Source organism: Pseudomonas sp. M47T1, from assembly GCF_000263855.1.
Classification (GTDB): domain Bacteria; phylum Pseudomonadota; class Gammaproteobacteria; order Pseudomonadales; family Pseudomonadaceae; genus Aquipseudomonas.
This window is the reverse complement of the sequence record NZ_AJWX01000020.1, coordinates 56,524-113,223: the sequence shown is the minus strand read 5'-3', so window position 1 is coordinate 113,223 and position 56,700 is coordinate 56,524. Positions and strand designations below refer to the sequence as shown.

Annotated in this window: 46 protein-coding genes and 1 pseudogene (2 of these 47 cut by a window edge); 28 read left to right on the top strand and 19 right to left on the bottom strand. The window is 63.6% G+C overall.

The features are described 5' to 3' along the window. Together PMM47T1_RS20090 and PMM47T1_RS20085 are read left to right on the top strand one after the other, a co-directional pair. Positions 1-1,152, top strand: partial view of a hypothetical protein gene (locus tag PMM47T1_RS20090; protein ID WP_008372350.1) — the 3' portion only. 27 nt of this gene lie to the left of the window's left edge; only the last 1,152 of its 1,179 coding nucleotides appear in the window; the start codon falls outside the window, past its left edge; its stop codon occupies positions 1,150-1,152. A 138-nt stretch (positions 1,153-1,290) separates the two neighbouring features. Then, a complete protein-coding gene (locus PMM47T1_RS20085; protein WP_008372348.1) occupies positions 1,291-2,541 on the top strand; it encodes an MFS transporter in 1,251 nt (416 codons plus the stop codon). A gap of 136 nt (positions 2,542-2,677) precedes the next feature. Here PMM47T1_RS20085 and PMM47T1_RS20080 read toward each other — a convergent pair whose 3' ends face one another. Then, positions 2,678-3,472: an SDR family NAD(P)-dependent oxidoreductase gene (locus PMM47T1_RS20080; protein WP_008372346.1), complete on the bottom strand. Its 795-nt coding sequence runs from the start codon at positions 3,470-3,472 to the stop codon at positions 2,678-2,680. Positions 3,473-3,613: 141 nt separating this feature from the next. Here PMM47T1_RS20080 and PMM47T1_RS20075 point away from each other — a divergent pair, with 141 nt between their 5' ends. Further along, the gene (locus tag PMM47T1_RS20075; protein WP_008372343.1) at positions 3,614-4,138 is read left to right on the top strand and encodes a tetratricopeptide repeat protein; all 525 of its coding nucleotides are present in this window, start codon (positions 3,614-3,616) and stop codon (positions 4,136-4,138) included. Between the two features lie 96 nt (positions 4,139-4,234). Here the strand turns inward: PMM47T1_RS20075 and PMM47T1_RS20070 are convergent, their stop codons facing one another. After that, positions 4,235-5,461, bottom strand: coding sequence for an MFS transporter (locus tag PMM47T1_RS20070; protein WP_008372342.1), 1,227 nt, complete (start codon positions 5,459-5,461; stop codon positions 4,235-4,237). A 376-nt stretch (positions 5,462-5,837) separates the two neighbouring features. On the opposite strand from PMM47T1_RS20070, the gene PMM47T1_RS20065 reads away from it, so the two are divergent. Next, entirely contained in the window at positions 5,838-6,602 is a 765-nt protein-coding gene (locus tag PMM47T1_RS20065) for a hypothetical protein (RefSeq protein ID WP_008372340.1), read from the top strand. A 185-nt stretch (positions 6,603-6,787) separates the two neighbouring features. Here PMM47T1_RS20065 and PMM47T1_RS20060 read toward each other — a convergent pair whose 3' ends face one another. From PMM47T1_RS20060 to PMM47T1_RS20050, 3 genes are read right to left on the bottom strand one after another with little or no spacing between them, the layout of a single operon-like run. Then, positions 6,788-8,197 (bottom strand): efflux transporter outer membrane subunit, encoded by a 1,410-nt coding sequence (locus PMM47T1_RS20060; protein WP_050990439.1) that lies wholly within the window; start codon positions 8,195-8,197, stop codon positions 6,788-6,790. A gap of 2 nt (positions 8,198-8,199) precedes the next feature. After that, positions 8,200-9,231, bottom strand: a complete 1,032-nt coding sequence (locus PMM47T1_RS20055; protein WP_008372337.1) for an HlyD family secretion protein — start codon at positions 9,229-9,231, stop codon at positions 8,200-8,202. Next, positions 9,228-10,781, bottom strand: coding sequence for an MFS transporter (locus PMM47T1_RS20050; RefSeq protein ID WP_443216103.1), 1,554 nt, complete (start codon positions 10,779-10,781; stop codon positions 9,228-9,230). Before PMM47T1_RS20050 ends, PMM47T1_RS20055 begins: the two co-directional genes overlap by 4 nt. Before the next feature lie 56 nt (positions 10,782-10,837). Here PMM47T1_RS20050 and PMM47T1_RS20045 point away from each other — a divergent pair, with 56 nt between their 5' ends. From PMM47T1_RS20045 to PMM47T1_RS29190, 4 genes are all read left to right on the top strand, one after another. After that, on the top strand, positions 10,838-11,596 hold the full coding sequence (locus PMM47T1_RS20045) for an IclR family transcriptional regulator (protein ID WP_008372333.1): 759 nt from the start codon (positions 10,838-10,840) through the stop codon (positions 11,594-11,596). Positions 11,597-12,715: 1,119 nt separating this feature from the next. Further along, positions 12,716-13,273 (top strand): DUF3833 domain-containing protein, encoded by a 558-nt coding sequence (locus PMM47T1_RS20040; protein WP_008372331.1) that lies wholly within the window; start codon positions 12,716-12,718, stop codon positions 13,271-13,273. A gap of 8 nt (positions 13,274-13,281) precedes the next feature. Next, the gene (locus tag PMM47T1_RS20035) at positions 13,282-14,808 is read left to right on the top strand and encodes a cryptochrome/photolyase family protein (RefSeq protein WP_008372329.1); all 1,527 of its coding nucleotides are present in this window, start codon (positions 13,282-13,284) and stop codon (positions 14,806-14,808) included. Beyond that, positions 14,805-14,954, top strand: coding sequence for a DUF2256 domain-containing protein (locus tag PMM47T1_RS29190; RefSeq protein WP_008372327.1), 150 nt, complete (start codon positions 14,805-14,807; stop codon positions 14,952-14,954). The genes PMM47T1_RS20035 and PMM47T1_RS29190 overlap by 4 nt, the downstream gene beginning before the upstream one ends. A 109-nt stretch (positions 14,955-15,063) precedes the next feature. Here PMM47T1_RS29190 and PMM47T1_RS20030 read toward each other — a convergent pair whose 3' ends face one another. Further along, positions 15,064-15,711 carry a TetR/AcrR family transcriptional regulator gene (locus tag PMM47T1_RS20030; protein ID WP_008372324.1) on the bottom strand — a complete coding sequence of 216 codons (648 nt, stop codon included), beginning with the start codon at positions 15,709-15,711 and terminating at the stop codon, positions 15,064-15,066. A 214-nt stretch (positions 15,712-15,925) separates the two neighbouring features. Between PMM47T1_RS20030 and PMM47T1_RS20025 the strand changes: the two genes are divergently transcribed. After that, the gene (locus PMM47T1_RS20025) at positions 15,926-17,044 is read left to right on the top strand and encodes an FAD-dependent monooxygenase (RefSeq protein WP_008372322.1); all 1,119 of its coding nucleotides are present in this window, start codon (positions 15,926-15,928) and stop codon (positions 17,042-17,044) included. Between the two features lie 181 nt (positions 17,045-17,225). Continuing rightward, on the top strand, positions 17,226-17,648 hold the full coding sequence (locus tag PMM47T1_RS20020; RefSeq protein WP_043301284.1) for an NUDIX hydrolase: 423 nt from the start codon (positions 17,226-17,228) through the stop codon (positions 17,646-17,648). Between the two features lie 221 nt (positions 17,649-17,869). On the opposite strand, the gene PMM47T1_RS20015 is transcribed toward PMM47T1_RS20020, so the two are convergent. Further along, positions 17,870-18,652, bottom strand: coding sequence for an alpha/beta fold hydrolase (locus tag PMM47T1_RS20015; RefSeq protein ID WP_008372319.1), 783 nt, complete (start codon positions 18,650-18,652; stop codon positions 17,870-17,872). A 328-nt stretch (positions 18,653-18,980) separates the two neighbouring features. Between PMM47T1_RS20015 and PMM47T1_RS20010 the strand changes: the two genes are divergently transcribed. Genes PMM47T1_RS20010 through PMM47T1_RS19990 form a run of 5 tightly spaced genes read left to right on the top strand, consistent with a single transcriptional unit; the run spans position 18,981 to position 25,386 of the window. Beyond that, on the top strand, positions 18,981-21,446 hold the full coding sequence (locus tag PMM47T1_RS20010) for a TonB-dependent receptor plug domain-containing protein (protein ID WP_008372317.1): 2,466 nt from the start codon (positions 18,981-18,983) through the stop codon (positions 21,444-21,446). Beyond that, positions 21,443-22,369, top strand: a complete 927-nt coding sequence (locus PMM47T1_RS20005) for an ABC transporter substrate-binding protein (RefSeq protein WP_008372315.1) — start codon at positions 21,443-21,445, stop codon at positions 22,367-22,369. Before PMM47T1_RS20010 ends, PMM47T1_RS20005 begins: the two co-directional genes overlap by 4 nt. Before the next feature lie 43 nt (positions 22,370-22,412). Beyond that, on the top strand, positions 22,413-23,189 hold the full coding sequence (locus PMM47T1_RS20000; RefSeq protein WP_008372313.1) for a 2OG-Fe(II) oxygenase: 777 nt from the start codon (positions 22,413-22,415) through the stop codon (positions 23,187-23,189). 3 nt (positions 23,190-23,192) lie between these two features. Further along, positions 23,193-23,927 carry a hypothetical protein gene (locus PMM47T1_RS19995; protein WP_008372311.1) on the top strand — a complete coding sequence of 245 codons (735 nt, stop codon included), beginning with the start codon at positions 23,193-23,195 and terminating at the stop codon, positions 23,925-23,927. 46 nt (positions 23,928-23,973) lie between these two features. Further along, positions 23,974-25,386 (top strand): MFS transporter, encoded by a 1,413-nt coding sequence (locus tag PMM47T1_RS19990; protein ID WP_008372308.1) that lies wholly within the window; start codon positions 23,974-23,976, stop codon positions 25,384-25,386. A 160-nt stretch (positions 25,387-25,546) separates the two neighbouring features. On the opposite strand, the gene PMM47T1_RS19985 is transcribed toward PMM47T1_RS19990, so the two are convergent. Continuing rightward, positions 25,547-26,761 (bottom strand): dipeptidase, encoded by a 1,215-nt coding sequence (locus tag PMM47T1_RS19985; protein ID WP_008372306.1) that lies wholly within the window; start codon positions 26,759-26,761, stop codon positions 25,547-25,549. Between the two features lies 1 nt (position 26,762). Beyond that, positions 26,763-29,090, bottom strand: coding sequence for a TonB-dependent receptor (locus tag PMM47T1_RS19980; protein WP_008372304.1), 2,328 nt, complete (start codon positions 29,088-29,090; stop codon positions 26,763-26,765). 308 nt (positions 29,091-29,398) lie between these two features. Here PMM47T1_RS19980 and PMM47T1_RS19975 point away from each other — a divergent pair. Continuing rightward, a pseudogene (locus PMM47T1_RS19975) lies at positions 29,399-29,884 on the top strand (sigma-70 family RNA polymerase sigma factor); the annotation flags it as partial. Between the two features lie 49 nt (positions 29,885-29,933). Here the strand turns inward: PMM47T1_RS19975 and PMM47T1_RS19970 are convergent. Next, complete coding sequence (locus PMM47T1_RS19970; RefSeq protein WP_008372299.1) at positions 29,934-30,848, bottom strand: LysR family transcriptional regulator; 915 nt, start codon at positions 30,846-30,848, stop codon at positions 29,934-29,936. A 113-nt stretch (positions 30,849-30,961) separates the two neighbouring features. Here PMM47T1_RS19970 and PMM47T1_RS19965 point away from each other — a divergent pair, with 113 nt between their 5' ends. The 3 genes from PMM47T1_RS19965 to PMM47T1_RS19955 all read left to right on the top strand — a co-directional run bounded on the left by PMM47T1_RS19965 (position 30,962) and on the right by PMM47T1_RS19955 (position 34,293). After that, the gene (locus PMM47T1_RS19965) at positions 30,962-32,137 is read left to right on the top strand and encodes a saccharopine dehydrogenase family protein (protein WP_008372298.1); all 1,176 of its coding nucleotides are present in this window, start codon (positions 30,962-30,964) and stop codon (positions 32,135-32,137) included. A 104-nt stretch (positions 32,138-32,241) separates the two neighbouring features. Continuing rightward, complete coding sequence (locus tag PMM47T1_RS19960; protein WP_238536637.1) at positions 32,242-33,780, top strand: MFS transporter; 1,539 nt, start codon at positions 32,242-32,244, stop codon at positions 33,778-33,780. Positions 33,781-33,864: 84 nt separating this feature from the next. Next, positions 33,865-34,293 carry a MarR family winged helix-turn-helix transcriptional regulator gene (locus PMM47T1_RS19955; RefSeq protein WP_008372293.1) on the top strand — a complete coding sequence of 143 codons (429 nt, stop codon included), beginning with the start codon at positions 33,865-33,867 and terminating at the stop codon, positions 34,291-34,293. A gap of 107 nt (positions 34,294-34,400) precedes the next feature. On the opposite strand, the gene PMM47T1_RS19950 is transcribed toward PMM47T1_RS19955, so the two are convergent. Next, complete coding sequence (locus tag PMM47T1_RS19950) at positions 34,401-35,864, bottom strand: efflux transporter outer membrane subunit (protein WP_050990438.1); 1,464 nt, start codon at positions 35,862-35,864, stop codon at positions 34,401-34,403. Between the two features lie 80 nt (positions 35,865-35,944). On the opposite strand from PMM47T1_RS19950, the gene PMM47T1_RS19945 reads away from it, so the two are divergent. The 3 genes from PMM47T1_RS19945 (at position 35,945) to PMM47T1_RS19935 (ending at position 40,814) form a co-directional block, all read left to right on the top strand. Continuing rightward, positions 35,945-36,583, top strand: a complete 639-nt coding sequence (locus tag PMM47T1_RS19945; protein ID WP_008372288.1) for a TetR/AcrR family transcriptional regulator — start codon at positions 35,945-35,947, stop codon at positions 36,581-36,583. A gap of 65 nt (positions 36,584-36,648) precedes the next feature. Next, complete coding sequence (locus PMM47T1_RS19940; RefSeq protein ID WP_008372287.1) at positions 36,649-37,740, top strand: efflux RND transporter periplasmic adaptor subunit; 1,092 nt, start codon at positions 36,649-36,651, stop codon at positions 37,738-37,740. Beyond that, positions 37,737-40,814, top strand: coding sequence for an efflux RND transporter permease subunit (locus PMM47T1_RS19935; protein ID WP_008372285.1), 3,078 nt, complete (start codon positions 37,737-37,739; stop codon positions 40,812-40,814). Before PMM47T1_RS19940 ends, PMM47T1_RS19935 begins: the two co-directional genes overlap by 4 nt. A gap of 108 nt (positions 40,815-40,922) precedes the next feature. Here the strand turns inward: PMM47T1_RS19935 and PMM47T1_RS19930 are convergent, their stop codons facing one another. The 5 genes from PMM47T1_RS19930 to PMM47T1_RS19910 all read right to left on the bottom strand — a co-directional run bounded on the left by PMM47T1_RS19930 (position 40,923) and on the right by PMM47T1_RS19910 (position 46,005). Further along, positions 40,923-41,810, bottom strand: a complete 888-nt coding sequence (locus PMM47T1_RS19930) for an urea carboxylase-associated family protein (protein WP_008372282.1) — start codon at positions 41,808-41,810, stop codon at positions 40,923-40,925. A gap of 39 nt (positions 41,811-41,849) precedes the next feature. Beyond that, positions 41,850-42,527 (bottom strand): GntR family transcriptional regulator, encoded by a 678-nt coding sequence (locus PMM47T1_RS19925; protein ID WP_008372280.1) that lies wholly within the window; start codon positions 42,525-42,527, stop codon positions 41,850-41,852. After that, positions 42,524-44,029, bottom strand: a complete 1,506-nt coding sequence (locus PMM47T1_RS30610; RefSeq protein ID WP_008372276.1) for an amino acid ABC transporter permease/ATP-binding protein — start codon at positions 44,027-44,029, stop codon at positions 42,524-42,526. Before PMM47T1_RS30610 ends, PMM47T1_RS19925 begins: the two co-directional genes overlap by 4 nt. A 12-nt stretch (positions 44,030-44,041) precedes the next feature. Then, positions 44,042-44,884, bottom strand: a complete 843-nt coding sequence (locus PMM47T1_RS19915) for a transporter substrate-binding domain-containing protein (protein ID WP_008372273.1) — start codon at positions 44,882-44,884, stop codon at positions 44,042-44,044. Between the two features lie 215 nt (positions 44,885-45,099). Continuing rightward, positions 45,100-46,005: a LysR family transcriptional regulator gene (locus PMM47T1_RS19910; protein ID WP_008372271.1), complete on the bottom strand. Its 906-nt coding sequence runs from the start codon at positions 46,003-46,005 to the stop codon at positions 45,100-45,102. 138 nt (positions 46,006-46,143) lie between these two features. Between PMM47T1_RS19910 and PMM47T1_RS19905 the strand changes: the two genes are divergently transcribed. The 4 genes from PMM47T1_RS19905 (at position 46,144) to PMM47T1_RS19890 (ending at position 49,633) form a co-directional block, all read left to right on the top strand. Beyond that, positions 46,144-46,893, top strand: coding sequence for a 5-oxoprolinase subunit PxpA (locus tag PMM47T1_RS19905; protein WP_008372269.1), 750 nt, complete (start codon positions 46,144-46,146; stop codon positions 46,891-46,893). Next, complete coding sequence (pxpB, locus tag PMM47T1_RS19900) at positions 46,890-47,594, top strand: 5-oxoprolinase subunit PxpB (RefSeq protein ID WP_008372267.1); 705 nt, start codon at positions 46,890-46,892, stop codon at positions 47,592-47,594. Before PMM47T1_RS19905 ends, pxpB begins: the two co-directional genes overlap by 4 nt. After that, positions 47,591-48,517 carry a biotin-dependent carboxyltransferase family protein gene (locus PMM47T1_RS19895; RefSeq protein WP_008372265.1) on the top strand — a complete coding sequence of 309 codons (927 nt, stop codon included), beginning with the start codon at positions 47,591-47,593 and terminating at the stop codon, positions 48,515-48,517. The genes pxpB and PMM47T1_RS19895 overlap by 4 nt, the downstream gene beginning before the upstream one ends. Positions 48,518-48,865: 348 nt before the next feature. Next, positions 48,866-49,633 (top strand): hypothetical protein, encoded by a 768-nt coding sequence (locus PMM47T1_RS19890; RefSeq protein ID WP_008372264.1) that lies wholly within the window; start codon positions 48,866-48,868, stop codon positions 49,631-49,633. 499 nt (positions 49,634-50,132) lie between these two features. Here PMM47T1_RS19890 and PMM47T1_RS19885 read toward each other — a convergent pair whose 3' ends face one another. Beyond that, positions 50,133-51,059 carry a LysR family transcriptional regulator gene (locus PMM47T1_RS19885; protein WP_008372262.1) on the bottom strand — a complete coding sequence of 309 codons (927 nt, stop codon included), beginning with the start codon at positions 51,057-51,059 and terminating at the stop codon, positions 50,133-50,135. A gap of 225 nt (positions 51,060-51,284) precedes the next feature. On the opposite strand from PMM47T1_RS19885, the gene PMM47T1_RS19880 reads away from it, so the two are divergent. Both PMM47T1_RS19880 and mrdA read left to right on the top strand, forming a co-directional pair. Continuing rightward, entirely contained in the window at positions 51,285-52,664 is a 1,380-nt protein-coding gene (locus tag PMM47T1_RS19880; RefSeq protein ID WP_008372259.1) for an MFS transporter, read from the top strand. 198 nt (positions 52,665-52,862) lie between these two features. Next, the gene (mrdA, locus tag PMM47T1_RS19875) at positions 52,863-54,773 is read left to right on the top strand and encodes a penicillin-binding protein 2 (RefSeq protein WP_043301281.1); all 1,911 of its coding nucleotides are present in this window, start codon (positions 52,863-52,865) and stop codon (positions 54,771-54,773) included. Positions 54,774-54,841: 68 nt separating this feature from the next. On the opposite strand, the gene gudD is transcribed toward mrdA, so the two are convergent. Together gudD and PMM47T1_RS19865 are read right to left on the bottom strand one after the other, a co-directional pair. Next, the gene (gudD, locus tag PMM47T1_RS19870; protein ID WP_008372254.1) at positions 54,842-56,185 is read right to left on the bottom strand and encodes a glucarate dehydratase; all 1,344 of its coding nucleotides are present in this window, start codon (positions 56,183-56,185) and stop codon (positions 54,842-54,844) included. A gap of 41 nt (positions 56,186-56,226) precedes the next feature. Further along, a protein-coding gene (locus tag PMM47T1_RS19865; RefSeq protein WP_008372251.1) for an MFS transporter crosses the window boundary here: on the bottom strand, positions 56,227-56,700 show its 3' portion. 894 nt of this gene lie beyond the right edge of the window; 474 of the gene's 1,368 nt are visible here — the last part of the coding sequence; its start codon lies off the right edge, out of view — the gene reads right to left on this strand; it ends in the stop codon at positions 56,227-56,229.

Sequence of the window (56,700 nt, the reverse complement as noted above, 5' to 3'; positions counted from 1 at the left end):
CACGTGGGCATGGACTTCCTTACCTTTACGCTTGTTGGCCTGTTCACCGGCACCCTGGGTGGCTGGGCCGCGTTTGCCTTCGGCACCAAGACCGGCAAAATGATCGCAAGCTCCGCCAGCCTGAGCGCCATGGCGCTGGAAACCGATTCGGCGCTCAAGGGCTTCATGGGTTATGGCCACGAGCCGGGCGACCTGGTGCTGACCTTGAGCGGCGCCTACGTGGTGGGTTTTTTTGCCACCCTGGGGCTGCTGACCCAGTTGCTGCTCAAGCAGGATTCCAGCTACCGCATTACCTTGATTGATGTGGTGTTTGGCAACAACAAGGCGCTGGATGCCTACCATGACGCCAAGCGCCGGGAACTGGATTCGCTGCTGGACCGTGAGCTGAACATCGACGCCCTGAGCCGCGAGCGCGAAGCGTTGGACCGTCGTCAGTTGGAGCTGGATGTGCAGGCCCGGCTGCTGGCCGCCGAGCGCGAAGAGGCCGAGGCGCTGCTGCAGGCCCGTGATGCGCTGGTGAAGGGCCATGTGGCCATGCCGCTGCCGTTGCAGCACAAACACCTGATCAAGCCGGAGTTCTTCGAGTTGCTGCCACGCCAGGTGCTCAAGGTGTGCCGCTTTCATCACGCCTTGCTGCAGGAAACCGAGCGAGCAGTGCGGCAGGCCCCCGAGCGGGACTTTGCGGCATACCTGATGGCCGTCGCCGGGCACCTGAAGGAACACCTGTTCGACCAATGCACCCAAGGCAGCCTGGAAGAAGTACGCGTGCATTTTCGTCGCTTGGAGGCTGCCGACATGACCTACAAACCGTACGTGGTGCACGGCCATACCGAAATGGAGGTGGCCGCAGTGCACGTGGATGACGGTTTGATCAAGGCATCGCGCCAGTCACGGCGCAGCCTGGTGTACTCGGCGAACAAGAGGCTGGCCATTGTCGGTGGCGCCAACTTTGTGTGGCAGGACTACCTGGTGTACGCCTTCGACGCCATTCGGCACGGCGACCTGCCGATGTACAGCCTGGGCATTTCCATTCGCCACCGGGCGGCCCATTCGAGCCTGTTGTACCTGATCAGCTTCTTGCAGCTGGAGCAGGTGATCCAGCACGAAATGCTGCGAGTGCATCGCGCCGGCAAGGAAAGTGCACAGCGGTAGCCGCACATGGCCTTTGGGCAGGTTGTACTGACCGTCAGGCTGTGTAATTCCTGATAGGAATGCACCGCATAAAAAACATGAATTTTATTTATGGGTCATCAGGCGCTAGCGTATATCCACCTGATAGGAGACCTGTAAATGGACGCCCACAACAACGAGCAGCATTGGCAACGCAACCTGGCGGTGTGCGTGTTCGGTGCCTTCACCACCATTATCGCCATGACCCTGCTGCTGCCTTTTTTGCCGCTGTATGTGGAGCACCTGGGGGTGACTGACCCAGCCGCCATCGTGCAATGGTCTGGCGTGGCGTTTGGCGCCACCTTCCTGTCGGCGGCACTGACCGCGCCGCTGTGGGGCCGCCTGGGCGACCGCTACGGGCGTAAGCTGATGCTGATTCGTGCCAGCCTGGGCATGGCCATTGCCATGTCGCTGATCGGCCTGGCCGAGAACATCTGGCAACTGGTGCTGTTGCGCCTGTTGGCGGGGTTGCTGGGCGGTTATGCCTCGGGCGCGACCATCCTGGTGGCCACGCAAACCCCCAAGGCACGCTCGGGGTGGGCGTTGGGGATTTTGTCGTCGGGCATCATGGCCGGCAGCTTGGCGGGGCCTTTGATCGGCGGGGCGTTGCCGCCGCTGGTGGGTATCCGCAACACGTTCTTTTTGTCGGGGGCGTTTATTTTCGTGGCGTTCCTGGCCACGGCATTGTTGCTCAAGGAGGTACCACGGCCCAAACGTGCGCCGGTGGCCAAGGACGCACCGCGTAGGGATGTGGCGGTGAACATGGCGCCGGTACTGGCAATGTTCACCGTGGCCAGCCTGGTGACGTTCTCCAACATGTCGATCGAACCGATCATTACCGTCTACCTGATGCAACTGGGCGCCGCCAACGTGACCCTGACGGCGGGGCTGGTGATGGCGGCCGCGGCGTTGGGCAGTATTATCTCGGCTTCGCGGTTGGGCAAGCTGGCCGACCGGGTAGGGCACTGGAAGGTGGTGATCGGCTGCTTGATGGCCGCGGCGCTGTTGCTCATTCCCCAGGCGCTGGTGACCGAGCCATGGCAACTGGTGGTGCTGCGTTTGTTGATGGGGTTGGCGTTGGGCGGCTTGCTGCCGTGCATCGCCAGCATCATTCGCCATTCGGTACCGGAAGGCATTGCCGGGCGCATGCTGGGCTATTCCACCTCCAGCCAGTACGTGGGGCAGGTGTTGGGGCCGCTGGCCGGTGGTTACCTGGGCGGGCACGTGGGGATGCGTGTGGTGTTCTGGGTGACGTGCGCGTTGATGGCGCTGGGGGCGGTGGTCACCGCCCTGGCGCGCCCCAAGGCAGTGGCGTCAGAAGGACATGGCCACGGCGAAGAACACGCCGCAGGCCACCACCACGTAAAGTGAAAACCGGATCAGCTCTTTTACGCCGAACTCTTCCATTGCCCTGACTCCTGAATGGCTGTGTCGATGGCGCAATCATGCGCCGTCGGTCCAACAGGGCACCAGATGCAGAAACAACGAAAAAAACCGGATCAGATGCTCAGGCGATGGTGTCCACCACGCCGCCGTCCACGCGCAGGGCCGCGCCGGTGGTGGCGCTGGCCTGGGGCGAGGCAATGTACACGGCCATGTTGGCCACTTCTTCCATGCTGGCAGCCCGCTGGATGATGGACGTGGGGCGGTGTTTCATCACGAAGGCCGCCGCAGTCTTTTCCATCGACTCGCCGCTGGCGGCCTGCTGGTCCTTGAGCATGTCCTGCAGGCCTTCGGACAGGGTGGGCCCCGGCAGGATGGCATTCACCGTGACCCCGGTGCCGGCCATGCGCTTGGCCAAGCCACGCGATACCGACAGGTTGGAGGTTTTGCTGAAGCCGTAGTGAATCATGTCAGCCGGGATATTCAGCCCCGACTCCGAGGAGATGAACAGCACGCGGCCCCAGCCCTTGTCGGCCATGCCCGGGAGGTAGGCGCGGGACAGGCGCACGCCGGACATGACGTTGACCTCGAAGAAGCGTTGCCATTCCTCGTCGGGGGTGTCGAAGAAGTCCTGCAGGCCATACACGCCCACGTTGTTGACCAGAATATCGACCGCCGGCAGTTCGGCCACAGCCTGCTTGCAGCCTTCGGCGGTGCCCAGGTCGGCGGACAGGCCCTGGACGCTGGCGCCGGTCACCGCTTGCTGCAACTTGGCCACGGCGGCATCCACCGCTTCGCGTTTGCGGCCGTTGACCACTACATGGGCACCGGCTTCAGCCAGGCCCAGGGCAATGGCAAAGCCGATGCCCTGGGTGGAGCCGGTGACGAGGGCGGTCTTGCCGGTCAAATCGATGTTCATGGCGAATCTCCGTGCGAAGGGGCGAAGGAAAAGCAGGGGCAAAGATAAAAGCATTAGCATCGAGACCGGATCTTGCCAGCGGCGTTCCCTGTTTTTGCCATCTATACTGCAAAGCCCCGTGTTCCGGTCAGGAGCCACGCCATGATTCGTCGAGTTCTGTTGCCCATTGCCCTGCTCAGCGCCGCCCTGGCCGCAACGCCCGTGTGGGCCAGCGGCGGCGATGATTCCCCGCCCAAACCCAACTGCCCCAAGGGCAAGGTGTGGGACAGCCGCAGCAAGCGCTGCGTGATGCAGCAAAGCAGCGCGGCCAGTGATGAAGACCGCACCGACTACGCCTACCGCCTGGCCAAGGATGGGCGTTACGAGGAAGCCATCGCGCTGCTGGACACCCTCAAACAGCCCAATACCGCCAAGGCCCTCAATTATCGGGGCTATGCCACTCGCAAGCTGGGGCGTACCGATGAAGGCATTGGCTATTACCTGCAATCCGTGAAGCTGGACCCACGCTATGCGCAAGTGCGCGAGTACCTGGGTGAGGCTTACGTGATCAAGGGGCGGCTGGATTTGGCCAAGGAACAATTGGCGACCATCAAGTCCCTTTGCAGCACCACCTGCGAGGAGTATCAGGACCTGGCCGAAGCCATCGACAGTGCTTCCAAGACCTAGGCGGGTGGCCGGACATCGCTACGGAGGAGGGCGTGACGGGTGCCGCGCAATGTCTGGCGTAACGCATCGCACGCCGCAGCCTTCGGCAGCTCCGGGTCAGCCTGGCTGCGCTGCCAGACTGTTGCTCACGTTACGACCCAACACCAGCACGGTCACAAACCCACACCCGACCAGGGCCGTGGCCAGGCTCATGAGCACCGATGTGCCCATGCGGTCGACGATCTGCCCGCCGAAGAACGACCCCACCGCGATGATCACCTGGAACAAGGCGACGAACAGCGGCATGCCGCGTTCCACGTCCTTGGGCGCTACCACGAACATCCAGATGCTGGCGCAGGCCGGGAAAGCGCCGAAGGCGAAGCCCCACAGGGCGATCAGCATCGCGGCGCCGGTCATGCCGGTGGCGAAGTAGGGAAACAGCAGGGTGCTGGCGCCGATCATCAGGGCCACCAGCAACAGGGTGTGGCGCACGCTGCGGTTGGCGGCGAAGCCGGCGAAGATATTACCCATGACCCCGGCCACGCCATACAGCAACAGCAACGAGCCAATGGTCGGGCCATCGAAGCCGGCGCTTTGCTTGAAGAACGGGGCGACATAGGTGTACGCGGCAAAGTGCGCCAGGCCAATCAGCAACACCGCAATCAGGCCAACCCGCGCCTGCGGGTTGATGAACAAGGCCGGCAGGTCACGGATCTCGATGGCCTTGTCGGGGTTGAGGCGCGGCAGCAGGAAGACCTGCGCCAACAGCACCGGCACGCCCACCAGCGCGGTTACCAGGAAGGTCATGCGCCAGCCCATCAGGCCACTGAGCCAGGTGCCCACGGGCACGCCCAGTACGGTGGCCAGGGTCACGCCCACCATGATGATCGAAGTGGCCTGCGCCACGCCCACTCCCTTGGGCGCCAGGCGGCCGCTGAGGGCGATGGCCGTGGCCCAGAAGCCACCGATGCTGATGCCCAGCAGTATGCGGCCGAACAGCAGCAGGCTGAAATCGCTGGCGTAGGCCACCACCGAGTTGGCAATGATCATGATCAGCGTCAGGCCGATCAGCAGGTAGCGGCGGTCCATGGCGCCAATGCCCACCGACAGCAAGGGGGCGGCGAGGGCGGCCATGATGCCCGGCAGGGTCACCATCAGGCCGGCGTGGCCGGCGCTGATGCCAAGGTCGCTGGCGACGTCGTTGAGCACGCCCACCGGCAGAAATTCACTGGTCACCAGGGCGAAGGCGCCCACGGCCACCGACAGAATCGCCAGCCACTGCTGTTTGACGCTCTGTTGACTATGTTCAGGTAGGCCGCGAGGGGCCTGGCTAGCGCTTGGCATGATGCTGAGTTCCAAGGGGGAAGGTCGCCTGCGGGCAGGCGAGAGGAGCGGGGAAAAGTGAGGGGGATTATAAGTATCAATTTTGCCAAGCGTTCAGGCATGCCGCTTGATAGTCAACATCATTGGCATTGATAAACCACGCTGGCTAGAGCGGTTCTGGTGCTGCGCAAAAGGCTGCTCATAAAGCCTGGACCAGAACTCAAACGTCTGGCGGCAGCGGCTACCGCTACCGCTCAACCACCCAGGCTGTGTGCTACGTGGGAAGCGCAATAAATCCGCCCGCAGCCCCCTGCGTTCCATTAGCATGGTTACGCCAAGCCACGCGCACCTCATGCCTATGGCCCCTCCAAAACAATGAACCTGCCCCTACCTCTCCATGACTGCCTTCTACCTCAAACTGTTCATTACCCCCTCGCTGATGCTTGCCATTTCCCTTGCCGGCAACCGCTGGGGCACGCGCCTCGCAGGGCTGCTCTCCGGTTTGCCGGTGACTTCAGCGCTGATCATGCTGTTCCTCACCCTGGAGCAGGGCAGCGGATTCGCGCTCAGGGCCATTCCTGGGGCATTGGCCGGGTTGGCAGCGGTGCAGGCAACCTACCTGAGCTACGTGTTGGCCGCGCAGCGGGTGGGTGTGCCCGTCGCTTGCGTGGCCGCCATGGCAACGTACGCTGCCATGGCGGCGTTGACGAGTCAGGCGGGCAGCGTGGCCGTGTCGGTGAGTGTGACGCTGATGCTGATGGTCTCGATCATCGTCGTCACCGCCCATCAGGCACCGGCCAGCGCTGCGCGCCTGGTGGCGGTGCCGCGCTGGGTGATCCCCATGCGTATGCTGACGGCGACATTGTTGTTGCTGGCGATCACCGCCAGTGCCACGTGGCTGGGCCCCGTGGCCAGCGGCATGCTGGCGCCGATTCCGGTCATTGCCTGGCCGTTGGCGGTGTTCGCGCACGTGCAGGGCGGGCGGCTGGAGATGGGCAAGATCGTTCGGGGCAATGCCATTGGTGGCGTAGGGGTGCTGGGGTTCTACCTGGTGCTGGAGTGGGCGATGGTGCCATGGGGCGGGCTGCCGGCCATTGGCGCGGCGGTGGTGCTGGCGGTGGTGACGACGTTTGTGTTGGCGAGGGTATTGGACAGGCGCTGAATGCCCCCGCCGTGTTACCGCCCCCCCTCATAAGCCATGGAATGCCGCGCCAGCTCCGAATCTATGTTCACTGCCCACGGCGGGTTGGCCGCAGTGGGGTGGACAATTAATGCGCAACCAACGCCAGCGCAAAGCACAGGGACACCACGATCGCGACAAGCACATTGATGTTCATGCCGCCTGCCTCAACCCTTGGGCCAGCCACCGCCCAACGCACGGTACAACCCCACGCGATCGAGCGCCGCCTGGGTGGCGCTGTCCACCAGATCGCTCTGGGTGGCCAGCAGGGCGCGCTGCACCCCCAGCACGTTGATGAAGTCCACCGCGCCCTGGGTGTAGCGATCCCGGGCTGTGCTCAGGGCAATGGTGTTCTGGTGAACGGCTTCGGCCAGGGAGGTGTAGTGCTGTTTTTCCGCCGAATAGTCGGTCATGGCATTGTCCACTTCATGCCAGGCGCCCAGTACCACTCGCTGGTAATGGATGGCCGCTTCCTGCGCTTGGCGTTTGCGCAGTTCCAGGGTGCCGGTCAGGCGGCCGCCCTGGAAAATGGGCAGGTACAGGCTGGGGCCGTAGGACCAGGTTCTGGAATTCCACTGACCGAAATTGGACCCATCCAGCGCTTGCGAACCGATGCTGGCGCCCAAGCTGATGCGCGGGTAGAAGTCGGCCTTGGCCACGCCGATGGCGGCTGTGGCACGGTGCAGGGCGGCTTCGCTTTCCTGGATATCAGGGCGGCGCTGGGCCAGTTCCGACGGCAGGCCCACCGGTACATCCGGAGCGGGGTCGGGAATGGGCTTGGGCTCGATCAGCTGCGCGTGCAACGCACGGGGTGCCTGGCCCAGCAGAAGGCTCAAGGCGTTGATCAAACGGTCCTGTTGAGCGCTCAACACCGGCAGCACCGCTTCAATGGTGGCCACCTGGGCCGCGGAGTTGGCCGTGTCCAGGTTGGTGGTCACGCCGTTTTCAAAGCGGGTTTGGGTCAGGTGGTTGCTTTGCTGCGCGATTTCCAGGTTTTGCCGGGCCACGGCCAATTTGGCCTGCACACCACGCAGCTGGATATAGTCGGTGGCGGTTTCGGCAGCGATGCTCAGCAACACGCCATCACGCTGGGCCTGGGTAAGCAGGACCTCGGCATCGGCGGCTTCGACGTTGCGGCGCACGTGGCCCCACAGGTCGACTTCCCAGCTGGCGTCGATGGCGCTGCTCCACAGCTCGAACGGCGCCTTGCCGTCGAGGTTGGACTCGTCCAGCACGCCAACTGAGCTGTTGCGGGCGCGCTTGTAGGCGCCGGACGCACTGATGCCTGGCAGTTGTTCGCGGCCGGTTACCTGGCGCATCAGCCGGCTCTGCTCCAGGCGGTTGCTGGCGGTGCGCACGTCGAAGTTGTTGCGGGTGGCCTGCTCAACCAGGGCGGTCAATTGCGGGTCACCCAGTTGTTGCCACCATTGGTGGTCGGCCGCGCCGTTCAGGGTCGAGCCGTGTTGCACGCTGTCCTGCCAGGTGGCCGGCAATGGCGCGTGCGGGGCTTGGAAGTCCGGGCCCACGGAGCAGGCGCCCAGGCTGGCCAGGGCGAGGAAAAGAAGAGAACGCTTCATCATCAATGCCCCTTGGTGGTATCGACGCTGGCGACCACGGACATGCCGATGCGCAGGCGGTCCAGGTCAGGCTGGTTCTGATCAAAGACGATCTTCACCGGGATACGCTGCACCACCTTGGTGAAGTTGCCGGTGGCGTTGTCCGGGGCGATTTCCGAGAACGACACGCCGGTGGCGGGTGCGACGCTGTCGATATGGCCCTTGAAGCTGTGGTTGGGAACGCTGTCCACGCGCAGGTCAACCGGCTGGTGGGCGGTCATGTGCGCCAGCTGGGTTTCACGGAAGTTGGCCACCACGAAGGCTTCGTGCAGCGGCACCACGGCCATTAACGGTTGCCCCTGGGCCACATAGGCGCCCACACGCACCGAGCGCTGGCCGACCATGCCGTCCTGGGGGGCGGTGATGCGGGTGTAGGACAGGTTCAGGTCGGCCTGATCTTTGGCCGCCTGGTCCTTGGCCAGTTGCGCCTTGGCCACTTCCAGTTGGGCCTTGAGCACATCCAGGGTTTTGGTGGCGGCCACGCGCGAGGCTTCATCGCGGTCGCGTGAGGCCTGCCAGCCTTGCAGGTCGGCATCGGCCTTCTGACGTTCCTGCTGGGTGCCGGCGCCGGCATTGGACAGGTTCAGGTAACGCTGGGCGTTGGCCTGGGCAAACTTCAGCGACGCGGCCGTGGCGCGGGTGGTAGCGGCCGCCTGGTCGATGACCGCCGCCTGGCGCTCGATGCCGGCCTGCAGGTTTTGCAACTGTGCCTTGGCGGCCATGACGTTGGCCGCCGCCGCTGCCTGGGCGACCACAAAATCGCGATCATCCAGTTGCGCCAGCAGGTCACCGGCCTTCACCGCCTGGTTGTCTTCCACCAGCACTTTGGTGATCTGGCCGGCCACGCGTGGGGAAATCAGTACTGAGTCGGCGCGCACGTAGGCGTCGTCGGTGTGTTGGATGGCACTGTCACTCAACACTCGATAGCCGGTGTAACCGGCGACGATGACGACGGCGGTGCAGATGAGGCTGATGGCGGTTCTATGTTGTTTCATGGCGATACCGGGGGTTGCGGTGGATAGGCACGTTTGGGCAGGGTCAGGAGCAATACAAGCAGGATGGCGACGACGGCGAGCAGTGCGAGGAAGGCATCGCTGAAGCTCAGTACGTATGCTTGTTCGCGCACACGCTGTGCTAGCGACGCAAGGTTCTTATCAGCAAACACTGGAGTCAGTGACGGGTAACGAGCGCCTAGACTGTCGAGCAGCGTATTGGAGTGCAGGTGCTCGCGGTGGGTGACAAAATGCTCGAGGGCCGAAGCGGCCACGACCGAGAACAGGCCCCGCATGGTATTCACCATGGAGGACGCGAACGGCCCTTCCATAGGCGCGATCACGCCGGTGGCATTCATCAGCAGCGGCACCACAACCATCGGCTGGGCGAAGGCATGGATGATCTGCATCAGGTAGAAGTCGTCGCGAATCCAGTCGGTGGTCAGCAGCGAGCCACCCACGCAGGCCCCGGCCATCATCAACAGGCCGCTGCCCATCACGTAACGCGAGTCCACCCAGTTGCGGTTGATGACAAAGGCCACCAGGGGCGCCAGCAGCAGTTGCGGCAGGGCGATCAGCAGGGCGGTGGGCATGGTTTGCAGGTAGCGATAGCCTTTTATTTCGGTCAGGTAGGCCGAGGGAATGGCGCCGCCGGCCATGGACAGGAACAAGAACAGGCACAGGGTGATGATGCCGAACGCGAAGTTGCGTCGCTCCAGCAGCTGAAGTTTGAACAACGGCAGTGGGTGAAACCATTCATTCACCAGGAAAAGCGGCAGGCACACCCCGGCGCCCAGCAACAGCAGGGCAATCAGCGCAGAGTTCAGCCAGTCGAGGCGTTCGCCCTGGGTCAAGGCAATGACCAGCATCGCAATGCCGCCCACGCCCAGCAGGGCCCCGCGCCAGTCCGCCTGCTTGAAGCGTTCCAGGCGGATCGGGTCCTGCGGCAGGCCGTAGGCAATCAGGCCGGCGCCGATCAGGCAGCTGGGCACAATCTGCCAGAACACCATGCGCCAATCACCGCCTTCGGTCCACAGGGCGGCCAGGGGCGTGGCCAGGTTGGGGCCGAAGGTGGCGGTCAGCGCGTAGGCCGACAGCCCGTAGAGCTTGATGTGCCAGGGCAGGAAACGCAGCGCGGCGGTCATCAGCAGCGGTGGCAAGGCCCCGCCGGCCAGGCCCTGCAATACCCTGAGCGTGACCAGGCTTTCGAAGTTGGGCGCGAACGGTATCATGATGCCGAACGCAGTAAAGGCGCACGTGACCACCACGGCGTAGCGGCGGATGGAAAACGTCATCGCCAGCCACGGCGACAGCAGCATGGCGCACACCTCCGCAGCGGCGTACGCCGAACTGATCCAGGTACCCTCGTCATGGCCCAGGCCAAAAATACCGAGGATATCGACCAGCACCGTGTCGGTGACGCGATCATTGATGCCCGACGTGAGGGCGGCGAGCAATACGCCGACTAGGCCAAGGGCGAGGCGCCAGCCGAAGGGGGCGGGCGCGGGGGGAGAGATAGGGGCTGACAAGGGTGTTCCTGCTGCGGCAAACAACGATTAAACCTGATATGCGGTACACTGTACTAATTAGTGATACATAAGGCAAGTCAATGACGAATTCTGAATCTGATCGTGGTGGCGGCGTACAGGTCATCGCCCGGGCGGCGGCCATCCTGCGTAGCCTGGAAAATGAGCCCGCTGGCCTGAGCCTGGGGGCCATCGCCAAGAAAAGCGGCCTGCCGCGCTCCACCGTCCAGCGCATGGTGGATGCGCTGGCGCAAGAGGAACTGCTGGAGGTGCACGGCCGCGGCGGCGTTTGCCTGGGCCCGGCGTTCATGCGCCTGGCGTCCCACAGCCACGTGGACATCACCCAGAAGGCCCGGCCTTACCTGGAAGAGTTATCGCGGGTGACGGGGGAAACGGCGGTGCTGATGGGCGCCAGCGGTGCCGAGTTGATGATCCTGCACTCGGTGGTGTCGCCCCATGCGCTGCGGGTGTCGCCGGTGGCCGGCAACTTCCTGAACATCCACGCCACGGCGGGCGGCAAGGTATTGCTGGCGGCGATGACCGACAGCGCGGTGACCCGCATGCTGGGGACCGAACTGTCGGTCCTGACCCCCAAGACGCCGACCATCGAGCGGTTGCTCGCGCAACTGGATGACATTCGCCAAGGCGGCTTTGCCTCTGACTTTGACGAGCACACCCTGGGTGTCGGCGCCTTGGCCATTGGCTTGCAGACGCCCCAGGGGCATTACGCCATCGACGTGGTGGGGCCGGTGTGGCGCATGGAGCAGGCCATCGACACCATCAAGGCGGCGCTCATTACCTGCCGTGACGACCTGCTGGCGGCCATGCGCAGCATTGCCTGACACACCGCGTGGGGAGCGGGCTCTGCGCGAATAAGGCACCGCGGTGTATCAGATACTCTGCGGTGCCCTTTTCGCGGGTAGAGCCCGCTCCCACGAAGGGCTGTGGCTGCTACCGCGCGAATGCGATTCCTGTAGCAGCGGTGCAAGCCGGGTTGCAGGCGCCAAAGGGCCAACCTATGGAGCGCTGGCCTGCGTGAACCCTTATCGGGTCCGGCCACATGATTTAAGCCCGATGGTTGTTTCTCTTAAAACAGTCGATTGAATTCCACGTCGCGAAGTTCGATATCGTCGGATGAAGGTGCCGTCCGCTGTATAAAGTATTTCGTAGCATTGGCGTTACAACAAAACAGGATAAATTATTTAAGCGAATGTATGCCCGGCCGATAGCCTGAGTGCCGGTCCAACACCCAGCGGGTTTGATTCTGGCAGCACGTTACGAGGGGCCCGTCAATCGCTGTTTGATGAAGCTTTACCCAGTGATTTCGGGGGCTTACGGTGTTCCGCGACATAGGGTGGTGGCAAACAACGCCCTGGCGTTTAGCAAGATTGTAACGTTCATGATGCAACGTTGACTTATGGAGAGAAAGAGTATGCCTGTTATCAAGCATATCAGGGCTGAATATGGTCCGTTAGTTAAGCCTTGCGAATCCGTAAGTGTTTCAAAGTTGATACATGTTGCCAGGGCCAAGGCAAAGGTTGCCCGCACGCGCGAGATGCTGTTGAAGCGATATCCGCCAGAGTTGGTGGGTGTAGAAGAAATAGACGCCGTGCTCGGCCTGTACTTTCCCGACATCAGTCGTACCGAGCCCGTTGGGCAATGTGTGTACTTTCCAACACGCCCTGTGCCTTGCCTCTTACAGCGTTGAGCATCGCGCGCCCACCGCTGTGGGTAGTCAGTATGTGGTTGGGCAGCGTGCGCTTCAGCCGCCCGATCATTGTCGCGGGCAACTACGACCGCAAGCGCCGAGTGGGCCATCGGCCACGCCACCCTGGCAGCCTCCACGGCGTTTCAGGGCGCGGTGTGAAATGCGAGGTGGAGCAAATATTCGTCAGTGGCGGCCGGGGCCTGTCTAGAGTAAAGAGTGCCGGTACTTTCGCCCACTGACTCAGGCCCCTTCCATGAGCGACTCCTTCACGCTGCAACCCCTGCGCCAGGGCGCGCTGGCTTTGATGGCCTGCCTGCTGCTGGTCAGTTGCAGCAGCGTCGACGTTAACCAGTACGCCAACGAACGTCCGTCCCTGGACCTGGTGGCGTTTTTCTCCAGGCCCGTGCAGGCCTGGGGTATGTTCCAGAAGCGCTCGGGCGAAGTCGCCAAGCGCTTCCACGTCACCGTCGCCAGCCACCGGGAGGGCCAGCAGCTGATTCTGGATGAGCGTTTCGTTTACAGCGACGGTACCCGCCAGCAGCGTATATGGACCCTGGTGCCCGACGGCCCCGGCCGTTGGCGGGGCCGCGCGGGCGATGTGGTGGGCGAGGCGCAGGGTGAAGTAGCGGGCAATGCGCTGCACTGGCGCTACCGCCTGGACCTGCCGGTGGAGGGCAAGCACTGGGTGATGGACATGGACGACTGGATGTACCAGATGGACGACGACACCCTGATCAACCGCACCCGCATGAGCAAGCTGGGCGTGGACGTAGGCCAGGTCACGCTGTTCTTCCGTCGCCAGTCGCCATGAGCCGCCCGTTGCGACTGGGCCTGGTGCTGGGCGACCAACTGTCCTTCAACCTCGATCTGCTTCAGGCCCTGGACCCTGCCCGCGATGCGCTGCTGATGGCGGAGGTGGAAGAGGAGGCCCGCTACGTGCCCCATCATCCGCAGAAGATCATGCTGATATTCTCCGCCATGCGCCATTTTGCCGAGGCCCTGCGTGAACAGGGCTGGCGCGTGCACTACGTCACCCTTGATGCCCCGGGCAACAGTGGCAGCATCGCCGGTGAGTTGCGCCGCTGGCAGGCTGCGCTGGACGCCTGTGAGGTGCACGTTACCGAGTGCGGCGAATGGCGCCTGGAACAGGCCATGACCGAGTGCGGGCTACCGTTGGTGTGGCACGCGGATCGGCGTTTTCTGTGTTCGCGCCAGGCCTTTGCGCGCTGGGCAGGGGGCCGCCCGCAGCTGCGCATGGAAGACTTCTACCGGGGCATGCGCAAGCGCTGCGGCCTGCTGCTGGAGCCCGATGGGCGGCCGGTGGGCGGGGCGTGGAATTTCGACCGCGAGAACCGCAAGGCTCTGCCACGACGGTTGCACGGGCCGTTTCCTGCGCACTTCACTCAGGATGCGATCACGCTGGAAGTGGTGGCGTTGGTGCGCTCGCGCTTCAGCGGACACTACGGCGCCGTTGATGGCTTCGACTACCCCGTCACTCACGCCGAGGCCCAGTCGCTGTGGCAGCACTTTCTCGACTTCGGCCTGGCGGCGTTCGGTGACTTCCAGGATGCCATGGCCGAAAACGAGCCGTTCCTGTTCCATGCCCGCGTCAGCGCCGCCTTGAATATCGGCCTGCTGGATGTGCGGCAACTGTGCGCCGATGTCGAACGTGCCTACCGGCAGGGCAGCGTGCCGCTCAATGCCGCCGAAGGTTTCATCCGCCAATTGATCGGCTGGCGCGAATACGTGCGTGGCATTTACTGGCTGCGCATGCCCGAATACGCCGAGCTCAATGGCTTGGACAACCAGCGCGCGTTGCCGGCATTCTACTGGACCGGCGACACCGACATGCGCTGCATGGCCCAAGTCATCGGCCAGACCCTGGCGCTGGGGTATGCCCACCATATCCAGCGGCTGATGGTGACCGGCAACTTCGCCCTGCTGTCGGGCATCGCACCGCCACACATCTGCGAATGGTACCTGGCGGTTTACCTGGACGCGTTCGACTGGGTGGAACTGCCCAATACCCTGGGCATGGTCATGCACGCCGACGGTGGCTTCCTGGGTTCCAAACCCTATTGCGCCAGTGGCCGCTACATTCAGCGCATGTCCGACCACTGTGGCGCATGCCGTTATCGGGTGGACCTGGCGGTGGAAGAGGATGCCTGCCCGTTCAATGCCCTGTATTGGCACTTTTTGATGCGCCATCGCCAGGCCCTTGGCAACAACCCACGGCTGGCGCCGGTGTACCTCAACCTCAATGGCCTGCCTGAAGAGCGACGTGATGCCCTGTGGCAGCGCGGCGAGCAGTTGTTGGCGAAGCTGGACGTCGGGCAGCGGCTATGAAAAAGGCGCAGCTGCCCAGCAAGACTTGCGTGGTCTGCGGCCTGCCGTTCAACTGGCGCAAGCGCTGGGCGCGGTGTTGGGATGAGGTGCGCTACTGCTCCGAGCACTGCCGCCGCCACCGCAACACGGGGGATAAGGCCATATGAGCCAGCGGCTTCCGCTGTGGGCGGTCACGTGGTCGGCGGCGCCGATGTCGGTCAGGCAGTGCGCGGCGCCCATGACGCGGCTTGCGGCTACAGATTGAACTCGGTTTTCTCAGGCAGGTTGTACGCCCACCCCGCGCAGCAATAACCCGGTCAGAAAGCGCGAGTACTGCTCGGCCAGCACGTCATCGCTGCTGCCCGCGAACAACACCCCGAACAACGGCTGGGCCGTGGCGAAGAAGGTGCACGCGCCCACCAGCGCCACGTGCAGCATGCGTGCATCAATGTGCGGCAACCCCGGTGCGGCGGGACGGGCTTGCAGGAGGGTATCGGCCAGCGCCACGCCGCGCTGGGCAATCAGGTCCAGCACTTCGCCGGGCTGCGGATCATTGCCCTGGTAGATCTCGCGCAGCACCAGTTGCAGGAAGTGCGGGTTCTGGCGGCCTATATCGATGATCAGGCGAATGCGCCCATACAACATCGCTTCCACGCCCTGGCCTTCGGCCAGGGCCTGGGCGCCCAGTTGGGTGACGTCCAACAGGTGCAGGGTGGCGGCGCGCAGCAGGCCGTCCTTGCTGCCGAAGTAATAGCGGATCAAGGCCGGGTCGACATTCACCTGGCGGGCGATGTCCTGCAGGGTCAGGTCGGTGGGCGCGATGCCGCGCAACAGGCCCAGGGTGGCCTCGATCAAGCCGTCGCGGCCAATGGCGGCGGTGTTCGCGGGGCGGCCGCGCTTTTTCTTTCCGGTTGAAGTATCCATGGCGCGCAATCATACCGTGCGCGAACACCATTTTGGGTAGCTGGGTGACAAATCGCAGCCTGCGGGTGCACCCCGTGTTTCACCGGTGCTTGTTTCCTAGGTGGAACGCATCAACTCATTGAAAATAATCGTTTTTTAATTAATTCCTTAAAAAAGGAAATAATGGCATTCAACCTGCAAGAGTGCTCTGCATTCACCAGAGGAGAGCATCACCATGAACATTGCCATTATCGGCGCCGGCATTGGCGGCCTGTGCGCCGCCATCGCCCTGCGCGACGCCGGCCACCAGGTCACCGTGTTCGAGCAGGCCCAGGCTTTCATGCGCGTCGGCGCTGACATCAACCTGACGCCCAACGCCGTGCGCGGCCTCGACGGCCTGGGCGTGGGCGCCGCCGTGCGCGAACCTGCCGCCCGGCCTACCCACCGCATCAGCCGCCTATGGGACAGCGGCGAGGAAACCTCGCGGCTGGCCATGGGCGACAGCGCCGAGCAGCAATACGGCGCACCGCAGTTGACCCTCCACCGCGCCGACCTGCTGGCCGCACTGGCCAGCGCCTTCGCGCTCGAACAGGTGCAGTTTGCCAAGCGCTGCGAAACCATCCAGCAGGACGACGCCGGGGTGACGCTGACCTTCGTCGACGGCACGCACGCCCAGGCCGACCTGGTGATCGGCGCCGACGGCATCCATTCGGCGGTGCGCGCCGCGATGTTCGGCGCCGAGCAGCCGCGCTTCACCGGCGTGGTGGCCTACCGCGCCGTGGTGCCGGCCAGCAAGGTGGCCCATGTACCCGACCTGCAAGCCTTTACCAAATGGTGGGGCCCCAACCCCGAAAGCCAGATCGTCACCTTCCCGCTCAACCGGGGCCGGGACATCTTCATCTTCGCCACCACCGCCCAGGCCAGCTGGCACCTGGAAAGCTGGACCACGCGCGGCAGCGTCAGTGAGCTGCAGAGCGCCTACGCCGCCTTCCACCCCGACGCGGTGGCGCTGCTGCACGCCTGCGACGAAGTGCTCAAGACCGCCCTTTACGAGCGCGACCCGCTGCCGCGCTGGACCGCCGGCCGCCTGACGCTGCTGGGCGATGCCGCTCACCCGATGATGCCGTTCATGGCCCAGGGTGCCGGCCAGGCCATCGAGGACGCCGTGGTGTTGGCCCGTGCCTTGAACCTGCCTGACACCGACTTGGCCGTTGCGCTGCACACCTACCAAGCCGCACGCCTGGAACGCGCCAGCCAGATCCAGGTCGGCTCGCGCGGCAATCAGTGGCTCAAGGCTGGCGGCAACGCCGACTGGGTGTATGGCTACGACGCCTGGAACGTGGCGCTGGGCTGAACCGACGCACCATCACCCCACGCATCAACCTGATGAGGTATTCCCATGCTCAGTGAAGGAACGAACCACACCGCGCCCTCGACGGTCATCATACCGTCACCCAAACGCGCCACTGTGGCTGAAGAGTCGACACTCTTTGCTCATCTCATACCCATCGAAGGGACGCATTCAGGGAATATTCATGGGCACCGCAGCAGGTTCATCAGGAAAAGCCGGCAATGTCAAAATGCGCGCCACGGTGATTTACCGCCGTGACGACGAAATTCTTTTCGTGCGCAAACGCAAGTCGAAATGGAATTTGCCCGGCGGGCGAGTGGAGCGGGGTGAGTCGCCGATGCAGGCGGCGTTGCGGGAGATGGAAGAAGAAACGGGGCTGGCGTTCAACACCCTGTCGTTCGTCTCCAAATACCAGCAAAACCAGGTGGTGCACTTCCTGTTCGAGGCGCGCCGGACGCTGACGCGAAAGCCTCGCCCGCGCAACGAGATCGATGCGTGCCGCTGGGTTTCCATGAAACAGCTGTGGAAGCGTAACGTGCGCGGCCCGATCCGGTCGTTGCTTAAACGCTGCGCCTCGGACCTGGATCAGAAGATCACCCTTCACTAAAGTCCCTTCCCCGGCGCCCGCTCTCCCGCTTTACCCCTGACACCGCCGAAGGTTCTGCGGCCCTTTTCGCAGCCTGGCGGCAGCTTCTGGGCACGAGCCTCACTGGCCGCACGGGGCTCGCCAGAAGGCTGTGAAGCCCTGCAAGCACTCATCAAGGATAAACAACGGTTTGTAGAGTTGTCCCGATCGAAACGGTGGTACGGGGTAAGGCCGGATGTGATTTAGCCAGTCTGCGCTGCGTGCTGCTGGTCGAGAAATTCGCGCATGGCATCGGCCGTTTGCCTGGCGCTGGTGACGATGAAAAGATGCCCCTCACCCTCTAGCACCCGCAGTTGCGCCCCGCGAATGCCGCGACGCAGGATGTTCGCGTTATACAGCCGCACCAGGGTGTCGCGCTCGCCGGTGAGGATCAACGTGGGCTGGCGCAGCCGGGACAACCGCAGCAGGCTGGTCCAGCCCGCCAGGGCCGCGAGTTGATGCAGATAGGCAAGCGGGTTGGCGGTGAGCATGCCGTGCACCACACCGTAGTGCATCACCGCCTGTATCGAATGGGGTGAAGCTTCAGGTGAGGGGGGCTTGGCGTTTTTGTTGCCACGAAAGAACGCCAGTATGTCGGCCGGCTTCACCAGCATCGCTGGCCCGGCCGAGGTCGCCGCCAGGATCAGGCAGCGAACCCTGCCGGGGTGGCGCAGGGCGAATTCCTGCGCCAATGCGCCGCCCCAACTCACGCCAAACACATCGATCCGGTCGATGCCCAGCTGCGTGAGCATCTCGGCGATCAGGTCGGCATGGCTCGGCAGGCGCATCGGCCAGCGGGGCGTGTGCGACTTACCGATCCCGGGCACGTCCAGCGTGATGGTGGTGTAGTCCAGCAGTTCGTCGCGCAGAGGATCAAAGGCGGGGGCCAGCCCACCCAGGCCGTTGATCAAGAGCAAAGGTGAGCCTTGGCCGCGAATGGAAACGTTCAGCTGCAAGCCTTTGACGGTGAGTGCATGGGTTGTCATGGTTGAATCGCCCCGGACTTTTCAGTCACTCGATGTGTGAGTCGGATACTGGCGGGTTGCGGCAGGTGAGCTGCGTGCGGCGGTACGGTACCTCCAGGGTAGAACAGAGCTCGCCTAGGCTCTGTATGAAATGCATCCCAGCTGGCAATTTGACAGTTCATTGATGTCAAATGAAATGAGGTATCAAAAAATTAATATTAGCTTATGAAGTTTATGTATTTCTCTCATCAAGACTTGGATCCTAAGATCATTTCACCCAACCACGGGATCACAGCCGAGCGCCACACGGCGTCAAGGACAAAAAGAATGATCAAACGGATTGCCACTGATGAGCCAAACTGCCCGTGCCTTTTTTCGCCCCCTGCCCACCGCTGGCCTGTTACTGGCGGCCAGTGCCTTCAGCGCCCCGCTCAAGGCTGATGATGCCCTTGAAACAGTCGTGGTTACCGGTGTGCGTGGTACCCAGCAGCGCACCGTCACCGACAGCCCCGTGCCCATCGATGTCTACACCAGTGAACAACTGACGGCCACCGGCAAGAGTGGCTTGAAGGAGATCCTCGCGCGCCTGATTCCTTCCATGAACGTGCCCACCTTCAACGGTGGGGGCACCGGTTTCCTGGTGCGCGGGATCAGCATGCGCGGCCTGGGCGGTGATCAGGTGCTGATCCTGGTCAACGGCAAGCGCCGCCACAACACGGCGATGATCAACAACAATGCCCGGGTTGGCAACGCTTCGGCGCCGGTAGACCTGGACCTGATACCCACCGCCGCCATCGAGCGCATCGAGGTGCTGCGTGACGGGGCTGCCGCCCAGTACGGCTCGGACGCCATCGCCGGGGTGATCAACATCATTCTCAAACGTGATGCCCAGGGCGCCAGCGCCGAGAGCTCGCTGGGGCAGTACTACGATGGCGACGGCACCACGGGCCATCAGACGGCCAACTTCGGTGCCCCGCTGGGCGACGGTGGTTTCTTCAACCTGTCGCTGGACGGCAAGGTGCAGGAACCCTATATCCGCGATGCCAGCGCCACGGGGCAGCTGTATTTCAACCAGGCGGACGGCAGCCCCGACCCGCGCGAAAGCAATCGCCATGGCTGGGGCAACGAATACGGCCTGGGCCGCGACCGCACCGCCAGCACGGCCTACAACCTGGAGCTGGCGCTGCAGGACGACCTCAAGCTGTACTCGTTTTCCACCCTCAGCTACCGCAACAGCAACAAGGACCTGGGCCACCGCAAACCCACCGATATCACCAGCCTGGCCGGCGTGGACGGCGCGCCCTACGGCAACGGCGGGCAGGCCCGCCGCGAAATCGAGGAGGTCGACTACCAGGCCACCGCCGGCCTCAAGGGGCTGCTCAGCGGCTGGGACTGGGACCTGTCCAGCAGCTACGGCCGTGACCGCGCGCAGCTGTACACCGACAACAACCTGAACATTTCCAACGGTCCGGATTTCAGCCAGCACCGCTTTCACCTGGGCAACGAGATCTTTGACCAGTGGACCAACAACCTGGACTTCACCCGCGCCCTGGACATCGGCTGGAGCAGCCCGCTGCAGTCCTCGTTTGGCGTTGAATACCGCTGGGAGCAGTTCACCCTGGAGGAGGGCGAGCCCAATTCCTATAACCAGGGCAGCTACGTGATTCCCACCGGCCCCTTTGCCGGGCGCGTGCCCGACCCCGGGCTGTTTTCCGTGGCGGGCACCAGCCCCGAGGACGCCGGGCGCGCCGACCGCCACAGCACCGCGGGCTACCTGGACCTGGGCCTGAACCTGACGCCGAACTGGTACGTGGGCACCGCCGTGCGCCACGAAAGCTATAACCAGGGCATTGGTGAAACCACCAGCGGCAAATTCACCACGCGCTACGAATTCCTGCCCGGCTATGCCGTGCGCGCCGCCGTGAGCAAGGGCTTTCGGGCGCCTTCCCTGGCCCAGGAAGCGTTCTCCACCACCAGCAGCATCACCCAGTTCGGCGTGGGCGGCGCCACCAGCGTGGTGCGTACCAAGCAGATGCGCCCCGACTCAGCCGAGGCCATTGCCTTGGGGGCCACGGCGCTGAAACCGGAAACCTCCATGAGCTACAGCCTGGGGCTGACCGCCGAACCCATGCCGCGCCTACGCATGACCGCCGATTGGTACCTGATCGACATCGACGACCGCATCCTGCAAACCGGCGTGCTCAGTGGCTCGGCCGTGTCCAACATTCTGGTTGCCAACGGCCTGCCGGCGAACCTCGCCGGCCAGTACTACGCCAACGCCGCCGACACCCGCACCCAGGGCGTCGACCTGGTGGCCGAGTACAGCCAACCGCTGCAAGCCTATGGCGAGGCGAAATTCAGCCTGGCCTACAACCACAATAAGAACAGCATTCGCAGCCTGGCCGCCAACCCCTCGCAGCTGTCCAGCCTGGGCGCCGGTTATGTGCTGTTCGACCGTCAGCAACAGATGGACCTGACCCAGGCCACGCCCAAGGACAAGTGGATTGCCAACACCCGCTACCGGGTCGCTGCCTGGAACGTCAACCTGACCCTGACCCGCTATGGCGAGTACACCGAAGGTTCGAACCTGCCGGAGAACGACCGCACCTACAGTGCCAAATGGATCACTGACCTGGACGTGGCCTACGACCTGACCGACCACGTCACGGTGGCGCTGGGGGCCAACAACCTGTTCGACGTGTACCCGGACAAAAAGGGCATTCGCACCTGGGCGGGCACCTATGAGTACGGCATGTTTTCCCCCTATGGCTTTGGTGGCGGCTTCTACTACGGCCGCGTGAGCGTGGCGTTTTGAGCCGGCGTTGGCGTTGGACGCTGCTGGCGTGGCTGGCGCTGGCCTGCTCGGTGCAGGGCCAGGACGTGGTGCGGGTGTGCAGTCAGAAGGATTCGCTGAAGATCCTGCTGCAGGCCGCGGGCGAGCTCGACCACTTGCCCTACCGCGTCGAATTCTCCTCGTTCCCGTCGGCGCCGCCGATAGCGGAGGCGCTGGGTGCCGATGCCGCCGACATCGGTGCGCTGGGCGATGCCCCGTTCATCTTCGCCGCAGCCGCCCAGGCGCCGATCCATACCGTGGCGGTGATCAAGCTGCAGGTCACGCCGACGATGGTGGCGGTGGTGGTGAAGCAGGACTCGCCGTTGCACCAGGTCGCGGACCTGGCCGGCAAGCGCATCGTCACCACCCGCGGTTCGATCGGCCATTTCCTGGTGCTGGCGGCCATGCGCCAGGCCGGCCTGCACAGCCGCGACGCACACTTCATTTTCCTGCCGCCCGGCGAATCCCGCCTGCTGCTGGACAACGGTCGTGCCGATGCCTGGGCCACCTGGGACCCTTACACCAGCATGGTGCAGTTGCAGGACCACACCCGCGTGCTGGCCAGTGGCGAGCACCTGTTCGCCGGCAATGTGCTGATCGTGGCCAGCGACAAGGCCATCGCCACCAAGCAGCCGCTGATTGCCGACCTGATCAAGCGTATCGACCGCGCCTACCAGTGGGCCAACCGCAATGTCGACACCTATGCCGCGCAGCAGGCCGCGCACACCGGTCTGCCCGCCGAGTTCCACCGGCTGTCGACCCTGGAGTCGACACCGCACCGCATCAACATCGACGCCACGGTGATCAGCCAGTTGCAGGCGGCCGCCGACCTGTACCTGGACGAGGGCATCATCAAGCGGCGCATTGACGCACCGGCGTATTTCGACACCCGTTTCGACCCGTGAGCCCGGCACTGGGGCTCTGTTTGACTGCCAAGGAGGAAGGTAAATGCTCGCAACCATCGGCGCCGATGCGCTGACACCCCAACTGATCCAGGACCTGCTGGCGCACCGCGTCTATGGCATTCGCATACCGGGCTTCGTCAGCCAGCCGAGCCTTGAGGCGGCCCGCGCGCAGCTGTTCGACCACCCCGAGCGCGGCGCCCTGGGCCATGCCCGGGAGTTCACCCGGTTGGGCATCGCCTATGCCGAGGTCAAGACCGATGAGGTGCGCCAGGCTTACCACGAAGCCGCGCGGGCTAATATCCAGCGGGTGCGCACTGCGTTCAAACCCTACGTGTCGCCCATTGATGAGTTTCGCCTGTGCCTCGACGAGGCCTGGCCGCGCGGCGCTCACCTGCTGGATGTGGATGGGCAGAAATGTTTCACCGGGGTGTGCCGTTACCAGGCGCCGGACATCGACCTGTGCCCGCACATCGACAAGCTGGAGTGGAACCTGCCCGCGCATTTGCAGGTGAATCTGCAGGCGCAACTGTCGGTGAACATCTACCTGCAGGTGCCGCCACAGGGCGGCGAGCTGGAGGTATGGGACATCCGCCCCACGGCCGCCGAGTACCAGTGGCTCAAAAGTGATCGCCACTACGGCATCGACCGTGACCGCCTGCGCCCCGCTGACTTCACCACCCGGCCCGAAGACGGCGACCTGATCATCATCAACCCACGCTTCATTCACGCTGTACGCCCTGTGCACGCATCGCCGCGCATAACCCTGTCCAGCTTCATCGGTTATTTCGGCGAGCAATCCCCCCTGATCTTCTGGAGCTAGACCATGAGCGCTACCTATAAAGCGGCCTTCGAGACGGACCTTTCCCATGACTACCGCGGCAAGCACGCCCTGCTGCTGATCAGCGTCGGCCAGGACTACCACGAGGGCGGCAAGTTCGACGCCACCATCGACCTGGTCAACCGCCAGGGCTTTGCCTCGTGCACCATTGCCGTGGCCGACATACTGCAACGGCATAACCTCAGCAACTACAGCTACGAGGAGGTGTACAAGGTCAGTGCCGCCTCGGGCGAGCAATGGCTGGCGCGCAACCAGGGCGCCATCAACCGCCTGGCCACCGTGACGCGAATCCTGCGCTGGGAAGCTTGCCTGCTGGACCCCGGTTACCGGCCGCTGCTGGACCGGGTGCAGTTCGAGTACGAGAACAACCGCGATTACCGCGCCGAGGTCAACGGCACTATCGGGCTGTTTCTGGACCGCCTGCACAAACGCGACCCTGACGCCGACCTTGAGGAGGCACGCTTTCGCTGCCTGAACTATCTGATCGAGGAATGCCCGATCATCATGCCGCTGTGGGCCTCCCAGGGCATTGACTTCGTGGTCTACCCGCAGCCCATGACCCGCGCCATGGCGGCCACGCGGCAGTTGTTCGTCGAGCCGCATCACCCCGCGCAGGGCCATTGGCTGTCGTTGAAGTTCAAGAAACGCGCCGCCGTGGTTGACCAGCCGGTGCCTGCGCTGGGCCGGCCGATCTGGGCCACTGCCGCGTTTGCCATTTGAACCCTGTCGGGGCGGCGGGCCGCCCCGACCTTGCCTGGAGTCGAGCATGAGTCATTCAGTACACGAGCATCGCAAGTGGTGGGCGCTGGCGGGGGTGAGCATCGCCAGCTTCCTGGGGTGCGTGGATTTCACCATCGTGAACACCGCCTTGCCGGCGTTGCAAGCGCATTTGGACGTATCGGTCGATACCCTGCAATGGGTGATCAACGCTTTCCTGTTGGCCATGTCCAGCTTCATGGTGCTGGTGGGCCGCCTGGCAGACCTGCATGGGCGCAAGCGAGTGCTGTCCTTGGGGTTGGTGGTGTTTGGCCTGGCTTCGCTGGTGGCGGGTTTGGCCTCGGGGGCGTGGCTGCTGATTGCCGCGCGGGTGGCCCAGGGCCTGGCCTGCGCGGTGCTGTACACCGCCTCGGGGGCCATCGTCGCCCAGGCCTTCGCGCCTCAGGAGCAGGGCAAGGCCTTTGGCGTGCTGTTTGGCTTCAATGGCGTGGGCCTGGCGGTGGGGCCGGTGCTGGGCGGGGTGCTGACCCAGGCGTTCGGTTGGCCGTGGATTTTTTTGATCAACGTGCCGTTCGTGTTGCTCAGCCTGCTGGTGATCGCCTTCAACGTCGACGAATCGCGTGCCGAGGGGCAGGACGCCGGGTTGGACTGGGCCGGTGCCGCCTTGCTGCTGATTGGCCTGCCCAGTCTGGTGCTGCTGATTGTGCAGGGCGGCAACTGGGGCTGGGGTTCACCGCTGAGCCTGGGGTTGCTGGCCGTGGCGGTGGTGGTGCTCGGCCTGTTTGTGTGGGTAGAGCTGCGCGTGGCGTCGCCGGTGATCAACCTGCACCTGTTCGCCAACCGCCGCTTTGTGGCGGCGGTGGCAGCGAGCTTTACGCTGGCGGTGTTCTACTGCGTGGCGTTTTTCGTCATGCCGCTGTACCTCACCCACGTGCGCGGCGCCGACACCCAGGCCAGCGGGCTGTTGCTGTTGCCCACCACGCTGGGGGTGGCGCTGCTGTCGCCCTGGGTGGGGCGCCTGGTAGACCGCAAGGGGCCTGCGCTGTTGATCCAGACCGGGCTGTTGCTGTTCGCGGGTTCTGCGCTGTTGCAGATCGCGTTCAGCGCCGACACCTCGCTGGCCTATGTGCTGGCGGCGTTCGCGGTCATGGGGCTGGGCTGGGCGTGCCTGCTGGGGCCGTCGACCGTGCTGGGGGTGAGTTCGGTGCCCGAGCAGTTCGGCTCGGTGGCGGTGGGCTCGCTGATGACCTTGCACAACGTGGGTGGCGGCCTGGGGCTGGCGTTGGGCGTAAGCCTGCTGCACCACTTTACCGGGCCCGCCCAAGTGGCTGAACCGCAGGCGTTGCTGTTGGGCTACCAGGCGGTGATGGTCGCCTTGGCGGCGGCCATGCTGGTGTCGTGGGGCGTGCAGCGCTGGTTGTTGCGGGCAGGCGCGCAGAAGGCGCCTGTTGCCGCAGCCTGAACCGCTCGCCCCCCGCAGGGTTGAACCCACCCTGTGTAGCAGCGGCCGCAGGCCGCGTCACAGGCGCCGCGCAGTGCCTGAGATACCGCGCAGCCCTCTTCGCGGGCAGAGCCCGCTCCCACAAATGCTGCTACATCAATCCCTAAAGCAGCGGGAGGCGTCAGCCTTTGGCGGCGCCGTCCTGCGCGGCCTGCAGCACCCGCAGCAGGTTGCCGCCCCAGATGTTGGCCAGGTCCTTCTCGCTATAGCCTGCGTCCAGCAGGCGCTGGCTGATCTTCGGCAGCTGGCTCACGTCTTCCAGCCCAGTCACGCCGCCACCGCCGTCCCAGTCGGCACCTATGCCCACATGCTCGGGCCCCACCACCTGCAGAATGTGGAGCAAGTGCTTCATGAACACATCCAGGTCGGCCTTGGGCTGTGGATACTGGGCATCAATGGCGTGGTAGTCCTGGTAAAGCGTGTGGCTTTGTTCCGGGCTCAGCGCCGCCAGGTTGTGGAAGCGCGCGCCCAGGACCGCCATGGCTTTGTTGCGCTCGGGGTTGGGCTTGAGTGGTATCAGGTAGTCGCTGTAGGTATTGACCTGCACCACGCCGCCCTTGGCCGCCAGTTGCCGCAGGCGCGCGTCGTCGAGGTTGCGCGGGTGCGGGTTGACCGCGCGGCTGCTGGAGTGCGAGGCAATGATCGGCGCGGTGGACTGCGCCAGGATCTGATCGAACACCGCGTCGCTGGCGTGGGACACGTCCAGCAGAATGCCCAGCCGGTTGGCCTCGGTCACCAATTGCCGCCCTTCGGGGCTCAAGCCTTTCCATTGCGGCAGGGCGGTGGCTGAGTCAGCCAGCTCATTGTTGCTGAAATGCACCAGGCCGAGCATGCGCAGGCCCTGCCGGTAGTAGGTGTGCAGCAGCGCCGGGTCGGCGGCCAGCGGCTCGGCGTTCTCCATGCTGATGAACACCACGCGCTTGCCCTGGCCGGCAATGCGCCGGGCATCGTCAGGGGTCAGCGCAAGGGCGAAGGTACCAGGGTTGCGGTCGATCATGTCGCGGATGCGCGTCAGGGTCGCCAGGCCGTACGCGCTGGCGTAGGCGCGGCCTTCATCGGTCAGCGGCTGCTGGGGCGTGTACACGGCGAAGAACCCACCGTCCAGGCCGCCCTCGATCATGCGCGGCACGTCCACCTGGCTGCCGTCCTGGCGGTAGTCATGGCGCTGGGTGATGTCCCAGCCGGGGCGGGTCAGGTCCAGGGGCGTGTCCAGGTGACTGTCCAGCACCAGCAGGCGCTGGTGCAGGGCAAGGGTGGCCGGGCTGACGCCCGTGTCATCGGCCTGGGCGAAGAGGGGCAGCAAGGCCAGGGTCAGGGCGCAAAGGCGCGGGCGCATATCAGAACTCCATGCTCAGGGTGGTCTGGAAGGTGCGCGGCGAACCGGGACGGAACACCGCCGGGCCGTCGCTGGTGGTGTAGAGGTAGCCCAGGTAGTCCTTGTCGAAGAGGTTGTCGATGTTGAAGCGCAGCTTCACGTTCTTCAGCGGGCCGTAGTGCACCTGCTGGCCACCCAGGTCCAGGTAGGCGCTGTACACGGTGTAACCGGGCACCGACTCGGTGTTGGTGAAGTTGCTGTAGCGCTCGCCGGTGAAACGCCCGGTAACGTTCAACAGCGCCCAGGGCGCCAGTTCGTAGGTGACCCCGGCCTGGGCCATCCAGCGCGGGCTGTCGGGCAGGTCATTGCCGCGCAGGGACAGGCCCGCGGCGTCGTTCTTGAACGTGGACTTGTTGTAGGTGGCGCTGCCGTTGACCACCACCTTGTTGGCCAGGACCGGCGGTTTCCACTGGCCGCTCAGCTCGCTGCCATAGGCCACCACCTTGCCGACGTTCTGGTAGTAGGTTTCCACCTGGCTGCTGCCCGGCACCGCCGAGGCAAAGGATTGCAGGCGGTTGTCGAAGTCGGTGCGGTACAGCGCCCAGGCGGCGTTGAAGGTGGGTTGGTTGAGGCGGTAGCCCACCTCGTAGTTCTTCGAGCGTTCGGCCTCGGGCGCGGGCACCGACGGGCTGCCGGCGCGGTAGATGTCGTCGGCGCCGCGGGGCAGGGCCATGTTCTCCGAGTAGGAGGCGAACACCTGGCTGTTGCCGGTCAGGTTGTACACCAGGCCCACTTGGGGCAGGAACGCGTCGTTCCATTCGGTGCTCAGGCGCGGCTGGCGTTCGTTGATGTAGTCGCCGGCGTTGCGGTAGCCCTCGATGCGGTAATCCAGGTTCAGGCTCTTGAAGCCGTATTGCAGGCGCAGGCGCTCGTCCAACAACGACCAGGTGTCCTTCAGGTGAAATTGCAGCGAATTGCGCGTTGAGGTGAAGTCGCCTTGCAAGTGCACCGGTTCGTCCAGCAGCGGCTCGCCGTCGGGGCTGCCGTCGCTGAGGTTGTAACGCGCCTGCTGGCGGTTGAACACGTCGGTTTCGGCCCACACGCCGGTATCGATCTCGTGCTGGCCGACGTCCCAGCGCAGCCCGGTGAGGCCACCGAAGCGGTGACCGCTCAGGGACGACAGGCCGTACTGCACGCCCTTGGGCTCATACAGGCCGGCCACGTTGCTTTCGGCGTTGTGCAGGGCCAGCGAGGTGGCATAAGACTCGGGCGACACGCCGAAGCCTTTCTTGGCCTCGTAGTACAGCGTGGTGTAGTTGATCAGGTCCGGGTTGATCTCGAAGGTGCCGCCCAGGCTGGTCAGGGTGTCGCGCCGCTGGTTCACCGCCTGCTTGTAATACTGGTTGTAGTTGGGGTTGCTATAGCGCACCCCCGGCACAGTTTCGGCCAGGGTTGGCAGGGTGCCCAGGTAGGCAAAGTCGCGCCCCGAGCGGCCGAACGGGTCATTGGCGGTGCCGTGGTACTGGGCCAGGCTGATGGACGGCGAGTCGTAGTCGTAGAACGAGTTGTACACCGAGCGCAGCCACACCTCGTTGTGGTCGCCGAAGCGGTAGCGCACCTTGGCCTCGATGTGTTCGCGGTCGATGGTGCCCGGGCCGCGCCACAGGTCGCCGTCGATTTTCGAGCGGCTGACGTACGCCGACAGGCCCTGGTACTCGCCGCTCTGCAGCTTGACGAAGCTGCGCCGCAGGCTGTCGCTGCCCAGGGTATAGGAGACGTTGGCCCCCGGTATGGGGCTGGGGTTGCTGGTCTGGTAGTCCACGTAGGGGCCCAGGGAGGCATAGCCGGCCTGTGACACGTCGCCGGCACCGGTGGAGGCGGTGACGCGTTCGGTGTTTTCGTTATCGACATAGCGATAGATGGGGCTGCCGCCGAACTGATCGGTGCGGCCCAGGGGTACGCCGTCGATGGAGAAGCCGATCTGCTGCAGGTTGAAGGCGCGCACGAACACCGAGTTGCCGAATTCGTACAGGCCCAAGGCATCGTTGACCTGCACGTTGAAGCCCGGCAGGTTCTCCAGCATTTTCAGCCCCGAGGTGCCGGCGGGCGCGGACAGCAGGGCCTGGTGGGAGATGGCCAGGGTGTTGCTGATCTTGTCTTCACCGATGGCCGCGCTGGCCTCGGTAACGCGCGCGCCCACCACTTCCACCTTGTCCAGGCGCGGTTCGGTGGCGGTGTCGTCAGCGGCCCAGGCAGGGTCGGCAAACAGGCTGCCCAGCAACAGGCCGCCAAGCAGGCGAGGGGCCTGGCTGGCAGGCCACGGCAGGAGGGTTCGAGACGCAAGTGTCATTGGCTGTCCTTGGCAATAATAATAGGGACAAGGCCACGCGTGGCCTCGGGGAGCGATGTCCTCGAGCACCTTGAGCAACGAAGGGGGGAATTTTTCAGTGCGGCTCTAGACCGTTTGGTTCACCCCTTAGAACCTGAGTATTTTTTTATAATCAAAGGTCGGCATTATCAGGTTTTTTGTTCTTTTCGTCCGCGCCCACGGTTGGGGCAGACTGACCCTACCTGCAGGACGCAGGTCAACCTCAACCCGGCAGGCCCACCACCTTCTCGTCCGTTGGCGTGTGCAGTTTTCATGAAGACGATGGACCTATGGATTCCAATGCACCACTCAAGACCCGACTGATCGGGCAGATTTTCCAGCAGCACCATGCCTGGCTGCGCGCCCGGCTGACCTACTGGACGGGTTGCAGCCACAGCGCCGAAGACCTGGCGGCCGAGACTTTTCTCAAGGTCTGGACGCTGCCCGACCCCGGTGCCATTCGTGAACCCCGCGCCTTGCTGACCACCATCGCCCAGCGCCTGATGTACGAGCGCTGGCGCCGCCGTGACCGGGAGAAAGCGTGCCTGGACGAAATGACCGAACTGACGGAGCCGCTGCATGCCTCGCCCCATGAGCAATTGCTGTTGATGGAGCGCTTGTCGGCCATCGATCGCCAGCTCGATGGCTTGTCTGGCCAGGCCAAGGCAGTGTTCATGTACAGCCAGTTGGACGGCATGACTTATGCGCAGATCGGCCAGCGGCTGGGGCTGTCGCTGGGGCGCATTCATCAACTGATGACCCTGGCGCTGGCGTGCTTCAATTCGCCGGGTGCGTGCCAGGCACAGCGCAGCCTGGCTGCAGCGGCTACTGGGGCGCCACTGTTCCCGCGTGAGCCTGGCGACGCAGGACGTCCAGCAACAGCCTGAAGGCCGGCTTGTGCTGTCGTCGGCCAGGGTAATACAGATGATAACCCAAGGGCGTGCGGCACCAGTCGTCCATCACCTTCACTAGCCGACCGTGGGCCAGGTCCTGCGCCACCACGTGTTCGGGCACGTACACCAGCCCGCTGCCGGCGCGAGCGAAATCCAGCATCAGGGCCAGGCTGCTGCACACCAGGCGGCCGTCGCCGCGCACCTTGATGTGCCGGCCATCCTTGCTGAACGGCCAGGACCACAACCCACCCGAGGTGGGCAGACGCAAGTCAATGCAGGCATGCTCGGTCAGGTCTTGCGGGGTGAGGGGCGTTGGCCTGCGCCCGAGATACGCCGGGGCGCCCACCAGCGCCATGCGAAACTGCGGCCCGATGCGCAGGCTGATCATGTCTTTGGCCAATTGCTCACCCATGCGCACCCCGGCGTCGAAGCGTTCGGCCACGATGTCCACCAGTGCATAGCTGTCGCTGATTTCCACCGTGATATCCGGGTAGGCGCTAATCAACTCGCTGACCGCCGGTGCCAGCGCCCAGGGGCTGGCATGCTCCAGGGATGTGATGCGCAGGGTGCCCGCCGGCTTGCCACTCAGTTCGCTGAGTTCGCCCAGCCCCGCTTCGATGCCGTCGAAGTGTGGGCCGATGGTGTCCATCAGCCGCACCCCCGCTTCGGTGGGGGCGACGCTGCGGGTACTGCGCGTCAGCAATTGCACCCCCAGGCGTGCCTCGAGTTTGCGGATGGTGCGGCTCAGGGCCGGTTGCGATACGCCCAGTTGCGCGGCGGCCTTGGTGAAGCTGCCTTCGCGCGCCACGCGCAGGAAGGCCGCCAGGTCCGTTACCGTGTCCCGCATGATTGATGCCTTCAGGTTATAGGTGCATTCCTATCATACCGGCTAATCATCATTGGGGTGCGTTGCTAGAGTGGCGCGCTTGTTTTCAACCACTTGCAGGGAAACACGAGCACATGAGCAACCGGCCTATTGATGTGATCATTTTTGGCGCCACCGGCTATACCGGTCGGCTGGTCGCCGAATACTTCTACGCCACCCACGGGGTCGACGGTCCGGTCAAGTGGGCCCTGGCGGGGCGCAACCTGGGCAAGCTCGAAGCCATCCGCGACAGCTGGGCCAACGCGGCGGCCTTGCCGCTGGTCATGGCCGATGCCGAGCAGCCGGCCAGCTTGCGTGACATGGCCGCCGCCACCCGGGTGATGATCAGCACGGCGGGCCCATTCTCGCTGTACGGCTCTGACCTGGTGGCCGCCTGCGCCGAACTGGGCACCGACTACGTTGACCTGTGCGGCGAAATCCCGTGGATCGCGCAGATGATCGATCGCCACCAGGCCACTGCCCACGCGTCCGGCGCGCGGCTGGTGTTCTCCTGCGGTTTCGACTCGGTCCCCTTCGACCTGGGGGTGTGGTTCACCCAGCAATTGGCCTTGCAGCAGTTCGGCCAGTACGCGCCACGCGTGCGAGCACGCATGCGCAACATGCAGGGCGTGTTGTCGGGCGGCACCTTCGCCAGTGTCGGCGCTGTGGAGGCGGCTGCCGCGACGGATCCGGCTTTGGCTGAGGTATTGAGCAATCCGTTTGCCTACACCCCTGGCTTCAAGGGTGTCGAGCAACCTGACGGCCAGACGCCGCATGTGGATGAGCTGACGGGCAGTTGGGTAGGGCCGTTCATCATGTCGACCATCAACACCAAAGCCGTGCACCGCACCAACTACCTGCAGGGGCACCCCTGGGGCGAAGGCTTTCAGTATGACGAGATGCTGATGCTGCCGGCGGCGCCGTCCAGCGACGACGCACCCAGCCTGGCCGGTTTTTCCTATAACGAAGGCGGCCATCCGCAGCCAGGCCAAGGGCCAACCCAGGCAGAAATCGACGCCGGCTTCTACGACGTGGTGTTCTATGCCGAACTGGGCGAGGGCAGGGTGGTGATGGCCTCGGTCAGCTGTGATGAAGACCCGGGCTACCTGTCCACCTCGAAGATGCTCTCGGAGTCGGCCCTGGCGTTGGCCTTCGATGTCAATCGCGAGCAAACGCCGGGTGGTTGCTGGACGCCGGCGGCGGCGTTGAATAGCGCCTTGATTGCGCGGTTGAGCGCGAACGCGGGCGTGAGGTTTGTTCCGGGGGTGTAAGACGCTTCGGGACGTCGCTTTCGAAAAAACTTGCATATCAGTGCATATGCACTGATATGCTTGCGCTCAGTCATTGGTGTCCATCACCTACCGGGAGAACCTCCTTGAGCGCACCCATTGATTCACCGGCAAATCAGCGCATGATTCTGATAGTCATCGGCATCGTCTCGTCCCTCGTCATGCTGGACACAAACCTGGTGGCGGTGGCGCTGCCGACCATCGCCAGCTCATTGAACGCGGATTTCGCCGACCTGCAGTGGGTGATCACGGCCTACGTTCTGCCTTTTGCCGCTTTGCTGTTGGCGGCCGGCTCGTTTGGCGACCGGGTGGGGCGTCGGCGTGCCGCGCTCATTGGACTGGTGTTGTTCGGGCTTGCGTCCCTGGCCTGCGGGTTGTCCGTGTCGCCCTTGATGCTGGACATTTCCAGGGCCGTTCAAGGGGTAGGGGCCAGTCTGCTCCTGACCGCGACCCTGGCCATCATCAACCATACCTTCGTGGGGCCCGAACGCGCCAAGGCCTATGCGTTCTGGGGGGCGAGCCTGGGCGTCGCCATCACCTGCGGGCCTATCCTGGGGGGCGTTATATCAAGCCTGTTTGGCTGGCAATGGGCATTTCTGATCAACGTGCCGCTTTGCTCGGTGTTGATCGTTGCCACCTTGAAGGTCGTCCCTGAATCGCGCGATCCAGGTGCGGACAGCCTCGATTATGGGGGCATACTGACGTTCAGCTCGGGCCTGTTTCTGCTCACGTGGGCGGTGATCGATGGCAACGCTTCAGGTTGGCTGGCGCCAGCGGTGATGTGGCGTGCAGTGGGAGGGCTGCTGTTGCTCGCGGCGTTCGTGATGGTGGAAAAGCGCCAGAGCAACCCGATGCTTGATTTCAAGATCTTCGGGTCGCGCTATTTCTGCGGCACGGTGGCCTCGATGATGGGCTACGCAGTGGCGGCCCAGGTGATGATTTTTTATCTGCCCCTTTACCTGCAGAACGCCTTTGGGTTTGCGCCGATGACCGCTGGGTTTGCGATGCTTCCGTTTGCGCTGCCCATGTTTCTGGTACCGCGGTTGAGCGCCAACATCACGCTTTCCTCACGGGCCCTGCTGTCGCTTGGGCTGGGTGTTACCGCCGCTGGCGACATGATGATGGCCTTGCTGTGCAATGCGGGTGCTTCGTATCCGTTGTGTGCGGTCGCGATGGTCATCACCGGTACCGGGGCCGGTATCCTCAATGGTGAAACCGCAAAAGCGGTGCAGGGCGCCTTGCCCGCCAACCGGTCCGGTGTGGCTTCCGGGATAGCCGCTACCATCCGCTTTACTACATTGCTGTTTGGCATCGCCGCCCTGGGTGCGATTCTGTTGTCCTCAACGCTGAAGGCATTTGTCCCTCATGCCGGCTCGTTGGGATGGTCGATAGGGCAGGCTGTCAGCACCGCCAAACGGTTTTGCGCAGGCGATGCCGCGTCGATTGAAACAACTGTCATGGGTTTGCTTCGCTCAGCCTTCGAGTCTGGCTTTGCGAGCGCCGCGTGGGCTGCGGTTGCGGTTGCGATCATTGCTCTGGTGGTGACACGAACCCTGATGGCAGAGGGGGCGCCTGCCACCTCGGGATCTGAGCCCGCAGAGGCATTATTCGTCGCGGATGAGTAGCACAGGCGCGGGCAGGGCGCAGCGCCGTGATGCGCGCTTGTACATTTCATACAGACCCTAATCTTGATGGCCAAAGGAGGTCCCATGGCTGTGCAGTGTCTATGCACCAGCGTTCGTCAGCTGGCGCGCCGCATGACGTCCATTTACGAGACGCACCTGGCGCCTCACGGTCTCAGTGCACCTCAATTTTCAATTCTTCAGCGGCTGCATCAACTGGCCCCTGTCGCCAATCTTGAGTTTGCTGCCCACATGGGCATGGATCGAACCACCTTGAGCCGTGGGTTGAAACCCTTGATCGCGGTTCACTGGATCGAGACCGTGGACATGCCGGAAGGCACGGTCATCGACAAGCGCTCCTTCGGGCTGCAACTGACGCCGGCCGGCATCGAGAAATACCAGGCCTCGCGTGAGGCCTGGTTGAGCGCCCAGGCTGAAACCCGAAAAGCCCTGGGGCCAGTGCTTTCCGACGCGTTGCTGGCGACGACCCATGAGGTGTATGAGGCGTTGGCTTGATGGCGTGCGGGGCTTTTTGATGGTTCTCCCGCCCCCTGCAGCAGCTGCCCCGGGCGGCGCCTTGCGACGCGGTGTGTCAGGCATCATGCGGTGTCAGTGAGGCGGTCTTACTTGATGGCGTTCTCGTTCCAGCCGCCACCCAGCGCCTTGTACAGCGCGACGGCAGAGGACGAGGACGCATAGCACGCCTCCAGCCGCTGTGCCTGAATAGCTTCCAGCCTGGACTGGGTTTCCAGCACGTCGATGTAGCTGCTGTTGCCTTTTTGATAGCTGGCCAGCACCAGGTCTCGGGCCTGGGTGCGGGTTCGTTCGCCATCGGTCAGCAACTGCGTCCTGGCATCACTCGTGATCAATCCAGAAATGGAATTTTCGACCTCGGCCGTGGCTTCCAGGACACTTTCGCGATAGCCCGCGAGCTTCACGGCGTAGTCGCCTTTGGCGGACTTGACTTGGGCATCCACACGGCCGAAATCAAACAGCCGCCAACGAATGCCAACGGCGCCCAAGGCTTCGTTGGAGGCGCCGTCGAACAGATTGCCGCCTTGAGTGGTGGTGCTGCCGACCAGGGCCGACAAGGAAACCTTGGGGTAGTACTCGGCGATGGCCTGGCCAATGCGCTCGTTGGAGGCTGCCAGCCGACGCTCGGCCACGATCAGGTCAGGCCGCCTGCGCAGCAGGGCAGCACTGCCACCTGCCGCCTCGATCGACGGCGCGCTGGGTATCGGTGCACTGTTGTCCAGGTCAGTGTCAGCGGTGCCCGGTGTTCGGCCCAACAAAACATCCAGCCCATTACGCGCCGCCGTCAAGCGTGCCTCAAGCAAGGGAACGCTTGCACGCACCACGGACAGCTCGGCGCTCGCCTGTTCAGCGTCCTGATCAGGGGCCAGGCCGCGCGAGCGCAGTACGTCCACCAGGCGCTTGATATCGCCCTGGGTGCTGACCTGGTCCCTGGCGACGCCCAGGCGAGCTTGCAGCAACCTAACCAACAAATAGTCATCGGCGACAGCGGCAGTGACCTGCAACCTGGCCGCAGCCTCATCCGCCTGGGCCGCCTGGTACTCGGCAATGGCGGCGTGGGAGCTTCTTCTCAACCCCCCGGACAGGTCGATCTCCCAGGCGCTTGAAACGCCTGCGCCATACAGATTGCCGGTGCGGTCAAAGCCGGGAAGCGAGGCATTTTCAGCCGCAACAACAGGGTCTTCCAGGGATTGCCTGGCTCGACTGGCACTCGCCGCAGCCTGCCCAGTAGGCAACAGTTGCGCATGGGCACCCTCTGCGTACGCGGCCGCCTGCGAGGTGCGGGCCAAGGCCTGTGCCAGCGTCAGGTTCTGCGCCAGCGCAGTGTTCACGACGCGGTTCAGCACGGGGTCTCTGAAGCCCTGCCACCAGGCGTCCATTGCTGCCGATGAAGGCTGTGCGGTCCTTTCTGACAGCTGCTGGGCGCCATTGAACTGCGTCGCAACGTAGGTTTCGGGGCGGTGGTAGTCGGGCCCCACCCTGCAGCCATCGATGCCACCCAGCAGTGCCAATACGAGTACACTTTGCGCACTCGTGACCAGATGTCGATTCATTTGCCTTTACCCCTAACACCTATAATTGTTTACAGTATTCTAAAGTCGTTACCCAATTGTCAACGGATGTTCAGATCGTTATGAAACAACTCCCCACGCAAGACAGCATCGAATTGCCTGCGTCTGGCCAGCGTGGCCCCGCTGAGCACGACCGCAGGCTGCAGATTCTGGAGGTGGCCAACAATCACTTCCGGCTCTACGGCTACCGCAAGACCACGGTGGCTGACCTGTCCAAGGCCATCGGCATCACCACCGCCTACATTTACCGGTTTTTCGAATCCAAACAGGCCATTGGCGAGTCGATCTGCGCCATGGTGCTGGGCAACCTCGACACCGAACTGCGCCGCCTGAGTGACCTGGAACCCACGGCCACCCGCAAGCTCAGGGCCTTTACCCGCCACGCCCTGCGCCTCAGCCATGCGCTGTTCATGAATGAGAGCAAGCTGTTCGAACTGGTTCGGGTTTCCGAAGAAGAGAGCTGGTGCACGGCGGCAGGCCACCAGGAGGCACTCAATGACATCATCCGTTCCATCATCGAAATGGGCCGCAACGAAGGTGAGTTCGAGCGCAAGACCCCGCTGGATGAGGTGGTTCTGGGCATCCAGGAGGCGCTCATTCCCTACACCCGTCCTTCTGCGATGGATCGCCGGCAAATGGCTGAGCTCGATGCCGGGATGCTGGCGACCACCAGCATGATCTTGAGGAGCCTTGCACCTTAGTACTGTTTTCATATTGACAGATTCGTAACCTGTAAACAGAATGCCTTCGGCTCACGGAGGCTTCTATGTTCACACACGCTCGCTCGCGCCTTACCCTTACCCCCCTCGCTTTCTGCGCGCTGTTGTCGGCGTGTGGTGAGCACGCTACACCTGACCCCAGGATCGACCGCCCGCCGTTGGTGAGTACCGCGGCCGTCAAGGCGGCCCCACTGTTGCGAGAGCGCCGATTCACGGGCGTCATTGCCGCCAGGGTCGAAAGCTCGATAGGCTTTCGTGTGTCGGGCAAAATCTCCCAGCGAATGGTGGATGTCGGCCAGCGCGTCAAGCGCGGCGATCCGCTGATGAAGCTCGACATCACCGACTTCGGGCTGGATGTGAAAAACCAGGAAGCGGGCGTGGCCGCAGCGCAAGCCGCCACGGTGAAAGCCGATGCCGACTTTGCTCGCTTGCAAGGCCTGGTCTCCATGGGGGCCGTGTCCGCCAAGGCGTTTGACGAGGCCCAGCAGGTCAAGAACTCAGCCCATGCCGGCCTGGAGGCGGCCAAGGCCAAGCTGGACCTTTCGCACAATGCTTACGGCTACGCCATCCTGCGGGCGGATATGGATGGGGTGGTGGTGGATCGCTTTGCCGACACCGGCCAGGTGGTTTCCGCCGGTCAGCCTGTGGTGGTCGTGGCGCAAGAGGGCGCGCGCGAGGCTCGAATAGACCTGCCCGAGACGGTCCGTCCGGCAGTGGGCTCCCAGGCCACCGCGCGGCTCTACGGCAATGACAGGCAGACGTTTGGCGCCCGATTGAGGGAGCTTTCCGGTTCCGCCGACCCGGTCACCCGGACATTCCGGGCCCGTTACGTGCTGGAGGGCAGTTCAGGGGATATTCCCCTGGGTTCAACGGTGGTCATATCCCTTGAAAAACCCGGCCTGAGCGATGAGCGGGAACTGCCGCTCGGCGCGATCTATGACCAGGGCCAAGGCCCAGGTGTCTGGGTAGTGGGGGACGACAAGAAACTCCATTACACCCCTGTGAAGCTCATTCGCGTCACCGAGGAAACGGCAGTTGTCGGCCCGGGTTTGACGGATGGGCAGCGTGTCGTGGCATTGGGTGTACACCAACTGCATGAAGGCCAAGCCGTACGGATTGCCGAAGGGGAGACGCCATGAAAGGCTTTAACCTTTCCGAGTTTGCCGTCCGGGAGCGAGCGATCACGCTGTTTCTGCTGGTCGCCATTTTTACCGCGGGCGCACTGGCCTTCCTCAAGCTGGGCAGGGCTGAAGACCCGGCGTTCACCGTGAAGCAGATGACCATGGTCACGGCCTGGCCGGGCGCCACGGCCCAGGAGATGCAGGACCTGGTGGCCGAGCCGCTTGAAAAACGCATGCAGGAATTGCGTTGGTACGACCGCACCGAGACGTTCACCCGTCCGGGCCTTGCGTTCACCACGCTGTACCTGCTGGACAGTACGCCGCCCCACGAGGTGCCGGAGGAGTTCTATCAGGCCCGCAAGAAAATTCTTGATACCGAGTCCAGTCGGCCTGACGGCGTTTCTCCAACCCTGGTGAACGACGAATATTCGGACGTCACCTTTGCCCTTTATGCATTGAAAGCCCCTGGCGAGCCCCAGCGAAACCTGGCGCGCGAGGCGGAAACCCTGCGCCAGCGCCTGTTGCACGTGGCGGGCGTGAAGAAGGTCAATATCATCGGCGAGCAACCCGAGCGCATCTTCGTGGACCTGTCCTACGACAGGTTGGCGACCCTCGGCCTGTCGCCCAACGACATCTTCATTGCGCTTCATGGCCAGAACGCCGTGACACCGGCGGGTTCCATCGAGGCCAAGGGCCCGCAGATACAGGTACGCCTGGACGGGGCGCTCAATGACCTGGAAAAGATCCGCAACACGCCGGTTCTGGTGAACGGCAACACGCTCAAACTTTCGGACGTGGCGGACGTGAAGCGCGGTTATGAAGACCCGTCTACCTTCCTCATTCGCAACAATGGCGAGGATGCCTTGGTGCTGGGGGTGGTGATGCGTGATGGCTGGAACGGCTTGAGCCTGGGCAAGGCATTGGAGCAGGAGGCCGGCGCCATCAACCAGGAACTGCCGGTGGGCATGAGCCTGAGCAAAATCACCGACCAGTCGGTGAACATTGATGAAGCCGTTGGCGAGTTCATGCTCAAGTTCTTCGTGGCGCTGACCGTGGTGATGATGGTGAGCCTTGCCAGCCTGGGCTGGCGAGTGGGCTTGGTGGTGGCAGCCGCCGTGCCGCTGACGCTGGCGGCGGTGTTTGTGATCATGCTCGCCACCGGGCGTGATTTCGACCGCATCACCCTGGGTTCGCTCATTCTGGCGCTGGGGCTGTTGGTGGACGATGCGATCATCGCCATTGAAACCATGGTGGTCAGAATGGAGGAGGGCTATGACCGCATCCAGGCGTCCGCTTACGCCTGGAGCCACACGGCCGCGCCTATGCTGTCCGGTACCCTGGTGACCATCATTGGTTTCTTGCCTGTGGGCTTTGCCCGCAGCACGGCGGGCGAGTACGCAGGGAATATCTTCTGGATCGTGGGCTTTGCGCTGATCACCTCCTGGCTGGTTGCGGTGTTCTTCACGCCCTACATTGGCGTCAAGATCCTCCCGCACATCAAGAAAGTCGAGGGCGGTCACACCGCGATCTATGACACCCGCCACTACAACCGCTTTCGCAGGCTTCTGGGTTTCGTCATCCGCCGAAAATGGATCGTGGCGGCGATCGTGATCGCGTTCTTCGCCCTGGCGATCATGGGGATGGGCGCCGTGCGCAAGCAGTTTTTCCCGTCCTCCGACCGCCCCGAAGTGCTGATCGAAGTGCAGATGCCGCAGGGCACTTCAATCAACCAGACGGACGCGGCCACTGGCGAGGTGGAAAACTGGCTGAAGACACAGCCGGAAGCCAGGATCGTCACCTCCTACATTGGTCAGGGCGCGCCCCGGTTTTACCTGGCCATGGCCCCGGAATTGCCGGACCCCTCGTTCGCGAAAATCGTGGTGTTGACCGAGAACGAAGCGGCGCGCGAGGCGCTCAAGGTCAAATTGCGCGACGCTGTCACCAATGGCCTGGCACCGCAAGCGCGGGTGCGGATGACCCAGTTGGTGTTTGGCCCTTACTCGCCGTACCCGGTCGCGTTCAGGGTGATGGGCCCCGATGCCGACAAGGTACGCGGCATTGCCGAACGCGTGCGCGCGGTTATGCAGGCCGACCCCAACATGCGGACCGTCAATACGGATTGGACCGAGCGCGTGCCGACGGTGCACCTGGTGCTGGACCAGGATCGTCTGCAGGCGTTCGGGCTCAGTTCCCAAGAGGCGGGCGAACAGTTGCAGTTCCTGCTCAAGGGCACCGCGGTCACCCAGGTGCGCGAGGACATTCGAACCGTCGATGTGATGGCCCGGTCTTCCGGCAATACCCGCTTGGACCCAGGGAAAATCGAGGACTTCACGCTTGTTGCCAAGGGCGGCAAGCGGGTGCCGCTTTCCCAGGTGGCAAACATCCAGGTTCGGCCGCAAGACCCGATCCTGCGGCGCCGAGATCGCACGCCCACCATCACCGTCAGGGGCGATATCGCCGACGGCACACAGCCCCCGGACGTTTCCATGATGGTGTGGAACGAGCTTCAGCCGTTGATTGCAACGCTGCCGTCCGGGTATCGGGTCGAAATGGCCGGTGCGATCGAAGAGGCCGGCAAAGCCAACGCTGCGCTTGCCCCTTTGTTTCCGATCATGCTGTTGTTGACGATGGTGGTCATCATCTTCCAGGTAAGGTCGCTGGCGGCCATGGCGATGGTGCTGGCCACCGCGCCCTTGGGGCTGATCGGGGTGGTGCCGACGTTGATGCTGTTCCATCAGCCCTTCGGCTTCAACGCGTTGATCGGCCTGATTGGCCTGGCCGGCATCCTGATGCGCAATACGCTGATTCTGATCGGGCAGATCCACACCAACGAGGCGCAGGGGCTGGGACCCTACGACGCGGTGGTAGAGGCCACGATCCAGCGATCACGCCCCGTGCTATTGACCGCCATGGCGGCGGTGCTGGCCTTTATTCCGCTCACGCAGTCGGTGTTCTGGGGCACTCTGGCCTACACCCTGATCGGCGGCACGTTTGGCGGCACGATCATGACGCTGGTGTTTCTGCCGGCGCTGTATGCCATCTGGTTCAAGATCAGGCCTGAAGCGTCAAGCGGATTAAGTGGCCGAATGTAAGCGCAGAGGTACTTCGGCCTACGGGGGCGGTGCGGGTGAATTGACCCGCCACGGCTGCTGCTACAGCGGCCTGCGCCGCTGTTGCCAGGCGTCTTGCGACGTGGTGTGTCAGGCGCTGCGCGGCGTCTGTGACGCATCGACACCGTGGGTGCGGTTGTAGCCATTGATGCCCGGTGCGCTCCACCCTTCGGGTTGTTGCGCCGCTTCGTAGATTTCCACCAGCAGGGGGTAGCACTTGGCGGTGTCGGAGGAGTGTTCGGCCGAGCAGTCACCCCCGGGGCAGGCGGACAGGCAGCCCAGCAGGTCGATTTCCGCGAAAAACTCCAGGTAATCCCCAGGCTGCACCGGGCTGGCTTTCATGAAGTACTGGCCGGTATCACGGGTAAAACCGGTGCACATGAACACGTTCAACACGTCATGCACATGGGGTTCGGCGTCACCCAGTGTCAGCCCGGTGGAGGTCGACAACGCACGGGTCAGGTTGGAGTGGCAGCAATGGTGATACTGGCCGCCGCCGCTGAGCAGGTTATGGGTATAGGGGTCGCAACGCGTCCCGATGACGTCGTGGACCGAACCGCCAAACGCATCGAAACCGTACCAGTCGAGGGTGTCATGGGTGATGGTGGCCATGGGGCGCAGGGTGGGAAAGCTTGAGAACAACTGATCGCCCACGCCCAGGTGCGTGCCGTTCAGCGCGCGGGTCTTGCCGGTGTAGAAACGCTCGGTCAGGTCGTGCTGGTTGAACAGGTTCAGGTCGCCCACCTGAGGGCCCTCGGTCGAGACGATGCGAAAAAAGCCGCCGGCCGGAACGGTGAAGGTGGCCGCGTCGCGGGCGGGAACCACCACGGTTCTGACGTGCTTGAGCCCTTCTCGAACCGCGCGGTAAGTGCCAATGTCCGGCCGTGGCAGGGTCTCTACCGGGTAGCAGAGCACCGGCTTGATGGCCTTGCGTTGTTCGGCGTCAGTGGGGGCCTGGGTAATTGGGGTAGGCTTCATGTAATGCTCCGTAGGTTGCACGCGATCAGGTCGGTGGGGCTATGCACGGGTAGGGTGGCTCAACAGATCAAGCAGGGCATGCTCGGAATCGTCGAGGTAACGGTTCATGGCGTCGGCTGCCGCCGGGCGGTTACCGGCAGCGAGCAGGTCGTGGATCTCATGGTCGCGCTCCAGCCACGGGCGCTGAAAGTTCTCCTCGTCGGGCGCCACGGCGAACACCAGGCGCATCTGCGCCGCGATGTTGGTAAAGAAGGCGTCCAGCAGGGGGCTGCGCAGCAGGCCCACGATGTGCTGGTGGAAGCGCAGGCTCTGGGTGCCGAAGGCTTGCCAGTCCTCGCGGTCGCGGGCCAGTTCGGCCGCCTCGATGGCGTCGAGCATGCGGTCGGACTGGTATTCACGCAGCGGCTGGCTGCCCAGGATGGCCTGGATTTCGAGGGTGCGACGCACCAGGAACAGGTCGCGCACCTCGGCCACGCCCAGGCGGCGCACCATCACGCCTTTGTTGCGCACATAGGTGGCCAGGCCTTCGCGCCCCAGTTGGTGCAGGGCTTCACGCACAGTGTTGCGCGAGGCGTTGTAGCGGTTCACCAAGTCGGCTTCCACCAGCGCCATGCCGGACAGCAGCCGGCCGCCGATGATGTCTTCGCGCAGTTCGCAGGCCACCTGATCGGCCAGGGACAGGCCTTCGGCCGCGTGTTCGGGGGGTGAGGTCTTCATGCCAGCTGTGCATCCTTGAGAAAACGGCCCATGCGCTCGCTGCGGTTGTCCAGCAACTGGCGCGGCGAGCCGGCCTGAACGATCTGCCCGCTTTCCATGAATATCACGCGGTCGGACACCTGGAAGGCAAATTTCATTTCGTGGGTGACGATGATCATGGTCATGCCTTCCCGGGCCAGGTCTTCGATGACTTTCAGCACATCACCCACCAGCTCCGGGTCCAGGGCCGAGGTGGGTTCGTCGAACAGCATGACCTGCGGGCGCATGGCCAAGGCTCGAGCAATGGCCACCCGTTGCTGCTGGCCACCGGAGAGTTGGTGGGGGTACTTGCCGGCGTGCTCGCGCAGGCCGACCTTGGCCAGCAGGGTCAGGCCCAGGGCGCGCAGTTGGGCATGGCTGCCGTGGCCATGGTGACGTGGAGCAAGCAGCACGTTGTCCAGCACGGTTTTGTGCGGGAACAGGTTGAAGCCCTGGAACACCATGCCCACCTGGACGATGCCGTTCATATGGACACGGTTGCCCAGCGTGCCGCCGGCCTCGCCGCTGCCACGCAGGAACGGTGCACCACACAATTCCACGGTGCCCGCGTCCAGACCTTCGAGGCCATTGAGGGTGCGGATCAGCGTGGTCTTGCCGGACCCCGAGGGGCCGATGATGGACACCACTTCGCCGAATTTAACTTCCAGGTCGATCCCTTTGAGTACCTCCAGCGGGCCATAGTGCTTGCGTGCGTTGTGCACCCGCAGTGCATGTACACCCTGGCGCGCAACCGGTGCCGGTTCAGCCACAACGGTGTTGGCGGGGCTCTCGGCAATCACCCACGGCTTGCGCTGGCTGACATCCAGATAGCGTTCCAGACGCTGCAACAGGAAGCTGAACACCGTGACGATCAGCACATAGTAGAACGCCACCGCCAGCATGGTTTCCATCACCAGGAAGTTCTGCGTGTAGAGTTGTTGGCCCACCAACAGGATTTCCGACAGCGATATCACCGACACCAGCGAGGTCAGCTTGACGATGGTGATGTACTCGTTGGCCAGGGTGGGCAAGGCTACCCGCAGCGCCTGGGGGATCACAATCAGGCGCTGTACGCCACTGTAGCGGATGCCCAGGGCCTTGCCGGCTTCCATCTGACCCTTGGCCACGGCTACCAGGCCGCCGCGATGGATCTCGGCGATGTAGGCCGCCTCGCTCAACACCAGCGCGATAAGACCGGCGGCGTAGGGGTTGGACAGCAGTACGCTGGTGGCGGGAAACACTTGGGGCAGGTTGTAGACAAAGATCAGCAGCACCAGCAACGGCAGGCTGCGGAAGAACCAGATGTACAGGGCGGCGGCGCGGTTGAGGCCGCGCCGTGGCGACTGCCGGGCCAGCGCCAGGACAAAGCCCAGCACAATGCCCAGTACCCAGGTTTCCAGGCTCAGTTGAACCACGGTGCCGACGGCTTTCCAGAAGTCGCCGTTGACCAACAGGCCGGCGGTGTAATGCCAATCGAATTGCATGGGGAGCTCCGTTTACTGCGCGGCTTGCGGGTTCTGGCCGGTGGCCTGGGCGATTTCGGCGGCGCTGGGTTCAGCCAGGTTGTAGCGGCTCAACAGCGTCTGGTATTCGCCGCTGTCCTTCATGGCCGAGAAGCCTTGGCGCAGCTCGGTCAGCAACGCGTCATTGCCTTTGCGCACGGCCAGGCCGATGACCACGGGGTAGATCATTTCGCTGGAGCTGATGGTGATGCGCCCTTTGAGTTTATCGGTGGTAATGCGCGCCACGGCGGCGTCCTCGAACTGCACGTCAACGGCCTTGGCCAGCAGCGCCTGGGCAGCTTCCGGCGAGGTGGGGAACTCGCGCGAGTCGATGGGCGCCTTGCCGTTGGCCTGGCAGTAGTCTTTCGACAGGGCGGCCAACTTGGGAATCCACGAGCCACCCTTGATTGAGGCGACACGCTTGCCGCACAGGTCCTGGGGTTGTTGCGGGCGGAAGGTGTCGTCGCTGCGGACCATCAACGACGCACCGCTTTTGAGGTAAGGCAGGAAATCCACCTGAGTTGCGCGCTCAGGCGTCACGTACAGCGCCGAGGCGATCAGGTCGAAGCGGCGGGCGTTGACGCCCATCACCAGGTTGGCGAAGCGGGTGTCGACGAACTGGGGCGCAAGCTTCAGGTGGCTGCCCAGCAGGGTCATGAACGCGGGGTCGAAACCGGCTGGCTTGCCTTGGTCCAGGTAGGTGTAGGGCGGGTAGGTGAGGTCTGAGCCGATGCTCAGGCGCTGGGGTTGCAGGGTGGCTTCGTCCGCATGGGCGCAAGCGCAAGCGGTGAGGGACAGGGCGAGAAGCGAACGAGTAAGGCGTGCACGTCGAGACATCATGAGGCTCCGCTGGAGAAGGATTGTTCAACAATCGATAAAGATGAAGTAATCAATTGTTGTGCCAATCATGAAAAATCCATGAGCGGGTGGCGCTTTGGGGCGGTAAGAAAAAGGGGCTGTTGTGGGAGCTGGCTTGCCAGCGCTCACAAGACTTATTGATTGTGCGCGGTTATGGGGCGTTGTTGTGAGGTGTGGAACCTGATGGTGCGCCTTCAGCGCAAGTGCACGTGACCTTGGGGCAAGCCATTGGCATGTTCGGCTGCGGCTTCGCGTGCCAATCCCACCAGGCGTTCCACGGTTTCCAGGCCGACACCTGCGCGCCAGCTGGCAAACATCTCCAGGTCCGCCGGGACGGGTTGCACGTCCAGGCGGCACAGGCTGCCGGCGCCCAGCGCCGCGCTGACCAGCGCCGGGGGCAGGGCGGCAACGCCGAAGTCTTCGGCCAGCAGCCGCTCCATGGCCGCCACCGAATTGATGCAGCACAGCCGTGGCGCACGCAGGCCTTGGGCGTGCAGCAGGCCAAGCAGGTCCTGGTGGGGGCGGGAGTGACGGGAAAAGGTGATCAGCCGTTGGTTGGCCAGCATGGCCAGGCTATCAGCGGCGTAGGCACTGTCCGGGCGTGCCAGCCAGGCCATGGGGTAGCTGGCCAGGTGGGCGTTGCGCAGGCCTTCATCGGGCAGCGGATCGGTTTGCAGAATCAGGTCCAGTTGACCGCGGCGCAGTTGCTCGGCCAGATGGCGTGCGGTGTCGGCCTGCAGGTCCAGCTCAAGGGTCGGCAGCGACGCGCCGATGCGCTGGATGAACGGGGCCAGCCAGGTATGGATCACGCTTTCCATGACACCCACGCGCACGCGCCCCGGATGGCCGGCATCGACGGCTTGGCGCAGCGCCTGGGTGCTGTCCAGCACTTGCTCGGCATAACTGATCAGGGCCTGGCCGCGCGGGGTGATGGTGGCGCCCCTGGCGTCGCGCTCGAACAGGCGCACGCCCAGTTCGTCTTCCAGCGCGGCAATGCGGTTGGACACCGCGGCCTGGGTGCTGAACAGCTTCTGCGCGGCCAGCCGGAAACTGCCCAGGCGCGCGACCCAGATGAAGGTTTCGAGGAACTTGATGTTCATGGCGGCAGCTTCCGGCAGACGAGAGGCCCATGATAGCGGTGATCGACTTTACTTATCACCCGTACCCCGAATAACCCGTTGGACGCCTGCGCAACGTGGGCGTGAACATTTGTCCATCAGCCATCTGCGGAGCCCTTCATGAAACGTCCCTTGCTCAACTGCGATATCGGAGAAAGCTTCGGCGCCTGGTCCATGGGGCTGGACGAGGAGGTGATGCCCCTGATCGACTGCGCCAACATCGCCTGCGGGTTCCATGCGGGCGACCCTGGCACCATGCGTCGCACCGTTGCCTTGGCGGTCAGCCACCAGGTGCGTATCGGCGCGCACCCGGCCTACCCCGACCTGGTGGGCTTCGGTCGCCGCAGCATGGGCTGCTCGGCGCAAGAAATCGAAGACCTGGTGCTCTACCAGATCGGCGCCCTGGACGCCATGTGCCGTGCCGAAGGCAGCCGCGTGCAGTACGTCAAGCCCCATGGCGCGCTGTACAACGACATGATGGCTGACCCGGTACGCTTGCGCGCCGTGATGCGTGCGGTGCATGCCTATGACCCGCAATTGCCGCTGATGCTGATGGCCACCGCCGACACCAGTGCCAGCCGCAGCCTGGCCGCCGAGTGTGGGCTGACCTTGTGGTTCGAAGCCTTCGCGGACCGCGCCTATGAGCCCGACGGCCAACTGGTGAGCCGACGCTTGCCCGGCGCGGTTCACCATGAGCCCGCTCAGGTGGTGGCCCAGGCGTTGGGCCTGGCCCGCGGTGAACCGCTGATTACCCGTGACGGCAGCGCCTTGCACCTGCACGTCGATACCCTGTGCGTGCACGGCGATAACCCGGCCTCGGTGGCGGCCGTGCGGCAGATTCGCCAGGCCCTTGACGGGCTGTCAGCATGAAGGTCGGCGTCGAAGTCGCCGGCATCGACTGCCTGACGCTGCGGCTGTTCGACGTGATCGACGAGGCCAACGTTCCCTGGTTGCTGGCTGCGGCCCAGCGGCTGCGTGCCACGTTTGGCGCAGCGCTGGTGGAATTGGTGCCGTCCTACACCACGCTGATGCTGCAATACAACCTGGCCCAGTTGGACGATGCTCAGGCCCGTGCGCTGTGTCATGAAGCCCTGACCGGCCTTGAGCCTGCCACGGCCGACAGCGGCCGGGAGCTGGCCTTGCCGGTGTGGTACCACCCAAGCGTGGGCCCTGATCTTGAGCCCTTGGCCCGCCAGCGTGGGTTGAGCGTGGATGAAGTGATTGCCCTGCACAGCGGCCGCGCCTACTCGGTGTTTGCCTTGGGCTTTGCGCCTGGCTTCGGTTTTATGGGCCTGGTCGATCCACGCCTGGCCAGCCCACGGTTGGCCACACCCAGGCAGAGGGTGGCAGCCGGCAGCGTCGGCATCGCCGAGCGGCAGACGGCGATCTACCCCGCCGTCTCGCCGGGTGGTTGGAACCTGGTGGGGCGCAGCCCGGCGCGTCTGTTCGATCCGTCGCTGGAGGGCTTCAGCCTGCTGCGGCCCGGCGACCGGGTGCGCTTCGTGCCAGTGCAACGTGACGAGTTCGTTCGCCTGGGCGGCGATGAAACGCCCATGGAGGCACAGGCATGAGCGCATTGATCGTGGAAAAAGCCGGGCCACAGGCCAGCGTGCAGGACGGTGGCCGGTTCGGTGTTCGCCATTTGGGCCTGACCCAGGGCGGCGCCCTGGACTGGCTGGCGCAGCACTGGGCCAATTGGATGTTGGGCAATGCCCTCGACGCCGCCGTGGTGGAAATTACCTTGGGCGGGCTGCACCTCACGTGTGAGGGGGAGGGCTGGCTGGCGCTGGCCGGTGCGGACCTGGCTGCCACCCTGGACGATCAGGCCGTGGATGTTTGGCGACCCTTCAAAGTCGTGGCCGGGCAGCGTTTGCGCTTTGCCAGCCCGCGCCTGGGTGCGCGGGCTTACCTGGCGGTGCCGGGTGGAGTACAGGCGCCCTTGCTGGCAGGCAGTTGTGCCACCGTTGCCCGTGAGGGCGTCGGCGGCCTTGATGGCCAAGGCGCTGCCCTGGCGATGGGTGATCGCCTGGCCTGGCAGGGCGAACCTGGCGCGGTGCGCGCCGTGCCGCCAGCGTTGATCCCGGACCTGCGGGCGCCAGCGCAACTGGAGCTGATCCTGGGCGCCCAGGCCAGCGCCTTCAGTGGCCAGAGCCTGTTCGATGCCTTCAACCAGTCCTGGACTGTGGACACCCGCAGCGACCGCATGGGGCTGCGCCTGACTGGCACGCCATTGCACTACAACGGCCCTGGCCTGGTTTCCGAAGGTATTCCGCTGGGGGCTGTGCAAGTGCCGCCGGACGGGCAGCCGATTGTGTTGCTCAACGACCGGCAGACCATCGGCGGCTACCCGCGGTTGGGCGCTTTGAGCCCGCTGGCGGTGGCGCGCCTGGCGCAGTGCCTGCCGGGCGAGACCGTGCGCCTGTGGCCGCAGGTGGCCTATGCGGCGCAGCAGCGGCATCATCGATGTGTGCGTGAGGTGTGCGCGGCGCAGTAGCCGCCACGGTACCAGCGCCGACGGTCCTGCGGACCTTTTCGCAGCCTGGGCAGCTCGATAGCGCGGTTGCTGAACCATTTGATACGGCGAGTGAGGCGGCCGAGCATCCGTAAACGCAGGCATGTTCCGAAATGCGCAAATCGTTGTAGGACTTTTCTGAAAATCACCCAAATCGAAAGAAAATTCCGATCCTGATGCTAACGTTTCGTCTGCAACAGGGGCGAGCGCCACGAAGCGTCGCCTTCATTGCCATAAGCACTCAACGACGACGTACACACCGGCGTGTGTCCACGCAGTCACTGAGCGGCGAATAGGCCATTTTCCATTGACGGAACGAAAGGAAGACCTATGGGATACCTGCGTAAAAACAGCTTTTTGATCTTCTTGGATTCGGATGCGCCCACAGAGCTTCAGACCACCAGCCTGGATGAGATCGCAGAGATCGAATCCCAGCACAATCAGGCCAAGGTCCAGCGTGTCGAAGACCTGATCAAAGCACGGGGGCAGGCGGACGAGGAACGCTTGCGCGAGATTGCACAAAATGTTCAAGAGGCCGGTACGGATGAGAATGCCCTCAAGGAATACATTCGCACCACATTCCGATCCACCAGCGAGAAGCCCTGGCGTGACTTTGCCTGGGCGGTGCACGAGGTCGTGATCTCCAAGGCCACGCTTCCAAACAACCAGTACGTGCCCTGGCGCACCTCCGAGAGCACCGTGCGGTTCCGGTCCGACGGTTACCTGGGCGTCAACGTAGCGCTCGCCGGCACTCGGTTTGACAGCGAACAGGGGCAGTTCGTGGCGGACGGCTCCACGCAGACGAGCCTGTGGGTCAAAGTCGTCGAGGGTTGGGCAAAGGACGGCGATTGGGGCGGCTACCTCCAGATCAGCTGTCGCACTCAGAAGGGCAAGTACATCGACTCCAGCAACGGGTGGGTCACGCCGGTTTCCTCCAGGCAGGATAAGGTCACGTTCTACGACATGGGCAACTACTACGAGATCTGGCAGAAGGACCGGGAGTCAGGTCGGCCGCTGACCGTAGAGGGCGGTTGCCTGCGGTTCACCGCCGGGGCAACCCCCGGTAAGTGGAACCTCCAGGACTCAACCTGGGACTGACCACAGCAACCACGGGGCAAGGGGGGGAGAAGAGATGGGCTTTGCGGAAGTCAATGAATGCTCCCAGCTTCGGCGATGGATGCTTGCCCGATGGCCACATGATCTTGAATGTACCCGGCTCGGAACCCCCCCACTGCGCAACACGGCGTCGTAACCCTGCTCGATGACATCCACGCGGCGATCGTCGAACGTCAGCTCCAGTTCGATCAACGGGTAGGCTTTTCGAAACCCAGCCAAGGCCGTAATGAACGGATCGCTCACCAGCGGCAGGCTTATTTTCCAGCCTCTATGTCTGCGCCGCAAACGGCGGCATCGCTATCGGCGCCTGGGCCGGTGACGTGTTTATCGACGCTTATGACCTGCCCGGAGCGATCTGGTGTGGGCTGATATTCGCTGTGCTCTCCCTTGTGGTACTGGGGGCGAAGGCATTTCTGTACGGCGCCGGCCCAGCGCGTCAGTGGGTGATCGCAGTGCGGCAATGAAGGTTTGAAACCATACCTCAGTCCAAGTCCGCCTGATTTTTCTTACTGACGTCGGTGCCCAGCGTCTCGAAATAAGCCTGCGCCATCCGCACGAACGGGCCGACAGCGGGGTTGTCATTGTCGCGCCTTACCACCCTGTACACCTCGGCATGCGCCTCGGCGTTCTTCAAGGGCCTGAACTGCAGTTGCCCCACGTACAGGTCGCGGGCCGCCGCCGGCACGATGGCCACGCCGAGCCCGGCTTTCACCAGGCCAAGAATCGAGTGGGTCTGGCCCATGAAATAGCGGTAGTGAGGGCACACGCCTGCCAGGGTAAACAGGCCGGCGATGCAGTCATAGAAATAACCGCCTTCGTCTTGCGAGTACATCACGAAGGGCTGCTGATCTAGATCGGTGATCGCGATCTCAGTGTGAGTGGCAAGGGCATGCTGGTTCGGCATCACCACCATCAGGGGCTCCCTGCTGATGAGCTGGTAATCAAAGTATTGGCGCGTGCTGGCTCGGCGTACAAAGCCGACGTCGATCATGCCGGCTTCCAGTGCCTGCATTTGCGCGCCTGAGACCATTTCCCGCAAATCGACGCTGACATTTGGCAGCCTGTTCGCGGCGTGCTCCAGCAAGCCGGGAATCAGCCGGTAGCCACTGACTGCGGTGAACCCCAGTACCAGTTGGCCTAATTCGCCATGCTCAAGGCGACGGGCACTGTCGGCGGCTTGTTCGGTATAGGCCAGCACGTGGCGTGCATCGCGAAGAAAGTGCTGGCCGGCGCTGGTGAGCTTGATCCGTCGGTTGCCGCGGTCGATCAGGGTCACGCCCAGTGAGCGCTCCAGCAGCTGGATCTGCCGGCTCAGTGGCGGTTGCGTCATGAACAGGCGTTGCGCGGCCCGGCCGAAGTGAAGTTCCTCGGCCACCATGACGAAACAGCGCAGTTGGTAAAGCTCCATGATTCAATTCTTGTATGGTTCGATTCAGTATCTATGTTAGACCTGCATCGTTGAATTTCCTACTCTTGAACCCATCGGGCATGGCCAAGCCCAGGCCATGGGCGAAGTCGTGCAGGCCCACCTTTGACGGCCAGCTGCTACCCGCGGCCGTCGCCTGCTGTTTGCCCCGTTCTACTTGCTCTATTCCAACAATAAAGCCTTCCATGGAGGAGGCCGGAGACTCCCATGAACGCAAAGATCGCTTCGCTGGCAACGCCGATTGCCGAGGCTAGGGTGGGCCGTCGCCGCTTCGTCATTCTCATGCTTATATTCACCGTCACCGTGCTCAACTATGCCGATCGGGCCACCATGTCGATCGCCGGTACCGGCGTGGTCAAGGACCTGGGGCTCGACCCGATCATGCTGGGCATGATTTTCTCAGCCTTTGCCTGGGCCTATGCATTGGGGCAGATCCCCGGCGGGTGGCTGCTGGACAAGTTCGGTGCCCGTCGGGTGTACGGTTGCAGCCTGCTGCTGTGGTCGCTATTCACCATGATGCAAGGCACGGTGGGCTGGTTCGGCCTGGTGGGCTCCAGCGCGGCGATCACGCTGTTTGGCATGCGTTTCATGCTGGGGCTGGTGGAATCGCCGGCGTTCCCCGCCAATAATCGCATCGTCTCTTGCTGGTTCCCCACCAGCGAGCGGGGCACGGCGTCGGCGTTGTTCAATTCGGCGCAATACATGGCGGTGGTGGTGTTCGCGCCGCTGATGGCCTGGTTGACCCATGCCTTGGGCTGGGCACATGTGTTCCTGTGGATGGGCGCCCTGGGGCTGGTGGCCACGGTGTTCTGGTTCCTGTTGTACCGCGAGCCGCTCAGCGACCCGCGGCTGCGCGAGGACGAGTTGGCGTACATGCGCGAAGGCGGTGCGTTGGTTGACCTGGAGGCGACGCGCAAAAAGACCAAGCCCACACTCACGTTCGCCGAGGTGTCACAGTTGTTCACCAACCGCACCTTGTGGGCGATCTACTTGGGCCAGTACTGCATCACCGCGTTGACGTACTTCTTCATCACTTGGTTCCCGATCTACCTGATCAAGGGGCGTGGCCTGACCATCATGGAGGCCGGTTGGGTGGCCGCGTTGCCTGCGATCTGCGGCTTCTCGGGCGGGGTATTGGGTGGGGTGGTGTCCGATTACCTGATTCGCAAGGGCATGCACCCGTCCCGGGCGCGCAAGACGCCGTTTGTGATCGGCATGCTCCTGGCAGCGAGCCTGGTGTCGGCCAATTACGTGGATGCCAACGGGATGGTGATTGCACTGATGGCCCTGGCCTTCTTCGGCAAGGGCCTGGCCGCAGTGGGCTGGGCGGTGCTGTCGGATACCGCCCCCAAGGGCATGGTGGGCTTGAGTGGCGGAGTGTTCAACGGCATCGGCAATATCGCCGGCATCGTCACCCCGGTGGTCATCGGTTTCTTTGTGGCGTCCACGGGCTCCTTCGACATGGCTTTGTGGTTCGTTGCCGCGCACGGGGTATTGGGCATCTTCGCCTACGTGGTGTTGGCCGGGCGCTTTGAGCGGGTGGAGATTGTCCCGGCCGTTACGGCAGAGGCATTGCACGCCAAATAAAAAGTTCCTCTGGCAGCAATGAAACCCTGTTCATCAGGTTTTGTTAGCAGCGCACAGGCCGGAAGTTGTACGATCAGCGCCTGTGCCTGACTTGTGTACTGCACCCTCACGGGTGCCCGACAACCGCGCGTGTCGCGGTTTTTCAATGGGTCTGGAAATCACTCTGCAAGGGGTATCAATCAACGCCAAGGGGCGCGTGTGCTCGATCCGATCGCATTGAAAGACCATGACAAAGAGCAGCGCCTGGTCAACAAGCGGTTGCTGGCCTGCGCGGTGCTGGTGGTGGTATTGGGCGTCACCCTGGTTGCCAGGATGTATTTTCTGCAGGTGACCCAATTCGCCTACAACTCCACGGTATCGGAAAACAACCGGGTGCACGTGCTGCCCATCCCGCCGGAGCGCGGGCTGATCTATGACCGCAACGGCGTGGTGCTGGCCGAGAACCTGCCCAGCTTCAACCTGACCCTGACCCGCGAGCGGGCAGGGGACTGGAAGGCGGTTTTAGACCGTCTGGTCAATATCCTGCAACTGCCCCCCGAGACCCGAGCGCAGTTCGACAAGGCGCTTAAGCAGTCTCGTCATCCATTTGAACCGGTCACCATCCTCTACCAGTTGACCGAGGCGCAAATCGCCCTGGTGTCCGTCAATGAATACTGGCTGCCCGGTATCGAAGTGCAGCCGCAATTTGTCCGCCATTATCCCTTCGGCGCTCGCTTCGCCCACTCGGTGGGGTTTGTGGGGCGTATCAACGAAAGCGAAAGCAAGCGCATTGACCCGGTCGAATACCGTGGCTCACTGGCCATTGGCAAGACCGGGGTCGAGCAGTTCTACGAACCGCAGTTGCACGGCCATGTGGGCTATGAAGAGGTCGAGACCAATGCCCAGGGTCGGGTGATGCGGGTGCTGAACAAGACCGACCCGGTGGCTGGCCAGAACATTGTGCTGAGCCTGGATGTGCATTTGCAGGAGGCGGCCGAAAAGGCCCTGGGCGATCGGCGTGGTGCGGTGGTGGCCCTGGACCCCAGGACTGGCGAGGTGCTGGCCATGGTCAGCAACCCCAGTTTCGACCCCAACCTGTTCGTGACCGGCATCAGCGGCCCGCAGTATGCCCAGTTGCGCGATTCCCCCGACCGGCCACTGTTCAACCGGGTGTTGCGCGGCCTGTATTCGCCCGGCTCGACCATCAAGCCGGAAGTGGCGATCACCGGTTTGGACACAGGTACCATCACGCCAGCCAGCCGGGTCTTCGACCCCGGGTTCTTCCAGTTGCCCAATTTCGACCACAAGTACCGTAACTGGAACCACAGTGGCGAGGGCTGGGTAGACCTGAACACCGCCATCAAACGCTCCAATGACACCTACTTCTACGACCTGGCGCACAAACTGGGTATCGACACCCTGCATGAGTACCTCAGCCGTTTCGGGTTGGGGCAGAAGGTGTCAATGGACATGGCCGAGGAAGCGCCCGGGTTGATGCCTTCCGCTCAATGGAAACAGGCCACTCGTCGCCAGCCATGGTTCCCGGGGGAGACGGTTATCCTGGGCATTGGCCAGGGCTATATGCAGGTGACGCCACTGCAACTGACTCAGGCCACGGCACTGATTGCCAGCAAAGGCGTCTGGTACCGTCCCCATCTGGCCATGCAAGTGGGCGGCGTGGCACCGGTGGATCAGCACCCGATACCCAACATCGTGCTGCACGACCCGAAAGCCTGGGGTGAGGTGAGCGCGGCCATGCAATTGGTGATGAACGATCCACGTGGCACCGCCCATGACCTGGCCAAGGGCGTGCAATACCGCATCGCGGCCAAGAGTGGTACCGCGCAAGTGGTGGCGATCAAGCAGGGGGAGCGCTACAACCGACTGAAAACCCTGGAGCGGCACCGTGACAATGCCTTTTTCGTAGGATTCGCCCCGGCACAGAGCCCGGCGATCGTTGTCGCGGTGGCCATTGAAAACGGCGAGGCCGGCGGTAAAGTCGCAGGCCCCGTGGTGCGTCAGGTGCTGGACAGCTGGATGCTCGACAGCGATGGCAGGCTCAAGCCAGAGTACGGCGGCGCGGAAAAACCCGCGCCACCGGTTGCCCCCCAAGGCGCCAGCCAGCCGTGACGCGGTTTCGTCGCCGCAGCCGCTGGCAGTGGCGACGAGTGCGGCCGCGACACAGTCGACGTCGGGGTTCAGCGCACCAGGCAGGGCTTCTTGTTGTCGAAGGTCCAGCCAGGAATCAGGAACTGCATGGCCACGCTGTCGTCACGGGCGCCCAGGCCCATGCCTTTGTACAGCTCGTGGGCCTTGGCCACGGCGTCCATGTCGATGTCCACGCCCAGACCCGGCTTGGCCGGCACCTTGACGAAGCCGTCTTCGATTTTCAGCGGAGCCTTGGTCAGGCGCTGGCCGTCCTGCCAGATCCAGTGGGTGTCGATGGCGGTGATGTCGCCCGGGGCGGCGGCGGCCACCTGGGTGAACATGGCCAGGGAAATGTCGAAGTGATTGTTGGAGTGCGAACCCCAGGTCAGGCCCCATTCGTGGCACATCTGCGCCACGCGCACCGAGCCCTGCAGGGTCCAGAAGTGCGGGTCGGCCAGGGGAATGTCCACCGATTGCAGTTGGATGGCGTGGCCCATTTCACGCCAGTCGGTGGCGATCATGTTGGTGGCAGTAGGCAGGCCGGTGGCGCGACGGAACTCGGCCATCACTTCGCGGCCCGAGTAACCGTTTTCGGCACCGCAAGGGTCTTCGGCGTAGGCCAGCACTTTGTGCTGGTCGCGGCACAGGGCAATGGCCTGTTTCAGTGACCAGGCGCCGTTGGGGTCCAGGGTGATGCGTGCGTCCGGAAAGCGTTCGGCCAGGGCGGTGACCGCTTCGATTTCTTCTTCGCCGCGCAGCACGCCGCCCTTGAGTTTGAAGTCGTTGAAGCCGTATTTCGCCTTGGCGGCTTCGGCCAGGCGCACTACCGCTTCCGGGGTCATGGCTTTTTCGTGACGCAGGCGGCTCCAGTCGTCGCTGGCGTCGGGTTCGCTGCGGTAGGCCAGGTCGGTGGCGCTGCGGTCGCCGATGTAGAACAGGTAACCGAGCATTTTCACCGCATCGCGCTGCTGACCTTCGCCGAGCAGGGCGGCCACGGGCACTTCCAGGAACTGGCCCAGCAGGTCAAGCAGGGCGGCTTCCATGGCAGTGACGGCGTGGATGGTGATGCGCAGGTCGAAGGTTTGCAGGCCGCGGCCGGCGGCGTCGCGGGCGGCGAAGGTGGTGCGCATCTGGTTGAGGATGCGCTGGTACTGGCCGATGGGCTGGCCCACCACCAGGCTGCGAGCGTCTTCCAGGGTTTCGCGAATGCGCTCGCCGCCAGGTACTTCACCCACGCCGGTGTTCCCGGCGCTGTCGGTGAGAATGACGATGTTGCGCGTGAAGTACGGGCCGTGGGCGCCGCTGAGGTTCATCAGCATGCTGTCGTGGCCGGCCACGGGGATCACTTGCAGTTGGGTGACGACGGGGGCGTTGTTGGTGGGTGCGGTAGTCATATGCGGTTCCTGCGAATTAAGGTAGGTCAGCTGTCAAGGGATCAGTGTGTTTTGCCCAGCACCACCGGGTGCGGTGCGCTGGCTTGGGACATGATGGGCCTGCCGGCCTTGGGCTGGGTCTTGGCGAAGAACACCAGGATGGCGGCGAAGATCGACGTGCCGGCCAGACCATAAAGGCCGCCCTGAATGGAGCCGGTGCTTTGCTCCAGAATGCCGAAGGTGGCCGGTGCCACGAAACCGCCCAGGTTGCCGATGGAGTTGATCAGGGCAATGACTGCCGCAGCGATGCGCACGTCCAGGTAGCCTTGGGGAATAGGCCAGAACAGCGACGACGCCGACTTGAAGCCTATCGCGGCAAAACACACAGCGACAAAGGCAAAGATCGGCCCGCCGACGGTGGACAGCAACATGCCGGCGCCGGCAATCAGCAGGGCGGCGGCGACCCAGGCTTGCTGAAACTTGAACTTGCCTGACAGCGCGGCAAAGGCGTACATGGCGATGATCGAGATCAGCCA

What these genes read in the sequence shown, in the direction of transcription:
- pxpB (WP_008372267.1), top strand. Translation starts at nt 46,890, where the DNA reads ATGAAGGTCGGCGTCGAAGTCGCCGGCATCGACTGCCTGACGCTGCGG.
- PMM47T1_RS20070 (WP_008372342.1), bottom strand. Translation starts at nt 5,461, where the DNA reads ATGCCAAGCGCTAGCCAGGCCCCTCGCGGCCTACCTGAACATAGTCAA.
- PMM47T1_RS19885 (WP_008372262.1), bottom strand. Translation starts at nt 51,059, where the DNA reads ATGGAGCTTTACCAACTGCGCTGTTTCGTCATGGTGGCCGAGGAACTT.
- PMM47T1_RS19905 (WP_008372269.1), top strand. Translation starts at nt 46,144, where the DNA reads ATGAAACGTCCCTTGCTCAACTGCGATATCGGAGAAAGCTTCGGCGCC.
- PMM47T1_RS20065 (WP_008372340.1), top strand. Translation starts at nt 5,838, where the DNA reads ATGACTGCCTTCTACCTCAAACTGTTCATTACCCCCTCGCTGATGCTT.
- PMM47T1_RS19910 (WP_008372271.1), bottom strand. Translation starts at nt 46,005, where the DNA reads ATGAACATCAAGTTCCTCGAAACCTTCATCTGGGTCGCGCGCCTGGGC.
- PMM47T1_RS19895 (WP_008372265.1), top strand. Translation starts at nt 47,591, where the DNA reads ATGAGCGCATTGATCGTGGAAAAAGCCGGGCCACAGGCCAGCGTGCAG.
- PMM47T1_RS19965 (WP_008372298.1), top strand. Translation starts at nt 30,962, where the DNA reads ATGAGCAACCGGCCTATTGATGTGATCATTTTTGGCGCCACCGGCTAT.
- PMM47T1_RS20085 (WP_008372348.1), top strand. Translation starts at nt 1,291, where the DNA reads ATGGACGCCCACAACAACGAGCAGCATTGGCAACGCAACCTGGCGGTG.
- PMM47T1_RS19925 (WP_008372280.1), bottom strand. Translation starts at nt 42,527, where the DNA reads ATGAAGACCTCACCCCCCGAACACGCGGCCGAAGGCCTGTCCCTGGCC.
- PMM47T1_RS19995 (WP_008372311.1), top strand. Translation starts at nt 23,193, where the DNA reads ATGAGCGCTACCTATAAAGCGGCCTTCGAGACGGACCTTTCCCATGAC.
- PMM47T1_RS19915 (WP_008372273.1), bottom strand. Translation starts at nt 44,884, where the DNA reads ATGTCTCGACGTGCACGCCTTACTCGTTCGCTTCTCGCCCTGTCCCTC.
- PMM47T1_RS19935 (WP_008372285.1), top strand. Translation starts at nt 37,737, where the DNA reads ATGAAAGGCTTTAACCTTTCCGAGTTTGCCGTCCGGGAGCGAGCGATC.
- PMM47T1_RS20015 (WP_008372319.1), bottom strand. Translation starts at nt 18,652, where the DNA reads ATGACAACCCATGCACTCACCGTCAAAGGCTTGCAGCTGAACGTTTCC.
- PMM47T1_RS19950 (WP_050990438.1), bottom strand. Translation starts at nt 35,864, where the DNA reads ATGAATCGACATCTGGTCACGAGTGCGCAAAGTGTACTCGTATTGGCA.
- PMM47T1_RS20025 (WP_008372322.1), top strand. Translation starts at nt 15,926, where the DNA reads ATGAACATTGCCATTATCGGCGCCGGCATTGGCGGCCTGTGCGCCGCC.
- PMM47T1_RS19930 (WP_008372282.1), bottom strand. Translation starts at nt 41,810, where the DNA reads ATGAAGCCTACCCCAATTACCCAGGCCCCCACTGACGCCGAACAACGC.
- PMM47T1_RS20075 (WP_008372343.1), top strand. Translation starts at nt 3,614, where the DNA reads ATGATTCGTCGAGTTCTGTTGCCCATTGCCCTGCTCAGCGCCGCCCTG.
- PMM47T1_RS19890 (WP_008372264.1), top strand. Translation starts at nt 48,866, where the DNA reads ATGGGATACCTGCGTAAAAACAGCTTTTTGATCTTCTTGGATTCGGAT.
- gudD (WP_008372254.1), bottom strand. Translation starts at nt 56,185, where the DNA reads ATGACTACCGCACCCACCAACAACGCCCCCGTCGTCACCCAACTGCAA.
- PMM47T1_RS20060 (WP_050990439.1), bottom strand. Translation starts at nt 8,197, where the DNA reads ATGAAGCGTTCTCTTCTTTTCCTCGCCCTGGCCAGCCTGGGCGCCTGC.
- PMM47T1_RS19940 (WP_008372287.1), top strand. Translation starts at nt 36,649, where the DNA reads ATGTTCACACACGCTCGCTCGCGCCTTACCCTTACCCCCCTCGCTTTC.
- PMM47T1_RS19955 (WP_008372293.1), top strand. Translation starts at nt 33,865, where the DNA reads ATGGCTGTGCAGTGTCTATGCACCAGCGTTCGTCAGCTGGCGCGCCGC.
- PMM47T1_RS19990 (WP_008372308.1), top strand. Translation starts at nt 23,974, where the DNA reads ATGAGTCATTCAGTACACGAGCATCGCAAGTGGTGGGCGCTGGCGGGG.
- PMM47T1_RS30610 (WP_008372276.1), bottom strand. Translation starts at nt 44,029, where the DNA reads ATGCAATTCGATTGGCATTACACCGCCGGCCTGTTGGTCAACGGCGAC.
- PMM47T1_RS20020 (WP_043301284.1), top strand. Translation starts at nt 17,226, where the DNA reads ATGGGCACCGCAGCAGGTTCATCAGGAAAAGCCGGCAATGTCAAAATG.
- PMM47T1_RS19970 (WP_008372299.1), bottom strand. Translation starts at nt 30,848, where the DNA reads ATGCGGGACACGGTAACGGACCTGGCGGCCTTCCTGCGCGTGGCGCGC.
- PMM47T1_RS20010 (WP_008372317.1), top strand. Translation starts at nt 18,981, where the DNA reads ATGAGCCAAACTGCCCGTGCCTTTTTTCGCCCCCTGCCCACCGCTGGC.
- PMM47T1_RS19880 (WP_008372259.1), top strand. Translation starts at nt 51,285, where the DNA reads ATGAACGCAAAGATCGCTTCGCTGGCAACGCCGATTGCCGAGGCTAGG.
- PMM47T1_RS19980 (WP_008372304.1), bottom strand. Translation starts at nt 29,090, where the DNA reads ATGACACTTGCGTCTCGAACCCTCCTGCCGTGGCCTGCCAGCCAGGCC.
- PMM47T1_RS19945 (WP_008372288.1), top strand. Translation starts at nt 35,945, where the DNA reads ATGAAACAACTCCCCACGCAAGACAGCATCGAATTGCCTGCGTCTGGC.
- PMM47T1_RS20030 (WP_008372324.1), bottom strand. Translation starts at nt 15,711, where the DNA reads ATGGATACTTCAACCGGAAAGAAAAAGCGCGGCCGCCCCGCGAACACC.
- PMM47T1_RS20080 (WP_008372346.1), bottom strand. Translation starts at nt 3,472, where the DNA reads ATGAACATCGATTTGACCGGCAAGACCGCCCTCGTCACCGGCTCCACC.
- PMM47T1_RS20055 (WP_008372337.1), bottom strand. Translation starts at nt 9,231, where the DNA reads ATGAAACAACATAGAACCGCCATCAGCCTCATCTGCACCGCCGTCGTC.
- PMM47T1_RS20040 (WP_008372331.1), top strand. Translation starts at nt 12,716, where the DNA reads ATGAGCGACTCCTTCACGCTGCAACCCCTGCGCCAGGGCGCGCTGGCT.
- PMM47T1_RS20000 (WP_008372313.1), top strand. Translation starts at nt 22,413, where the DNA reads ATGCTCGCAACCATCGGCGCCGATGCGCTGACACCCCAACTGATCCAG.
- PMM47T1_RS20045 (WP_008372333.1), top strand. Translation starts at nt 10,838, where the DNA reads ATGACGAATTCTGAATCTGATCGTGGTGGCGGCGTACAGGTCATCGCC.
- PMM47T1_RS19985 (WP_008372306.1), bottom strand. Translation starts at nt 26,761, where the DNA reads ATGCGCCCGCGCCTTTGCGCCCTGACCCTGGCCTTGCTGCCCCTCTTC.
- PMM47T1_RS29190 (WP_008372327.1), top strand. Translation starts at nt 14,805, where the DNA reads ATGAAAAAGGCGCAGCTGCCCAGCAAGACTTGCGTGGTCTGCGGCCTG.